Genomic DNA, 57,671 nt, shown 5'->3' with positions numbered 1-57,671 from the left:
ATCGCTGTCCTGCTGCGCCAGGAATTTTTATTAGTGATTATGGGCGGCGTGTTTGTGGTTGAAACGCTGTCGGTGATCCTGCAGGTGGGATCGTTCAAGCTGCGTGGCCAGCGTATTTTCCGCATGGCACCGATCCATCACCATTACGAACTGAAAGGCTGGCCAGAGCCGCGCGTGATTGTGCGCTTCTGGATTATTTCGCTCATGCTGGTGCTGATTGGCCTGGCGACGCTGAAGGTACGTTAATCATGGCTGATTACCGCGGGAGAAAAGTCGTCATCATCGGATTAGGCCTGACCGGCCTGTCCTGTGTTGATTTCTTTATAGCGCAGGGCGTAACGCCCCGCGTGATGGATACCCGTGTATCACCGCCCGGGCTGGATAAACTGCCTGAGCAGGTGGAACGTTATGTGGGCGGTCTCAATCGCGACTGGCTGCTGGCTGCGGATCTCATCGTGGCCAGCCCCGGCATTGCCCTGGCCCATCCCGCATTGTGTGAAGCGGCAGACGCGGGCATTGAAATCGTCGGCGACATTGAGCTGTTTTGCCGGGAAGCACAGGCACCGATCGTGGCGATCACCGGTTCAAACGGAAAGAGTACGGTCACTACGTTAGTCGGCGAAATGGCGAAAGCCGCCGGTTGGCAGGTAGGCGTCGGCGGTAACATTGGGTTGCCCGCGCTGAGCCTGCTGAAAGCGCCCGCTCAGCTCTATGTTCTGGAGCTTTCCAGCTTCCAGTTAGAAACCACCTACAGCCTGAAGGCCGCAGCGGCCACGATCCTGAACGTGACCGAAGATCATATGGATCGCTATCCGTTAGGTATGCAGCAGTATCGCGCGGCAAAACTGCGGATTTACGAGAACGCTCAGGTTTGCGTGGTGAATGCCGACGATGGCATGACCATGCCGGTACGCGGTGCCGACGCACGCTGTGTCAGTTTCGGTATTGATATCGGCGATTATCACCTGAACAAACAGCAGGGCAGCGTCTGGCTGCGGGCGAAAGGCGAAAAAGTCCTGAACACAGACGAGATGACGCTGGTCGGACAGCATAACTACACCAATGCGCTCGCCGCGCTGGCGCTGGCCGATGCGGTTGGTCTGCCACGCTCGACCAGTCTGTCCGCACTGGCGGCTTATTCAGGTCTGGCGCACCGTTTCCAGCTGGTTCATGAAAGCCGCGGTGTGCGCTGGATCAATGATTCAAAAGCAACCAATGTGGGCAGTACGGAAGCGGCTCTGAAGGGATTACAGGTTGACGGTACGCTCTGGTTACTGCTGGGAGGCGATGGCAAATCTGCGGATTTCTCTCCATTGCAGCCGTATCTGCAGGGCGATCGTATCCGGCTGTTTTGCTTTGGGCGCGATGGTGATGCACTGGCCGCGCTCCGCCCTGACGTGGCGGTCAGGACCGAAACGCTGCAGGAGGCGATGGCGCAGATTGCAAAACAGGTACAGCCAGGCGACATGGTCCTGCTTTCCCCGGCCTGCGCCAGCCTTGACCAGTTCCGCAATTTTGAACAGCGCGGCGATGTCTTCGCGCAACTGGCCAGGGAGTTAAGCTGATGCGTATTCCCGGAGCGGGCATTGTGAATTATCTGTCAGGTCGCCTGAGTAACTGGGTGATGGGGGCGCGTGAGAGCGACGATACCTCGCAGGTGCTCTATGACCGGACTTTGCTCTGGCTGACCCTGGGGCTGGCTGCAATCGGGTTTGTGATGGTGACATCGGCTTCAATGCCGGTGGGACAGCGTCTGAATGACGATCCGTTCTACTTTGCCAAGCGTGATGCGTTCTATATTGCGCTGGCGTTTGGTATCGCCCTGGTCACGCTGCGCGTACCCATGGATTTCTGGCAGCGCTACAGCAACGTGATGCTGATGGCGTCGGTCGTCATGCTGCTGATTGTGCTGGTCGTAGGAAGCTCCGTAAACGGGGCATCACGCTGGATTGCACTGGGTCCACTGCGTATTCAGCCAGCGGAACTGTCTAAGCTCACGCTCTTCTGTTATCTCGCCAGTTATCTGGTGCGTAAGGTTGAGGAAGTCCGCAATAACTTCTGGGGCTTCTGTAAGCCGATGGGGGTGATGGTCGTGCTGGCGGTGCTGCTGCTCGCTCAGCCCGATCTGGGTACGGTGGTGGTGCTGTTTGTCACGACGCTCGCGATGCTCTTCCTTGCGGGGGCAAAGCTGTGGCAGTTCCTGGCGATTATCGGTTCCGGCATCTTCGCGGTGGTGTTGTTAATCATCGCCGAGCCTTATCGTATGCGCCGTGTGACCTCTTTCTGGAATCCGTGGGAAGATCCGTTCGGCAGCGGCTACCAGCTTACTCAGTCACTTATGGCGTTTGGCCGCGGCGAATTCTGGGGCCAGGGACTGGGCAATTCGGTACAGAAACTGGAATACCTGCCGGAAGCACATACCGACTTTATTTTCTCGATTATCGGAGAAGAACTGGGTTACATCGGTGTGGTTTTAGCCCTGTTAATGGTATTCTTCGTGGCTTTTCGCGCCATGTCGATTGGCCGCCGCGCACTTGAACTTGACCAACGTTTCTCCGGCTTTCTGGCCTGCTCAATCGGCGTCTGGTTCAGCTTTCAGGCGCTGGTCAACGTGGGTGCGGCGGCGGGGATGTTGCCGACAAAAGGTCTGACATTACCGCTGATTAGTTACGGTGGCTCGAGCCTGCTCATTATGTCGACGGCCATCGTATTTTTGTTACGTATTGATTATGAAACGCGTCTGGCTAAAGCGCAGGCGTTTACCCGGGGTGGTCGATGAGCGGTAAACGATTGATGGTCATGGCAGGAGGAACCGGCGGGCATGTTTTCCCGGGGCTGGCTGTGGCCCATCATCTTGAGGCGCAGGGCTGGCAGGTGCGCTGGTTAGGCACGGCCGATCGTATGGAAGCCGACCTGGTACCGAAGCACGGTATCGACATTGATTTTATCCGCATCAGTGGATTACGCGGTAAAGGCAGTAAAGCGCTGTTGTTAGCGCCGGTACGCATCTTCAACGCCTGGCGTCAGGCGCGCAAGATTATCAAAGCCTGGAAGCCCGATGTGGTGCTGGGCATGGGCGGTTATGTATCGGGGCCCGGTGGTCTGGCCGCCTGGAGTTGCGGGGTGCCAGTGGTACTCCATGAGCAGAACGGTATTGCCGGGCTCACCAATAAATGGCTGGCTAAAATTGCCACCAAGGTCATGCAGGCCTTCCCGGGTGCCTTTCCGCACGCGGACGTTGTGGGTAATCCGGTGCGTACCGATGTGCTGGCGCTGCCGTCACCGGCGCAACGGCTGGCTGGCCGCAGTGGACCGATTCGTATTCTGGTTATCGGGGGCAGTCAGGGCGCGCGCATTCTGAACCAGACGTTGCCTCAGATTGCCGCCAGGCTGGGCGAGACCATTACCCTCTGGCATCAGACGGGTAAGGGCGCCTTGCAAGAAGTCCAACAGGCCTATCAGCAAGCCGGTCAGCCGCAGCATAAAGTGACCGAGTTTATTGATGATATGGCCGCTGCGTATGCCTGGGCCGACGTGGTGATTTGCCGCTCTGGCGCATTAACGGTAAGCGAAATCGCTGCCGCAGGCTTACCGGCGATTTTCGTGCCGTTTCAGCACAAAGATCGCCAGCAGTACTGGAATGCCCTGCCGCTTGAAGGCGCAGGGGCAGCCAAAATTTTTGAGCAGCCGCAGTTTACTGCGGAGGCGGTAGCGGAAACGTTGCGTCACTGGGACCGTCCAACATTACTCGCGATGGCAGAAAAGGCCCACGCGGTAGCGGTACCTGATGCCACCGAACGGGTTGCACAGGAAGTGGCTCGCGCCGCACGTTAAAAGAATCAGGTCAGCCTGGCTGGCCCGTGCTCAACAACCTGAGCACAAACTGAATGAGTAGGTATAAGAAAGCGTAATGAATACACAACAACTGGCAAAACTGCGTTCAATCGTGCCCGAGATGCGTCGCGTCCGGCACATTCACTTTGTCGGCATCGGCGGTGCTGGCATGGGCGGTATTGCCGAAGTGTTAGCGAATGAAGGCTACCATATTAGCGGTTCTGATCTGGCGCCTAACCCGGTAACCCAAAATCTGATCAATCTGGGCGCAACGATTTACTTCAACCACCGCCCGGAAAACGTGACGGATGCCAGTGTCGTCGTGGTCTCCAGTGCGGTTTCTCAGGATAACCCTGAGCTGGTTGCGGCACGCGAGCAACGTATCCCGGTGATTCGTCGCGCTGAGATGCTGGCAGAACTGATGCGCTTTCGTCATGGCATTGCGATCGCCGGAACGCACGGCAAAACTACGACAACGGCGATGGTCTCCAGCATTTATGCCGAAGGTGGCCTGGATCCGACCTTCGTTAACGGTGGATTGGTGAAAGCGGCGGGCACGCATGCGCGTCTGGGCAGCAGCCGTTATCTGATCGCCGAGGCGGATGAGAGCGATGCGTCCTTCCTGCATCTGCAGCCGATGGTTGCCGTCGTGACCAATATCGAAGCCGATCATATGGACACGTATCAGGGTGATTTCGAAAACCTGAAGCAGACGTTTATCAATTTTCTGCACAACCTGCCCTTCTATGGCCGTGCGGTGATGTGCGTTGATGATGCGGTGATTCGCGACTTGTTACCGCGTGTAGGACGTCAGATTACGACCTATGGTTTCAGCGAGGATGCGGACTTCCGCATTGAAGATTTTGAACAGCGTGGCGCTCAGGTGCATTTCAACCTGATTCGTCAGGACAAGGCACCACTCGCGATCACGCTGAATGCGCCGGGACGGCATAACGCGTTGAATGCGGCGGCAGCGGTTGCGGTTGCCAGCGAAGAAGGCATTGAAGACAGCGCGATTCTGGCGGCGCTGGAGAGCTTCCAGGGGACCGGCCGTCGTTTCGATCAGTTGGGCGAGTTTGCTACCGAACCGGTCAACGGCACGCCTGGCACGGCTATGCTGGTTGATGATTATGGCCATCACCCAACGGAAGTGGATGCCACCATTAAAGCGGCGCGCGCAGGCTGGCCGGATAAAAAACTGGCGATGGTCTTTCAGCCGCACCGGTATACCCGCACGCGCGACCTGTTTGACGATTTTGCCAACGTGCTGTCACAGGTCGACGTTTTACTGATGCTGGATGTGTATGCCGCCGGCGAAACGCCGATTCCGGGTGCTGACAGCCGTGCGCTGTGTCGTGCAATCCGCAACCGCGGTAAAGTCGACCCCATTCTGGTGCCGGAGCATGATGCGTTAGTCGAGATGCTGGCGCCGTTATTATCAGGTAACGATCTGATTCTGGTTCAGGGCGCAGGCAACGTCGGGAAAGTGGCGCGTAAACTGGCGGAATGCAAACTGCAGCCAGAGCGCAAAGTGGAGGGCCGTCATGTCTAAAGTGGCTGTTTTGATGGGTGGCACCTCAGCCGAACGCGAGGTCTCCCTGATGTCCGGGGCTGCCGTACTGGCCGGTTTACGTGAAGCGGGCATTGATGCGCACGGTATTGATACACGCGAGCAGTCTGTGCTGGATCTGAAAGCGCAGGGCTTCGACAAAGTCTTTATCGCGCTGCATGGTCGCGGTGGCGAAGACGGCACGCTTCAGGCCGTGCTTGAATTCCTGCAACTGCCTTATACCGGCAGCGGGGTCATGGCGTCGGCGGTGACCATGGATAAGCTGCGTACCAAATTACTGTGGCAGGGCAGGGGACTGCCGGCAGGTAAGTTTGTCTGGATGACCCGTGCACAGATGCAGTCGGGTCTGGACGCCGCGACAGCGGCGGCGATTGCCGCACTGGGCTTCCCTCTGTTTGTTAAACCGAGCAGTGAAGGATCCAGCGTTGGCATCAGCCGGGTTAATCAGCAGGGTGATCTGCTGGCCGCGCTGGAAGAGGCATTTCGTCACGACGACAACGTGCTTATCGAGGCGTTTCTGAGTGGTGAAGAATATACCGTGGGGATTCTGGGCGATCAGATTCTGCCAGCGATAAAAATAAAGACTGCCAGCGAGTTCTATGACTATGAAGCTAAATACATTTCTGACGATACTCAGTACTTCTGTCCCGCAGGGCTGAGTGCAGAGCGTGAAGCAGAATTACAACAGCTGGTGTGGTCTGCCTGGCAGGCGCTGGGATGTCAGGGTTGGGGTCGTGTCGATGTGATGACCGATGGTGAGGGCCGCTTTCAGTTACTGGAAGCCAATACTTCCCCGGGCATGACCAGCCACAGCTTAGTGCCGATGGCAGCAAAGCAGGCGGGACTGACCTTTTCTCAACTGGTCGTACGCATTCTGGAACTGGCCGACTGATATGTCACAGGCGGCGATGAATGTACGCAATCGTGAGGCGCAGGAGCGGGCACGCACCGGCCGCAGTAACGGTGCCCGGCTGTTTGGCATCGTCTTTCTGCTGATGGTAATGGGCATAATGATTGCGGGTGGATTAGTGGTGCTGAAGTGGATGAATGATGCATCCCGCTTACCCCTGTCGAAACTGGTGGTCACCGGTGAGTTGCATTACACCACCCACGACGACATCCGCCAGGCGATTTTATCCCTGGGGCCACCCGGCACCTTTATGTCGCAGGATGTGAACATTATCCAGCAGCAGATTGAACGGTTGCCGTGGATTAAACAGGTCAGTGTGCGCAAACAGTGGCCTGATGAACTGAAGATTCATCTGGTTGAGTACACGCCGGTGGCACGCTGGAACGACGCGCATATGGTGGACAGCGACGGCGTGTCATTTAGCGTACCGGCCAATCATATGGGCAAAGAAACGTTGCCCATGTTGTATGGGCCAGAAGGCAGTGAAAAAGAGGTCCTGGCGGGCTATCACAGTATGGATGATGTGCTGAAGGCCAGGAAGTTTACCCTGAAGGTGGCGTCGATGACGGCACGACGTTCATGGCAGCTGGTGACCAGTGACGATGTACGTATCGAACTGGGCCGTACCGATACCATGAAGCGTCTGAATCGTTTTATTGAGCTTTATCCGGTGTTGCAGCAACAAGGCGAGAATGAACACAAGCGCATCAACTCCGTTGATTTACGCTATGACTCTGGCGCCTCCGTTGGCTGGACACCGATAGTGATGGAGCCACAGGACAGTAATCAGCAACAAAACCAGGCACAGGCTAAACAACAATGATCAAGGCAACGGACAGAAAACTGGTAGTTGGACTCGAAATCGGCACTGCGAAAGTCGCCGCCCTGGTTGGGGAAATTCTGCCCGATGGTATGGTCAATATTATTGGGGTCGGCAGTTGTCCGTCCCGCGGTATGGATAAAGGTGGCGTTAACGATCTTGAGTCGGTGGTGAAATGCGTACAGCGCGCCATTGATCAGGCTGAGTTGATGGCGGATTGCCAGATTTCCTCCGTCTACCTTGCATTATCGGGCAAACATATCAGCTGCCAGAACGAAATCGGGATGGTTCCGATTTCAGAAGAGGAAGTGACTCAGGATGATGTAGAGAATGTGGTGCACACGGCAAAGTCTGTGCGCGTTCGTGACGAGCATCGCATTCTGCACGTTATTCCTCAGGAATATGCCATCGATTACCAGGAAGGCATTAAGAACCCGGTCGGCCTTTCCGGTGTACGTATGCAGGCGAAAGTCCATTTGATCACCTGTCACAATGATATGGCGAAAAATATTGTTAAAGCCGTTGAACGTTGTGGCCTCAAAGTTGACCAACTGATTTTTGCCGGTCTGGCGTCCAGCTTTGCTGTACTGACCGAAGACGAACGCGAACTGGGCGTTTGCGTGGTGGATATCGGGGGCGGCACAATGGATATCGCCGTCTATACTGGCGGTGCACTGCGCCACACGAAGGTCATTCCCTATGCGGGCAATGTAGTTACCAGCGATATTGCGTACGCCTTTGGCACGCCGCCTACCGATGCGGAAGCGATTAAAGTCCGGCATGGTTGCGCGCTGGGATCGATTGTTGGAAAAGATGAGAACGTTGAAGTGCCGAGCGTTGGCGGACGTCCGCCACGGAGCTTACAGCGCCAGACGCTGGCTGAGGTAATTGAGCCGCGTTACACCGAACTTTTAAATCTGGTCAATGACGAGATTTTGCAGTTGCAAGAGCAGCTTCGCCAGCAGGGAGTGAAACACCATCTTGCTGCGGGGATTGTATTAACCGGCGGCGCGGCGCAGATTGAAGGTCTGGCCGCCTGCGCGCAGCGCGTATTCCATACGCAGGTGCGCATTGGACAGCCGCTGAACATTACTGGCCTGACGGACTACGCGCAGGAGTCTTACTATTCCACGGCGGTAGGGCTGTTGCATTACGGCAAAGAGTCACACATGAACGGTGACGCAGAGGCGGAAAAGCGGGTTTCAGTCGGCAACTGGTTTAAACGTATCAATAGTTGGTTAAAAAAAGAGTTTTAATTTTTGTAAAAGGGGATCATGCTGTTTTCTTTTGTGATCTCCAGGCGACAGGCACATAACGGAGAGAAATCATGTTTGAACCTATGGAATTAACCAATGACGCGGTGATTAAAGTCATCGGCGTCGGCGGTGGCGGCGGCAACGCCGTAGAGCACATGGTACGCGAGCGTATCGAAGGTGTGGAATTCTTCGCTGTTAACACCGACGCCCAGGCGTTGCGTAAAACAGCGGTCGGCCAGACCATCCAGATCGGTAATAACATTACCAAAGGGCTGGGTGCGGGTGCGAACCCGGAAGTGGGCCGTAACTCTGCAGAGGAAGATCGCGAAGCACTGCGTTCTGCGCTGGAAGGGGCAGACATGGTGTTCATCGCAGCGGGAATGGGTGGCGGTACCGGTACCGGTGCAGCGCCTGTTGTAGCTGAAGTGGCGAAAGATTTAGGTATTCTGACCGTTGCGGTCGTGACCAAGCCTTTCAACTTCGAAGGCAAGAAGCGCATGGCGTTTGCCGAGCAGGGGATCGCAGAGCTGTCTAAGCATGTCGATTCACTGATCACCATTCCTAACGACAAGCTGTTAAAAGTGCTTGGGCGCGGCATTTCGCTGCTCGATGCTTTTGGCGCAGCCAACGACGTACTGAAAGGCGCAGTGCAGGGTATCGCTGAACTGATTACCCGCCCTGGCCTGATGAACGTCGACTTTGCTGACGTGCGTACCGTCATGTCAGAAATGGGTTATGCCATGATGGGCTCTGGCGTGGCATGCGGTGAAGATCGTGCGGAAGAAGCTGCTGAGATGGCGATTTCCAGCCCACTGCTGGAAGATATCGACCTGTCTGGTGCGCGTGGCGTGCTGGTCAACATCACGGCGGGCTTTGACCTGCGTCTGGATGAGTTCGAAACCGTGGGTAATACCATCCGCGCCTTCGCCTCAGACAACGCCACCGTGGTTATCGGTACCTCTCTGGATCCAGAAATGAACGATGAACTGCGCGTCACCGTGGTGGCAACCGGTATTGGTATGGACAAGCGTCCTGAAATCACGCTGGTCACCAACAAACCGGCCAGCCAGCCAGTGATGGATCACCGTTACCAGCAGCACGGTATGTCGCCGCTGCCGCAGGAGCAGAAACCTGCAGCGAAAGTGGTGAACGATCAGAATGCGCAATCGAACAAAGAGCCAGATTACCTTGATATCCCGGCGTTTTTGCGTAAGCAGGCCGACTAGGAATAACCTTATAATTGGGTTTTCCCGCTCTTTGTGCTAAAGTGTTCGCCCGCTGGTAACGTATACTGGCGGTCGGAAAGTAATATTGCGAGATAATTACGATGATCAAACAAAGGACATTAAAACGTATTGTTCAGGCGACAGGTGTCGGTTTACATACCGGCAAGAAAGTCAGCCTGACGTTGCGCCCTGCACCGGCTAATACCGGGGTCATCTATCGTCGCACCGACTTGAATCCCCCGGTTGATTTTCCGGCTGATGCAAAATACGTGCGCGACACCATGCTGAGTACCTGCCTGGTGAATGATGAAGGCGTGCGTATTTCGACAGTTGAACACTTAAATGCCGCACTGGCGGGCCTTGGCATCGACAACATTATTGTGGAAGTCGATGCACCTGAAATCCCGATTATGGATGGCAGCGCAGCGCCTTTTATCTATCTGCTGATGGATGCAGGTATTGAGCAGCTCAGCAGCGCCAAGAAGTTTGTGCGCGTTAAGCAAACCGTGCGTGTTGAAGATGGTGATAAATGGGCGGAAATTAAACCGTATAACGGTTTTTCGCTTGATTTCACTATTGATTTCAAACACCCGGCTATCGATGCCAGCTCTCAGCGTTACCAGATGAAATTCTCTGCCGAAGCGTTTGTTCGTCAGATTAGCCGTGCACGCACCTTTGGCTTCATGCATGAAATCGAATATCTGCAGTCTAAAGGCCTGTGCCTGGGCGGTAGTTTAGATTGTGCGATAGGCCTTGATGATTTCCGCGTGCTTAATGAAGAAGGTCTGCGTTTTGAAGACGAGTTTGTCCGTCACAAAATGCTGGACGCTATCGGCGATCTGTTTATGTGTGGCCATAACATTATCGGCGCGTTTACCGCGTACAAATCGGGCCATGCATTGAACAACAAACTGCTGCAGGCCGTTTTGGCTAAGCAGGAAGCCTGGGAATGGGCGACCTTCGAAGACGAAGCTGAATTGCCACTGGCGTTTAAAGCACCAAATCTGGTTCTGGCTTAATTCCTGATCAGAACGTAAAAACGGCTGGTTGCGCTGACACTCTCTCCGGTCAGTCGCGCCGGCCGTTTTTTATTGCCCCGCCCTCGCTCTCTGTGTGTTGCGACACTCTTCACATGCTAAAGCAAACAATTGCTGAATTGCTGCACAATCAGGTGCGATTTCTTCCGTTGTCGCTTTAAACGCAGGTGTCGGCACGCCACATTAGTGTTACTATCTCTGGCGCTTTTACAGGCTGCATGCTGCTGAAAACAGCAGTGAATAATGAAATTGTTATGCGCAATGGAACAATTGTGATCGGAATCCTTCTACGCTGGCGACAAATAGGTAGACGCTATTTCTGGCCTCATTTCCTGCTGGGAATGGTGGCGGCCAGTCTCGGCTTGCCGGCGTGTGCGCAAACAGCGGAACTTAACACCGGATCCGAATCCTCAGCCAGCAGCCTGTTCATCGGCAATGCCGTTCGTTTCGATCATCTTATTCGTCTTCAGGAAGCCTCGCGACGTCCCAGTTTTACGGTTGACTACTGGCACCAGCATGCCATTCGCACGGTTATCCGCCACCTCTCTTTCACGCTGACGCCGCAGTCTCAGGCGGAAGAGCAGGTACATCCGCTGGCCGCGCAAAAGCTGGCGTTAATCGATTCACTTCATGCCTTATTGACCTCCCAGACAGCACAGACATACGACGCCTTTGGTTTGTCTCTGCTGCCTGTGTCTGACGCGCCTGCCCTGACGCGAGCAGCCTGGCATGGCAAAGTGCACGGTATCCGTGCTGGCCCCGCTTCATTGTTCTGCTAATCACTTTCATTACACCCTTTTAGATTTCGCAGTCCGACGATTCGGCTGAATTGAGAATATATTTATTATGTTAATCAAAATGTTAACCAAGGTTTTTGGTAGCAGCAATGATCGTACTTTGCGCCGCATGCGTAAAACCGTTGATATCATCAACAAGATGGAACCGGATTTTGAAAAGCTCTCTGATGAAGAACTGAAAGCGAAAACGGAACTGTTCCGTGAGCGCCTGAAAAAAGGCGAGTCGCTGGAGAGTTTACTTCCGGAAGCCTTTGCAACCGTGCGTGAAGCCAGTAAACGCGTCTTTGGCATGCGTCACTTTGATGTCCAGCTGATTGGCGGTATGGTACTCAACAACCGCTGTATTGCTGAGATGCGTACCGGTGAAGGTAAAACGCTTACGGCAACGCTGCCAGCCTACCTGAATGCCCTGACCGGTAAAGGCGTTCATGTTGTTACCGTCAACGATTACCTGGCCCAGCGTGATGCGGAAAATAACCGCCCGTTGTTTGAATTTCTTGGTCTGAGTGTCGGTATCAACATGTCAGGTCTGCCTTCCGTTGCCAAACGTGAAGCCTATGCAGCGGACATCACTTACGGTACGAACAACGAATATGGCTTCGACTATCTGCGCGACAACATGGCGTTCAGCCCTGAAGAGCGCGTACAGCGTAAACTGCACTATGCGCTGGTGGATGAGGTCGACTCCATCCTCATTGACGAAGCGCGAACGCCACTGATCATCTCAGGTCCGGCAGAAGACAGCTCTGAACTCTATACCAAAGTGAACAAAATCATTCCTCACCTGATCCGTCAGGAAAAAGAAGATTCTGACCACTTCCAGGGTGAAGGCGATTTCTGGGTTGACGAGAAAGCGCGTCAGGCGCACATGACCGAGCGCGGCCTGGTGAAAGTCGAAGAGCTGCTGGTGAGCCAGGGCATTATGGTGGAAGGTGAATCCCTCTATTCACCGACGAATATCATGCTGATGCATCACGTGACGGCTGCGCTGCGTGCACATGCGCTGTTCACGCGCGATGTTGATTACATCGTTAAAGATGGCGAAGTCATCATTGTCGATGAGCATACCGGTCGTACCATGCAAGGACGTCGCTGGTCTGATGGTCTGCATCAGGCCGTTGAAGCCAAAGAAGGCGTTGAAATCCAGAACGAAAACCAGACGCTGGCATCGATCACCTTCCAGAACTACTTCCGCCTCTATGAAAAGCTTGCCGGTATGACGGGTACGGCTGATACCGAAGCGTTTGAGTTCAGCTCCATCTACAAGCTCGATACCATCGTTGTGCCAACCAACCGTCCGATGGTGCGTAAAGATCTGGCCGATCTGGTCTACATGACAGAGAAAGAGAAGATCGATGCCATTATTGAGGATATTCGCGAACGTACCGCGAAAGGGCAACCGGTGCTGGTAGGTACGATTTCGATCGAGAAGTCAGAAGTTGTATCAAACGAGCTGACACGCGCAGGCATTAAGCACAATGTTCTGAACGCCAAATTCCACGCCCGCGAAGCGGATATTGTTGCTCAGGCTGGTCAGCCGGGTGCCGTAACCATCGCCACCAACATGGCGGGCCGTGGTACCGATATTATGCTGGGCGGTAGCTGGCATGCCGAAGTCGCTGAGCTGCAGGATCCGACTGAAGAGCAGATCGAGGCGATTAAAGCGGCCTGGCAGGTTCGCCATGATGCCGTGCTGGCGTCAGGTGGTTTACATATCGTCGGTACGGAACGCCATGAATCGCGTCGTATTGACAACCAGCTGCGCGGTCGTGCGGGTCGTCAGGGGGACGCGGGTTCTTCACGTTTCTACCTGTCAATGGAAGATGCGCTGATGCGTATTTTTGCCTCTGATCGTGTTTCTAACATGATGCGCAAGCTGGGAATGAAACCGGGCGAGGCCATTGAGCACCCGTGGGTAACCAAAGCGATTGCCAACGCACAGCGTAAAGTGGAAAGCCGTAACTTCGATATTCGTAAGCAACTGCTGGAATACGATGATGTGGCGAATGACCAACGCCGCGCGATCTATAGCCAGCGTAATGAGCTGCTGGATGTTTCTGATGTCTCCGATACCATCAACAGTATTCGCGAAGACGTCTATAAATCGATTATCGACAGCTACATTCCACCGCAGTCACTGGAAGAAATGTGGGACGTACCGGGACTGGAAGAGCGCCTGCGTAACGATTTCGATCTGGATCTGCCAATCAGTGAATGGCTGGATAAAGAACCGGACCTGCATGAAGAGACGCTGCGTGAGCGCATTATGAAACACGCTGCCGATAGCTATGCGGCGAAAGAAGAGATCGTGGGCGCGGAGATGATGCGTAACTTTGAGAAAGGCGTGATGCTGCAAACGCTGGACTCCCTGTGGAAAGAGCACCTGGCGGCAATGGATTATCTGCGTCAGGGCATCCACTTACGTGGCTACGCGCAGAAAGATCCGAAGCAGGAATATAAACGTGAATCGTTTGCCATGTTTGCCGCCATGCTTGAAACGCTGAAGTATGAAGTAATCAGCACACTGAGCAAGGTGCAGGTGCGAATGCCAGAAGAAGTGGAAGCGATGGAGCAGCAACGTCGCGAAGAGGCAGAGCGTCTGGCGCAGCAGCAGCATCTCAGCCATGTCAGCGAAGATGTGCTGGCGGCCGAGTCGCTTGCCCAGCAGGGCGGCGAGCGTAAAGTCGGACGTAACGATCCTTGCCCATGCGGTTCAGGTAAGAAATACAAACAGTGTCATGGTCGCCTGGCCTGATAACGTGTTGACTGAAAAGGAGCCTCTGGCTCCTTTTTTTGGCTTTTTGTCCGCTGAACGATGGCGCGGTTAACAACCCGCTTAACATGTTTTAGAATCAGCGCTCATTCACCTACTCTTCAGGATACCTTCATGAAGCACCTGCAGGTTGCCGTCGGCATTATCCGCAATGCTGATAAACACATTTTTCTTGCCCAGCGTGCGGCTTCCTCCTACATGGCCAATAAGTGGGAATTTCCCGGCGGTAAAATTGAAGCGGGTGAAAGCCCTGAGCAGGGTTTAGTGCGCGAACTGCTCGAAGAGACCGGCATTGAGGTGACTGATGCCCGCGCCATTGGCATCAAAGATCATACCTATGACGATCTGCGTGTGACGCTGCATTTTTTCCTGGTCGAAGGCTGGAAAGGTGAACCCTGGGGCAAAGAAGGTCAGCCACAGCGTTGGGTCGAACAGCGGGCGCTGATCGCTGAAGAATTTCCGGCGGCAAATCATGAACTGATAGCGCGTCTGGTGGCAGGCGAACTGTAACAGGGTGGGGCATTATGCCCCACCGCGTGACTTAGCGTTCTTCTTCACTCCAGTTGTCACTGTCGTTCAACTCATCGCTGCTGGGTATGCGCTTTTCTTCCGCAGCCCATTCGCCAAGGTCAATTAACTGACAACGTTTGCTGCAAAACGGCCGCCACGGGCTCAGTTCATCCCAGATAACCGTTTTACCGCACTGCGGACAGTTAACGGTCATAATTTCTTCCTGCATGTTCACCTCTAACAACAGGCCAGTTGGAAGTTGAGGCGCGCAGGGACTTCACCGCGCTCACTGTCCAGTGGCATAAAACGTATCGCAAAACGGCTCTTATGACCGGATACCTGAGGATAAAGTGCGTCCTCTATGTCCAGTTGCAGACGCAGAAGATCGGCGCCTTCGGCATTATCCTGATAAAAACCGTTCAGACTGGTTTGTAAACGGTAAGTGCCCGACTGACGGATTAAATCGAGCAACATGGCCAGTGTGCTGTGCAGCGGTATCAGGGTTTCCATCCAGCTTGTCACCTGCGCATCACGTGTTGTCTGCGGCAGATGCAGCCAGATGTGCAGACCAGGCAGATCGAAACTGCAGCACCCGCCCGGAATACTGAGCCGCTGACGAACCAGAGCAATCAGACGATCTTCCCTCAGTTGCTGCCCCATACGCGGCGCACTGTTAAGCAGAACAGATTGTGCTTTTAGTTTGTCGCGCAATGCATCCACCACGGACATATCGACGCCGGGCACATCCGCCCACGCGCGCAGTTTGGTTTGCTGACGCTCAAGCTCTTTCAGCAACTCGGTGCGCATGTCGCCGCGTTCAAAGATATCCAGCAGTTCGCCGATCAGACGAAAAAAAGTCAGTGCCGTGGCGGTATTTTCCAATGGCGTAACCTGATGCAACTGATCGATCAGGAATTCGACACGCAGCCAGGTGCGCATTTTTTCATTCAGTGGATGTTCAAACAGAACGACTGTACTCATGGATTAATCCTGTTTCGCTGCCGCAAGCTTCAGATAACGCTGATGAAGTCTGGCAACCTGGGGTAGCGCATTTTCAGGCGCGCCACTGTTATCAATAATATCATCGGCACAGGCGAGGCGCTGTTGGCGCGTCGCCTGTGCCGCAAGAATGCGTTTAGCCTGCTCAGGAGAAACGTTGTCGCGTGCGAGCGTACGTTTCAGCTGTGTTTCTTCATCGGTGTCGATAACCAAAACCCGATCGGCCTGATGCTGGAGCTGGTTTTCAACCAGCAACGGCACGACCCACAGGACATAAGGTGAGGTCGCCTGCGCTTTAAGCTGCTGTGTGCGGGCGTTAATCAGGGGATGAAGCAGCGCGTTTAGCCAGTTTTTTTCATCAGGTGCCGCAAAAATAATCTCTCTTAAGCGCGCACGTTGCAGTGTTCCCTGATCGGTCAGAATACTGTCACCATAGCGTGCAACAATCGCCTGCAGAGCAGGCGTGCCCGGCTCGACGACCTCGCGGGCAATGACATCAGCGTCAATGATCGTCACGCCTTCTGCAGCAAAGTACGCGGCAATAGTGCTCTTGCCGCTGCCAATGCCACCGGTCAGCGCCACCGTGTAGGGCGTATCTCTCACTCTCACTCTCTTAGTCGTTCAGTCACAGGTAAGCCAAAGCGTTACGACACGATCATGTTGCGCGTCCGATTTCGTTAGAAAGACGCCGTCGAATCTGATGGATTGTAGCGTAAATAAAGTGAAATTCGCACTCTTGTTGCGGTGCAAATGGCGCGTATCATGAGGTGACTGGCTTTGTGATAACGCCCTTCATGGCGATGAATAACCTCTTACCAGGACACTATGTATGCGCATTGAAGAAGATTTGAAACTGGGCTTTAAAGACGTACTGATTCGTCCAAAGCGCTCCACGCTGAAAAGCCGATCTCAGGTCGAACTGGATCGCAGCTTTACGTTCAAACACTCCGGCCTGGACTGGCGCGGCGTACCTGTTATCGCGGCCAACATGGATACGGTGGGGACTTTTTCAATGGCCGAGGCGCTGGCCAGTTTCAATGTCTTAACAGCCGTACACAAACACTACAGTGTGGAAGACTGGCGGACGTTTGTTCAACGCGTACCGGCATCAGTACTGAAATATGTGATGGTATCTACCGGCACCTCAGACGCCGATCTCACCAAACTTATCGCGGTCATGGCCATTTGCGATGACCTGCAGTTCATCTGTATTGACGTTGCCAATGGTTATTCTGAGCACTTTGTCGATTTCCTGAAGCGTGCGCGTGAGATCTTCCCGGGCAAAACGATTTGTGCGGGTAACGTCGTCACGGGGGAAATGGTCGAAGAGCTAATCCTGTCCGGAGCCGATATCGTGAAGGTGGGGATTGGACCGGGCTCAGTCTGCACCACGCGCGTCAAAACCGGCGTGGGATATCCGCAGCTCTCTGCCGTGATTGAGTGCGCCGATGCGGCGCACGGCCTGAGTGGGCAAATCGTCAGCGATGGCGGATGCGCTGTGCCGGGTGATATCGCCAAAGCGTTTGGTGGCGGCGCGGATTTTGTCATGCTGGGCGGTATGCTGGCGGCACATGATGAGTGCGAAGGCCGAATTACAGAAGAAAACGGCGAGCGGTTTATGCTGTTTTACGGCATGAGCTCAGAATCCGCAATGAAACGTCATGCGGGAAGCGTGGCGGAATATCGTGCGGCAGAAGGGAAAACAGTGAAACTCCCCTTGCGCGGACCAGTAGAAGAAACCCTTCGCGATATTCTCGGCGGGCTTCGTTCTGCCTGCACCTATGTGGGAGCTGAGCGGCTAAAAGAGTTAACCAAGCGCACCACGTTTATTCGGGTGGCCGAGCAGGAAAACCGCATCTTTTCCCGTTAACCCCGCCTGCTCAGCATGCAGTAAAGGAACGGAGTACCTTTACTGCATGGCCTCACCTAGCCCAAACACAGGCAGATACATGGCGATCACCAGTGTGCCGACAATGCCGCCAATCACCACCATCATCACTGGTTCCAGCGAGGCGGCCAGATTATCAGCCCGCGTCAGCGTTTCTCTTTCATGCCATTCAGCCAGACGCGCCAGCATCGCATCCAGTGCGCCTGACTCTTCACCCACACGAATCAACTGACGACAAAGTGGCGTAAACAGGGGATGCGAGTGCAACGCCTGGTGCAGAGGATTGCCTTGCGCAATGTGCTGCTGAATAGCCCTGATGGCATCCTGCCACAGCCGCGATGACAACGTGACACAGGCCGCATCAAGTCCCTGGAGCAGGGTTAATCCTGCCTGCTGGGTCAGTTGCAACACACTGTAGATTTGCGTCAGTTGACTACCCTGCCATAGCCCGGCGATAACCGGCACACGCAGCAGGGCGCGTTGCTCACAGCGCTGCCAGTTTTCAGAGCGCCGCCGCGCGTGGTACCAGCCCGTCGCCAGCAGGGCAATGCCCCCGATTAGCGGCAATCCGCCCGCCTGTAATGCGTCGGACAGGGTGATAACGGCGGCGGTGAAGGCGGGTAAAGGCGCGTCAAACGAGGCATAGACGGAAACAAACTCCGGCAAGACAAACAGCAACATACCGCAGGTGACGGCCAACGCCACGAACAGAATAAACAGGGGATAACGCAGGGCTTTCAGAACCTTGGCGCGCAAATGCTGCTGGCGTGTTTGTTGCTGCGCCAGTTGTTCGCAGCAGATATCCAACTGACCGGTCAGCTCGCCGACCGCCATTAGCGCAGCGAAAAGTGGCGGAAAAACCTCTGGCCACTGGCGTAATGCCTGCGAAAATGGCTCGCCACGCAAGACGTGATGCTGTAAGGCCTGCATCAACGCCCGCCAGGCGGCATGCGGGTGACCTGATGCCAGCAGATCAAGGCTTTGCGATAAAGGAAGGCCCGCCTTTAGCAGGGTGGCGAGCTGGCGAATGAAATCAATTTTATGCTGTGACCGCCAGTCACGTCGGCGCATCATTTTTTCCCGTTTCTCGCTCACCGGCACTAAGTGCCGGCGCGAAAGATCGTCAGACAGCGTCTCACTGTCGGGGGCCAGATGATAACCCGTTTGCAGTCTGCCCTGTGTATCTACGGCATACCAGCGATAAAGAAAAAGGTGCGTCATGATTCGAGCCCAATAACGCGCTGCATCTCCTCCAGAGAGGTTTCGCCGCGGCTGACAGCGTCCAGCCCCGAAGCCTGTAGCGTGCGCATCCCTTGCTGTTTTGCCAGCGCCAATACCTCCTCCAGAGGCATTTCGGCGGCGATAGCATTTTGCAGTTTGGCTGTAACGGGCAGGAGTTCGAATAAAGCCAGACGGCCAAAATAACCCGAAAAGCAGTGATCGCAACCCGGTGCCCGCCAGGTTTGTAACGTGCCTGGCCAGACTGACGCCGGGAGATGTGCCACGGCCTGTCCAGGTTCACGACAGTGCGGACACAGGCGTCTGACCAGGCGCTGAGCAATAATCAGGCGCAACGCTGAGCCCAGTAAATAACCAGGAATGCCCATCTGGCGTAAGCGCGTTAGCGTTTCAGCCGTTGAGTTAGTGTGCAAAGTCGAGAGGACAAGATGACCGGTTTGCGCGGCTTTTACGGCAATTTCAGCGGTCTCGCCGTCACGTATTTCGCCTATCATGATGACATCCGGATCCTGGCGAAGCAGCGCGCGTAACACGCGATTAAAATCGAGCCCATACTTTGGATTAATTTGCGTCTGATTGATGCCCGGCAAAGGGATCTCAATGGGATCTTCCACACTGCAAATGTTCTTTCCGGGCTGATTAATCGCGCTCAGTCCGCTGTAAAGGGTAGACGTTTTTCCACTGCCGGTTGGGCCCGTGACCAGAATCAGGCCCTGGGGCTGTGCCAGCGCAGCCTTGAGCAGGCGCAGCGGAGCCGCGGGTAAGCCCAGCGAGTCCAGGGACAGTGTAGCGCCTTCCCGCTGCAGCAAACGTACGACGGCTTTCTCTCCGCCCTGCGTCAGCAACGTTGAGAGCCGAAAGGAAGCGACCTGACCGTCAATCTCATGGCTGAACTGACCGTCCTGTGGCAGACGACGTTCGGCAATATCCAGTCCGGCCAAAATTTTAAGCCGCGCCAGCAGAGCCGCTGGCTGTATGTCCCGTTGCAGGGGCAGGGGATGCAACACGCCGTCAATGCGCAGACGAATACGCAGGCTGTGCTGATAAGGCTCAATATGGATGTCTGAGGCCCGCCGCTGTGCGGCCTGATGCAGAAGCTGGCTGGCGGTATCGATTGCCGATTCTGTGGCGGCACCCTCTTTAGCACACAAGGGGCTATGCATCGCTTCAGCCTGTTCGAGCCGGGCCTGCGGCCAGCACTCAATAGCGATCTGACACGGGCTGGCAAATTGCAGGGCTTCGGCCAGTCCTGGCGGAACCTGCTCAGCGACAGCAAGACGTAAATGCGTCGCGTTGTGGTCGAGGATGATGGCGCGGTAGCGCTGACAGATCAGCGCGACCGCATCGTCGGGTTTACTCATTTGTGCCCCCACGACTGTCAAAGCGGAATTGTTCCTGACAGTTGTCGCGTAACGTGGTGTTAGTGCTGGTACAGGTACGCTGCCAGACGAGCGTGCCTTCGTTACTGTCCCAGACGGGCAGCATTTCTACGCTTAATCCATTCAGGCTCTCCTGCCCGGTCAGGGTAATCATGCCGTTGACCACGGTGATCGCCGACACGTAACGTGATGTTGTGCCCTGCGGAATACCGCGTTGCCCGGCCTGACACTGTTCAGGCCCGCCGCGTTCAATCGCGCAAAGCTCAACGGCCGTCTTAAAGGGCACCATGGTTTGCAGCATGTCGGTCAGCGCGGCGCGCTGCAGATAATTTTGATAGGCAGGCAGCCCGATAGCGCTGAGGATCGCCACGATGCCGACCACAATCATTAATTCAACTAACGTGAATCCTTGTTGATAGTGCATATGTGCCTCCTGAGTAAGAAGGCCGCAGTCTAGGAAGACGCTGTCGGTAATAACAGCAGGAAACCCGGAGAGTGGAAAAGGGCAGGCAATAAATCTGGTGGGTTACAGGAACAGGACTACGTCACTGGACGCTGGTGCACAAAACAGGCCGTGCCGGCGGCACGGCAACAGGGATTATTGCGCCTGAAAGCGCATCGACAGATCCAGAGCACGCACATGCTTGGTCAGCGCGCCGACAGAGACATAATCCACACCGGTCTCGGCGATGTCCCGAATCGTCGTTTCGGTGACGTTGCCTGACACCTCCAGTAGCGCACGACCAGCCGTGATCTTCACCGCCTCGCGCATCGCCTGAAGGGAAAAATTGTCCAGCATGATGATGTCGGCCGCCGCAGCCAGTGCCTCTTCCAGCTCTTTCAGCGATTCAACTTCGACTTCCACAGGGACATCCGGATAAAGCCAAAAGGCTTTTTCGACGGCCTGACGAATTGAGCCGCTGGCAATAATATGGTTTTCTTTAATCAGAAACGCATCGGACAGGCCGAGGCGATGATTAGTGCCGCCACCGCACAGTACGGCGTATTTCAGCGCTGTTCGCAGGCCTGGCAATGTTTTGCGTGTATCCAGAAGCTGTGTCTGTGTGCCTTCCAGCAGCGCGACATAGCGGCTGACTTCCGTGGCGACGCCGGACAAGGTTTGCACAAAATTCAATGCGGTGCGTTCGGCCGTCAGCAACAGGCGGGCTGGCCCGTCAACCTCAAACAGGGGTTGATCCGGGATAACATGTTGTCCATCTTTCACATGCCATGTCAGGGCGGTGTGCGCGCCTAGCTGGTTAAACACCTCTTCGACCCAGCGTTTACCACAAAAAACACCGGCTTCACGGGTAATAACCTGAGCATGTGCCCGACTGTCGGCTGGCAGGAGCTGCGCGGTAATGTCGCGGTCGCTCTCTGTCTCACCGCCGAGATCTTCCTTTAATGCGCGTTCAACGGCCTCGGGGATATCATTTTCAATACGTTCAAGCAGCGCCTGATGGCGACTGTCAGGATCATAGCGACGCACAGACATACGCGTTCCGCTCCAGTAAATGTCAGGTAACAGAGGCGATTACCATAGCCTGAATAGCGCGAAGGCACCAGTCCTTAGTCACTTTTTGTTTAGTATACTTAACATGTGCGTTTATCAGCCCGATAGTGCAACGCATTTTGACGCAATAATCCCTTAAAATTCATGCTATTCTCAAACCGGTCCTGCGAAGAGAATCCAGCATGAAAGTAGAAAAAGGTTGGCTGTCCGGTGTGCGACAGGTGCCGTCCCCCCATTGTAATGATCGGCCGCATAATGAAGCGCCATCCCTTCTGGTCATTCACAATATCAGCCTGCCGCCCGGCGAATTCGGCGGCCCGTGGATTGATAAACTGTTCACCGGCACGCTGCCTGCCGACGCGCATCCCTACTTTGCTGAGATTGCTCATCTGCGCGTTGCGGCGCACTGCCTTATCCGACGTGATGGCGAAATCGTGCAATATGTCCCCTTTGATAAACGTGCCTGGCACGCTGGCATCTCGCAGTTTGAGGGGCGGGAAAACTGCAACGACTTTTCAATTGGCATTGAACTGGAGGGCACGGATATTGAACCTTATACCGAGGCACAATACGCCGCTCTGCATCAGGTCACGCAGACGTTGTTAGCCCATTATCCGTTAACGCCTGCGCGCATTACCGGCCACAGTGATATTGCACCGGGACGGAAAACCGATCCCGGCCCGGCGTTTGACTGGGACGATTTTAAACAGCGGTTACAGCAACAAAAATTGGAGTAACTATGACGTTATTTACCTTGTTACTGGTTTTAGGTTGGGAACGGCTGTTTAAGCTGGGGGAACACTGGCAACTGGATCACCGGCTGGAGCCTGTGTTTCGTCGCCGTCAGCATTTTTCGGTGATGCGCACACTGCTGATGCTGATTATCGCGATGGGCCTGACCGCGCTGGTGGTCGGGAGCCTGAAAGGCATTTTGTTTGGTATTCCTCAGCTTCTGTTCTGGATCGTGGTGGGGTTACTGTGCATCGGAGCGGGTGTGGTGCGTCAGCACTATCATACGTATTTGCAGGCGGCGAGTCGTGATGACGCCGCGGCACATCAGGCCATGGCGGCAGAGTTAACCCTGATCCACGGTGTGCCTGTTGAGTGCAGCGAACGCGAATTCCTTCGTGAGCTTCAGAATGCGCTCATCTGGATTAACTTCCGTTTCTATCTGGCACCGATGTTTTGGTTCGTGGTGGGCGGTGCCTGGGGACCGGTGTTACTCGTGGGGTATGCGTTTTTACGCGCCTGGCAAAGCTGGCTGGCAAAACACTGCACGCCCATGGCCCGCTCTCAGTCTGGCGTGGACAGCATTCTGCATGTGGTTGACTGGCTCCCGGTGCGGCTGGCGGGCGTTGCCTATGCGCTGCTGGGGCACGGTGAGAAAGCCTTGCCTGCCTGGTTTGCCTCGCTGACGGACAGGCACCACTCGCAGTACCAGGTTTTAACCACGCTGGCGCAGTTTTCGCTGGCTCGCGATCCGCACAGCGATAAGGTCGCAACGCCACGTGTCGCCGTGGCGCTGGCGAAGCGCATTTCGCTGGTGCTGGTGGTGGTTGTGGCGTTGCTGACCATTTACGGCACGTTGGTGTAGTCGGCAGGGGGAATCCCGAAGTCGGGTGTGCCATCCTCACGCCAGTGAAAATATTTCAGACGCGTATGGCGATTACCGTCCCAAAGGGGATCGCCCTCAATTTCTGTATAATTGCGTGCGTGATAGACCAGCAGATCGCGCCCGTCCTCATCCTGAGTAAAACAACTGTGTCCCGGTCCATACTGGCGGTTTTCCCAACTGGTTGCAAAGACCGGACGCGCTGATTTCTGCCAGGCCATCGCGTTCAGCGGATCGGCATCACGCGGAATGGAAAGCAGGCCCATGCAGTAGTTTTCATCCGTTGCGCTGGCAGAATAGGTAATAAACAGCCAGTCACCATGCACTATCGCGGCCGCGCCTTCGTTGACGCTAAACCCCGCGCACTCCCATTCATATTCCGGACGGCTCAGCATCACCGGTTTACCTTTGAGCGTCCATGGATTACGCAATTCAGCCAGATAGAGGTTGGAATTCCCTGGAATTGCAGGATCTTTCTGCGCCCATAAGTACCAGTTTTTCTCCTGGTGAACAAAGTGGGTGGCATCCAGCGCAAAACTGTCGAGATGACTTAACACCTGGCGCGGGGGCTGCCAGTGGCCACTGAGCGGGTCGTCATCGTTGCACACCAGCGCGTACATCCGGTGCTGAAACAAGCCATCTTTGATATCGCGCGAAGGCGCTGCGGCAAAATAGATAACCCAGTGTTCCTCAATACGATGCAACTCCGGTGCCCAGATCAGCTCACTGAACGGCCCAATATCGGGTTTACGCCAGACCACGACCGGTGTCGCGGTGCGTAAGGCCGTTAGCGTGCTGGCACGACGTAGCTCAAGACGATCATATTCCGGTACGGAAGCAATAAAGTAATAGTGTTCTCCGTGGCGCAGGATAAACGGATCGGCGCGCCGTTCAATAAAGGGGTTGGGCCAGTTTTCGCTCATTTCAACTCTCCAGTCGGAAGCTCGGTAGGGTGTTTTTCGTGCGCCTGAATCTGGCGGAGGGCAAGATCGCGTTGAATGGTTTGCATTAATGTGCGATCCACTTTCATCAGTCGCACCACGCCCGCGGTAATCAAATAGCCAGCCCCGGGGATAACGGTAAACAGCAGGACAATGCCGTTGAGCGCGTGAGCCGATTGCTGTTTCGCACCCGCATCATAACCGTAAGCCGAGAGCAGAAAGCCGACCATCGCCCCCGCGACGGCCAGTCCGACCTTGAGAAAGAACAGATTGCCTGAAAAGCTGATGCCGGTAATACGCTTACCGGTTTTCCATTCACCGTAATCGTCCACATCCGCCATCAAAGACCAGTGTAAAGGGGAGGGAATTTGATGAAGGACATTAAGCAGAAAGTAAGCGATAACGACTGTCACGGTGGCGTGGGGATCAAGCCAGTAGAAACCGCAGGAGAACAGGGCAAGGGCGATATTGGTCCAGAAAAAGACTTTCAACTTACACCAGCGGTCGGTAAGGACTTTTGCCAGCGTGCTACCCAGCATCATGCCAACCACGCCCAGGCTGATAAACAGCGTGGCAAAGTGCGCCGTTTGTCCCATGACCCAGGTCACGTAATACAGGGTTGCTGCCATACGAATAAAACCCGGGCAGACATTGCAAAGTGTCAACAGCAAGATGCGCACCCACTGATCGTTCTTCCACACATCACGCAAATCGTTTTTCAGCTCATCATGAGTAGGGACGGCAGGCTGAATACGTTCCCGCACGGTGGCGAAGCAGAACAGAAACATTGCCAGTCCCACCAGGGCCAGCACAGCCATCGCCATCTGATAACCCCGCGCCTTGTTCTCACCGCCAAACCATTCCGCCATCGGCAGCAACGACAGTGACAGAATCAGGGTGGCAATGCCGACCATGACAAACCGGTACGACTGGCAGGAGACACGCTCACCGGGATCGTTAGTCATGACGCCACCCAGCGAGCAGTAGGGGATATTAATGGCGGTATAGGCCAGGGACATGAAAAAGTAGGTGGTAAAGGCCCAGATGACCTTGCTGGGATAGCTCCAGTCTGGCGTGGTAAACATCAGTACACTGAATATAACGTAGGGCACTGACACCCACAGTAACCAGGGACGGAAACGTCCCCAGCGGCTTTTGGTACGGTCAGCTATCGCGCCCATTATCGGGTCGGTGATGGCGTCCAGAATGCGCACCGAGAGTAACAGCACGCCCACTAAGGCCGGTGCTAAGCCAAAAACGTCGGTATAGAAATAGCTGAGGAACAGCATGACAGCGCCACCGATCATGTTGCACCCCGCATCACCCATGCCATAGCCCAGCTTTTCTCTGAATGAGAGGGGGTTATCTGTCATTGTTGTAACCTGCAGAGAAATTAAACATAAAAGGATTATTAATGTTTAATCCACAGGCGGCGCGGCACGAAATTGTTGGGATGATGGACAAAACAGCCGTGCAGGGAGAAGTGTGAGCAGGGTCGGGTTTACCGAGCCTGCCCGCCGTTTTCTGTCGGCGGGCAGGCAATGCCGTCAGGCTTTTTGCGTCTTATTCTTGATGAAATAGCCAATAGCCAGGATGATCAGCCAGACAGGAATGAGCCATACGGAAATGGCCATGCCTGGCGTCATCGCCATCAGGACCAGGATGCCAGCCAGGAAGATCAGGCAAACCCAGTTACCCACAGGGTACAGTACCGCTTTGAAACGGGTGGTAACGCCCTGCTGGTTTTTCTTTTTACGGAATTTCAGGTGCGCCAGGCTAATCATCGCCCAGTTGATGACCAGCGCAGACACGACCAGCGACATCAGCAGACCAAACGCCTCGCCCGGCATCAGGAAGTTCAGCAGCACGCACAGCGCGGTGGCGACGGCTGACACCAGAATACTCATCACGGGCACACCGCGGCGGTCCACGTTCAGCAGCGCTTTTGGCGCATTCCCCTGCTGGGCCAGACCAAACAACATGCGGCTGTTACAGTAAACGCAGCTGTTATAGACCGACAGTGCGGCGGTGAGGATCACCACGTTTAGTGCATTGGCAACCATGGCATCGCCCAGTTCGTGGAAGATAAACACAAAGGGGCTGGTATCTTCAGTCACGCGCGTCCACGGCATTAATGACAGCAGCACTGCCAGCGAGCCGATATAGAAAATCAGGATACGCCACAGCACCTGGTTGGTGGCTTTTGGAATCGTGGTTTCAGGATTGTCCGCTTCTGCCGCCGTAATCCCGACCAGTTCCAGACCGCCAAAGGAGAACATGATAATCGCCATAACCATCACCAGCCCACCGAGGCCATTCGGCATAAAGCCGCCGTGTTCCCACAGGTTACGCACGGTTGCCTGCGGCCCACCGGTACCACTGAACAGTAACCAGCCGCCAAACAGGATCATCGCAATCACCGCGATAACTTTAATAATGGCAAACCAGAACTCCATTTCACCAAACACTTTAACGTTCGTCAGGTTAATGGCATTAATCAGCACGAAGAAGATAGCGGCTGATGCCCAGGTGGGAAAATCGGGCGCCCAGAACTGAATGTATTTACCGACGGCACTCAGCTCCGCCATGGCGACCAGCACATACAGCACCCAGTAGTTCCAGCCAGAGGCGAAACCGGCAAAATTTCCCCAGTATTTATAGGCAAAGTGGCTGAAGCTCCCGGCAACGGGCTCCTCGACCACCATTTCACCCAACTGACGCATGATAAGAAAGGCGATAAACCCGGCAATCGCATAGCCTAAAATAACGGCGGGACCTGCGGATTTGATGACCGACGCGCTGCCCAGAAACAGGCCGGTTCCCACTGCACCGCCCAAGGCGATCAACTGTATATGGCGATTTTTTAAACCGCGCTTCAGCGATTCACCGTGCTGTTGTTCCATACACACCTCATGATGTTGTTATTCTTCGCTTCAGAATGTGCTGACTGTAAAGAATTAAATACACTTAAGACTGATGTTTTTAAGGTGTCAGACTTGCGTAATGCCGCCAGCTGTAACCTGACCAACAGAATAGTGATAAGCGCAGGGCTTTGCACCTGCTTTCGCCAGCCCCGGTACGAGTTGGCTTAAAAAGAATCAAACGGTCTGCCGTCTTATTAACCCCCGATGAGAAAAACGGCAGCAAACCGCGCTGACCAGGCGCTGATGGCTAAATCGGTTTAGTCATACATGCTGTGTAATTTTTGGTAAAGGTTAAAAAAATTAACGTCCAGGTATGGCCTGATTCTCCACTTTTATCTCTGGATTTAACGCGCGCATCCCGCATTCCTTCACTGAAGTGTCACAGATGCCGTATAGACACAAGGTGAATACTTTGTTACTTTACGGGCACCTTTTTTGAATTGGTATTACCAATTTACTTTGTTTGACCGGCATACTTTAAGAAGGGAAGATGGCTTATAGCAAGATTCGTCAACCCAAACTCTCCGATGCGATTGAGCAGCAACTGGAATCCCTCATTATGGAAGGGACGCTGCAGCCGGGAGAGAAGTTGCTCCCCGAGCGCGAACTCGCCAAACAATTCGATGTTTCACGTCCGTCTCTCCGTGAGGCAATCCAGCGATTAGAAGCGAAAGGATTGTTACTACGCCGTCAGGGCGGCGGAACATTCGTACAAAAACATCTCTGGCAGAGCATGAGCGATCCACTCGTAGAGCTACTCGCCGAACATCCGGAATCTCAGTTTGATCTGCTGGAAACGCGCCACGCTTTAGAAGGCATTGCGGCTTACTATGCGGCACTGCGTGGCACAGAAGAAGATTTGCAGCGTATTCGCGACTGTCATCTTCATATCCAACAGGCGCAGGACAGCGGCGATCTCGACGCTGAAGCAGACGCAGTGATGAAGTATCAGATCGCTGTCACAGAAGCGGCCCATAATGTCGTGCTTTTGCATTTGCTACGATCAATGGGCCCTATGCTGGAACAGAATGTCCGACAGAATTTTGAATTGCTCTACTCTCGCCGGGAAATGCTGGCGAAAGTGAGCGGTCACCGCGCCAGAATTTTTGAGGCGATTGTGGCTCGTGAGCCAGAACAAGCACGCGAGGCATCACACCGTCACCTGGCGTTCATTGAGGAAATCTTGCTGGACAGAAGTCGGGAGCAGAGCCGTCGAGAACGCTCCCTACGTCGTTTACAGCAACGTAAGGAATAACGCGCGGCAAAGATCGTGCGGACATGTGCGACGAGCCTGTCTCCCTGACGTTAACAGGCTCCCAATTTTTCAACGTATTAGACACAGATAAGGAATACCCCCATGTCAGAACGTTTACACAATGACGTGGATCCGATTGAAACTCGTGACTGGCTACAGGCGATCGAATCGGTCATCCGTGAAGAAGGTGTTGAACGTGCACAGTATCTGATTGATCAGGTGCTGAGTGCAGCCCGTAAAGGCGGTGTGAAAGTTGCTGGCGGTGCTGCCGCTATCAGTAACTATATCAACTCTATTGCCGTTGAAGATGAACCGGAATATCCGGGCAACACCTCACTTGAACGTCGTATCCGATCCGCTATCCGCTGGAATGCCATCATGTCGGTGTTGCGCGCATCGAAGAAAGATCTGGAGCTTGGCGGCCACATGTCCTCCTTCCAGTCTTCTGCCACTATCTATGAAGTGTGTTTTAACCACTTCTTCCGCGCGCGCAGTGAGAAAGATGGCGGCGATCTGGTGTACTTCCAGGGCCACATTTCTCCGGGTATCTATGCCCGTGCTTTCCTGGAAGGCCGTCTGACCGAAGAGCAGATGAATAACTTCCGTCAGGAAGTCGATGGCAAAGGCCTGTCTTCTTATCCGCATCCAAAACTGATGCCGGAGTTCTGGCAGTTCCCGACCGTTTCAATGGGCCTGGGCCCACTCAACGCTATCTATCAGGCTAAGTTCCTGAAGTACCTGGAACACCGTGGTCTGAAAGACACCTCTGGCCAGACCGTTTACGCGTTCCTGGGCGACGGCGAGATGGATGAACCAGAATCCAAAGGTGCGATCACTATCGCGACCCGTGAAAAACTGGATAACCTGGTCTTTATCATCAACTGTAACCTGCAGCGTCTGGATGGACCGGTCACCGGTAACGGTAAGATCATCAACGAGCTGGAAGGCATTTTTGCCGGTGCTGGCTGGGAAGTGATCAAGGTTATCTGGGGCGGTCGTTGGGATGAACTGCTGCGCAATGACACCAGCGGTAAACTGATCCAACTGATGAACGAAACCGTCGACGGCGACTACCAGACGTTTAAATCGCGTGATGGTGCCTACGTGCGTGAGCACTTCTTCGGTAAATATCCGGAAACCGCTGCGCTGGTGAAAGACTGGTCAGACGATGAGATTTGGTCACTGAACCGTGGTGGTCACGATCCGAAGAAAATTTACGCGGCACTGAAAAAAGCGCAGGACACCAAAGGCAAGCCGGTTCTGATTCTGGCTCATACCATCAAAGGTTACGGTATGGGTGACACCGCAGAAGGCAAGAACATCGCGCACCAGGTGAAGAAGATGAACATGGATGGCGTACGCTATATCCGTGATCGTTTCAACGTGCCGGTCGAAGACGACAAAATTGAGTCGCTGCCTTACATCACCTTTGAGAAAGGCTCCGAAGAGTACAACTACCTGCATGGTCAGCGCGAGAAGTTAGGCGGTTACCTGCCTTCACGTCAGCCTAACTTCACGGAAAAGCTGGAAATGCCGGCGCTGGAAGAGTTCAGTGCGCTGCTGGAAGAGCAGAACAAAGAGATCTCTACCACCATCGCGTTTGTGCGTGCGCTGAATGTGATGCTGAAGAACAAGTCGATTAAAGATCGTCTGGTGCCGATTCTTGCCGATGAAGCCCGTACCTTTGGTATGGAAGGCCTGTTCCGTCAGATTGGTATCTACAGCCCGAACGGTCAGCAGTACACGCCGCAGGACCGCGAGCAGGTGGCTTACTATAAAGAAGACGAGAAAGGTCAGATTCTGCAGGAAGGGATCAACGAGCTGGGCGCAGGATCGTCCTGGCTGGCGGCGGCGACCTCTTACAGCACTAACAACCTGCCGATGATTCCGTTCTACATTTATTATTCGATGTTTGGCTTCCAGCGCATTGGTGATTTGATGTGGCTGGCGGGTGACCAGCAGGCGCGCGGCTTCCTGGTCGGCGGTACCTCAGGCCGTACTACGCTAAATGGTGAAGGTCTGCAGCATGAAGATGGTCACAGCCATATTCAGTCACTGACCATTCCAAACTGTATCTCCTACGATCCAGCGTATGCCTACGAAGTGGCTGTCATCATGCACGACGGTCTGGTACGCATGTACGGTGAAGCGCAGGAAAACATTTATTACTACATCACTACGCTGAACGAAAACTACCACATGCCAGCGATGCCGAAAGGTGCCGAAGAAGGTATCCGTAAAGGTATCTACAAGCTGGAAACCGTAGACGGTAGCAAAGGTAAAGTTCAGCTGTTGGGTTCAGGTTCTATCCTGCGCCATGTGCGTGAAGCCGCGCAGATCCTGTCGGCTGATTACGGCATCGGTTCGGACGTTTACAGCGTCACCTCGTTCACCGAACTGGCCCGCGATGGTCAGGATTGTGAGCGCTGGAACATGCTGCATCCGACAGAAGCGCCGCGTGTGCCTTACATCGCTCAGGTGATGAACGAAGCACCCGCTGTCGCATCAACCGACTACATGAAGCTGTTTGCTGAGCAGGTTCGCAGCTACGTGCCTTCAAGCGATTACCGTGTGCTGGGCACCGACGGCTTTGGCCGCTCTGACAGCCGTGAAAATCTGCGTCACCACTTTGAAGTGGATGCAGCATACGTTGTGGTAGCCGCGCTGGGTGAACTGGCTAAACGTGGCGAAATCGATAAGAAAGTCGTGGCGGATGCGATCGTGAAGTTCAAGATCGATGCCGATAAAGTTAACCCGCGTCTGGCTTAAGAGGTAACAGAGTAATGGCTATTGAAATCAAGGTACCGGATATCGGGTCAGACGAAGTTGAAGTCACCGAAATTCTGGTCAAGGTTGGCGATAAGGTGGAAGCCGAGCAGTCGCTGATCACTGTAGAAGGCGATAAAGCCTCTATGGAAGTGCCTTCGCCGCAGGCCGGCGTAGTAAAAGAGATCAAAATCGCAACCGGTGACAAAGTGGAAACCGGCTCGCTGATCATGATGTTTGACGCAGAAGGTGCTGCTGAAGCGGCACCGGCGCCAGCTCAAGAGAAAAAAGCTGAGGCCGCCCCTGCCGCCGCTGCGTCTGCCAGCGCCAGCAAAGACGTTAACGTACCGGATATCGGTGGTGACGAAGTCGAAGTCACCGAAATTCTGGTGAAAGTGGGCGACAAAGTTGAAGCTGAACAATCGCTGATCGTCGTTGAAGGCGACAAAGCCTCAATGGAAGTCCCGGCACCGTTCGCGGGCGTGGTGAAAGCGATTAAAATCGCCACCGGCGATAAAGTGAATACCGGCTCTCACATCATGGTCTTTGAAACAGAGGGTGCTGCACCGGCTGCTGATGCGAAGCCAGAAGTGAAAGAAGAGGCTGCGACGGCACCCGCTGCGGCCGCAGGGGCAAAAGACGTTAACGTACCTGACATCGGCGGCGACGAAGTTGAAGTCACCGAAGTGCTGGTGAAGGTCGGCGATAAAGTCGAGGCTGAGCAGTCACTGATTGTAGTGGAAGGCGATAAGGCGTCGATGGAAGTTCCGGCACCGTTCGCGGGCACCGTCAAAGAACTGAAAGTCGCGACGGGCGATAAAGTCAGCACCGGTTCGCTGATCATGGTGTTTGAAGTGGAAGGCGCTGCCCCTGCCGCGGCACCGGCGGCTAAGAAAGAGTCGGCCCCTGCACCTGCGGCGGCGGAATCTAAGCCTGCCGCTGCCCCTGCACCAAAAGCAGACAGCAAAGGCGAGTTTGCTGAGAATGAAGCCTATGTGCACGCCACGCCGGTGATTCGTCGCCTGGCGCGTGAATTTGGCGTTAACCTGGCGAAGGTGAAAGGCACAGGACGCAAAGGCCGTATCCTGAAAGAAGACGTTCAGGCTTACGTGAAAGATGCAGTGAAACGCGCAGAGGCTGCGCCAGCCGCAGCCAGCGGTGGCGGATTGCCGGGCATGCTGCCATGGCCGAAAGTTGACTTCAGTAAGTTCGGTGAAGTTGAAGAAGTGGAACTGGGCCGTATCCAGAAAATCTCGGGTGCCAACCTGAGCCGTAACTGGGTGATGATCCCACACGTAACCCACTTTGATAAAACCGATATTACCGATCTGGAAGCTTTCCGTAAGCAGCAGAACGCCGAAGCTGAGAAGCGCAAACTGGACGTGAAATACACGCCAGTGGTTTTCATCATGAAAGCTGTCGCTGCAGCGCTTGAGCAGATGCCACGTTTCAACAGTTCCCTGTCTGAAGACGCGCAGAAGCTGACGTTGAAAAAATACATCAACATCGGCGTGGCGGTCGATACGCCAAATGGTCTGGTCGTTCCGGTCTTTAAAGACGTGAACAAGAAGGGCATCACCGAGCTGTCTCGTGAGCTGATGGCGGTCTCTAAAAAGGCGCGCGATGGCAAACTGACCGCAGGCGATATGCAGGGAGGTTGTTTCACCATCTCCAGCCTGGGCGGCCTGGGCACCACGCACTTTGCGCCGATTGTTAACGCGCCGGAAGTGGCCATCCTTGGCGTGTCCAAATCCGCAATGGAGCCTGTATGGAACGGTAAAGAGTTTGCACCACGTCTGATGATGCCGATCTCTCTGTCCTTCGATCACCGTGTTATCGACGGTGCGGATGGTGCACGTTTCATTACTATTATTGGCAATATGCTGTCAGACATTCGTCGTCTGGTTATGTAAAAAGCGCAAAAGGCCGGCAAATGCCGGCCTTTTTGTAACATTCAGGGCACCGCTGTTGGCAGTTTATTAACAATTCTGTAAACTCTTGCGGTGAACATGTCCCGGTGGAATAAGGACATTATGAGCCTATTCCATTAGGCATAATTGGCGCAGTCAGATTGAGTCACGGCAGGCAAATCCGATAGGGGAATGTTTGCAGCAGCAGACGCAATATGGCCAGTTAACTAGCCTAATGGGATAGGCTCAGCGTCTGACCCGCCGGAAATCCAATAAGAGGTCATGATGAGTACAGAGATTAAAACTCAGGTCGTGGTACTTGGGGCAGGTCCTGCAGGTTACTCTGCAGCTTTTCGTTGCGCTGACTTAGGTCTGGAAACCGTACTGGTTGAGCGCTACAGCACCCTCGGTGGTGTCTGTCTTAACGTAGGCTGTATCCCGTCTAAAGCGCTGCTGCACGTTGCTAAAGTGATTGAAGAAGCGAAAGCGCTCGAAGAACACGGCATTGTGTTTGGTCAGCCGCAAACGGATATCAACAAAATCCGTAGCTGGAAAGAGAAGGTGATTAACCAACTGACCGGCGGCCTGTCTGGCATGGCGAAAGGGCGTAAAGTGAAAGTGGTTAATGGCCTGGGCAAATTTACCGGTGCCAATACGCTGGTGGTCGAAGGTGAAGGTGGCGCAACCACTATTAACTTCGATAACGCCATTATCGCTGCAGGTTCACGTCCTATCGAACTGCCGTTCATTCCTCATGAAGATCCTCGTGTATGGGATTCCACTGACGCGCTGGAACTGAAAGAAGTGCCTAAGCGTCTGCTGGTTATGGGTGGCGGAATCATCGGTCTGGAAATGGCTACCGTTTACCATGCGCTGGGTTCAGAGATCGATGTGGTCGAGATGTTTGACCAGGTTATCCCGGCGGCCGATAAAGACGTGGTTAAAGTCTTTACCAAACGTATCAGCAAGAAATTTAACCTGATGCTGGAAACCAAGGTTACCGCCGTAGAAGCCAAGGACGACGGTATCTATGTTTCGATGGAAGGCAAAAAAGCGCCGGGCGAAGCTCAGCGTTATGATGCGGTTCTGGTTGCGATTGGTCGTGTACCGAACGGTAAAGGCCTGGATGCTGACAAAGCCGGAGTCGAAGTTGACGATCGCGGCTTCATCCGCGTTGACAAGCAGATGCGCACCAATGTGCCACACATTTATGCGATCGGCGACATTGTAGGTCAGCCAATGCTGGCACACAAAGGCGTGCATGAAGGCCATGTTGCGGCAGAAGTCATTTCAGGTCTGAAACACTACTTCGATCCGAAAGTGATTCCTTCCATTGCCTATACTGAGCCAGAAGTTGCCTGGGTCGGTCTGACTGAGAAAGAAGCGAAAGAGAAAGGCATCAGCTATGAAACCGCCACATTCCCGTGGGCGGCATCAGGCCGTGCGATTGCTTCTGACTGTGCAGATGGCATCACCAAACTGATTTTCGACAAAGAGACCCATCGTGTTATCGGTGGTGCCATTGTCGGAACGAACGGCGGTGAACTGCTGGGTGAAATCGGTCTGGCCATTGAAATGGGCTGTGACGCAGAAGATATTGCGCTGACCATTCATGCGCACCCAACCCTGCATGAATCCGTAGGACTGGCGGCTGAAATTTTTGAAGGCAGCATCACCGATCTGCCTAACGCGAAAGCGAAGAAGAAATAAGTCTCAGGACAGTCATAGCGGCCCCTTATGGGGCCGTTTTTTTATGCTGATTATTATCGAATAAGAAAATCAATAAAGGAAAGGGCGCCTGCGCTAACACATTTACACTGGCATATAGGGCGGAGTAAACTCCGCCACTAACGAAGTTTTACTGCCTGGTTTCGTAATTCAAGACAGCCGAAAGTTCAGCACTCATTATTCTGAGGCGAAGCTCACATAATGAACCTCGGTTTGATAAACTCAATCCTAAGAGAATTAACCCGCTAATAACAAGTAAACCGTATTTCGACTTCATGGTGGCACCTCTCTTGATTTTCATCGAGCGAGGGGCTACCCTGACAGTGTTGAGGTGTTAGGGTAGTGACCTCCGCTCGCATTAGTTGACTGATTAATGTGAGCGGTTCCTTCCTCTTTCCACCTCAGGTTCTTACCCAAAGCAGAAAGCTTCAGGCGCCCAACCGCAGTCTACGCATTTATTATTTTACTGTCCCCTGGTTTTTTATTTTTTCATAATGCTAATTAATAAAAAATTCTGTCTTTTATATTTTAAATGTTATTTATGCTGATTCCTTCATGACTATTTTAAAATAATTATTACTCGGTTCTTATATTGCTGTTAATTTTGATGGTTGATCACTTCGTTATTATTAACACGTAACCAGTCAATAAAATGACGTAATGGTGCAGAGACATAACGCCTGCCGGGATAGTAGAGCCAGAAGCCATCGGCATTCTCCGTATAGTGACTTAACAGCTCAACGAGTGCGCCACTTCGCAGACTGGCACTGACCACGGCCTCCTGCAGAAAAGCAATCCCTGCTCCCGCAAGGGCGGCCTGCAATATTCGTTCGTTGTTGTCCAGCACCAGAGAGCCACTGACGGCGACTTCCCGCTTTTTCCCTGCGTGCATGAATTCCCAGCGATAGCGTTGCCCGCTCGGGAAACGCCGCTCAATGCAGGGAAACTGCAGCAGATCGTCCGGTGTTTGCGGGACACCATGACGTTCGATAAACGCCGGGCTTGCGACAACCAGTGTACGCATTGCCGGGCCAAAGGGCAGGGCGATCATATCCTGCGCCAGCACATCACCGTAGCGAATGCCTGCATCAAAACCGGCTTCAAGGATATCCACCAGCGCATCGTTGCTGTCAATTTCCAGCGTAATGTCCGGATAGCGCTGGAGGAATGGCAGGATCAGGCTGTCAAAAAACAGCGCTTCTGCAGAGCGGGGCATATTGAGTTTCAGCGTACCGTGAGGCCGGGCTCGCCAGTCGTTAAGTTCATCCACGGCCTGCGATAAATCGAGTAAGGCAGGCTGAATGCGCTGCAGAAAATGTTGTCCAGCCTGGGTCAGTGAGACACTGCGCGTCGTGCGGTTGAGTAATCTCACTCCTAGCCGTTGTTCGAAATGACGCATGGCGTGGCTCAGCGCAGACGGCGTCACGTTGCGTGCCTGTGCGGCTTTGCGGAAGCTCCGGTGGTGCGCAATGGCGCTGAACATTTCCAGTTCCTGCAGGGTGGCCCGCGAAAGTGTCATTGATGAATTTTCCTCACTGAATGGGCAAGAATAGCGCAATTGTTGTTGGTATTGATGAGGATTATAACAATAACACCGCAACAAAGAGGAAAACATCATGCAACAACGTCAATTGGGTAATCAGGGATTACGCGTTTCAGCACTGGGACTCGGCTGTATGGGCATGACCTTCGCCTATGGCAATCATGATGAGCAGCAGGCATTAAATACGCTGTCGCGCGCGTTTGAACTGGGCATCAACTTTCTGGATACCGCCGAAATCTACGGTCCCTTTACCAACGAGGTGCTCATCGCTAAAGCCCTTAAAGGCCGCCGCGACAATATCACGGTTGCCACAAAATTTGGTTTTGCGATTACTGGCGAAGGTCAGGGCTGGGAAAAGATGACGGGCGTTAACAGCCAGCCTCAGCATATTCGCCGTGCAGTCGAAGGATCGTTAACCCGTTTGGGGACCGATCATATCGATCTGCTTTACCAGCACCGTTTTGATCCGAGCGTACCGATTGAAGACGTGATTGGCACGATGGCGGATCTGATTAAAGAGGGAAAAGCCCGCTATATTGGGTTGTCTGAAGTCTCATCTGCTACGCTGCGGCGCGCCTGTGCCGTCCATCCCGTTTCTGCCTTACAAAGCGAATACTCACTCTGGACCCGCGATCCCGAGCAGGACATTCTGGCGACCTGTCGTGAACTGAATGTCGGTTTTGTGCCTTACAGTCCGTTGGGCCGGGGCTTCCTGACGGGCAAACTGACGTCCGTGGACGCGCTGGATCCGCATGACTTCCGCCGCAGTTTGCCGCGTTTTCAGGAGCAGGCACAGGAACATAACCAAAAGTTAGTCGCGCAGCTCACTGGGATGGCACACAGTTATGGTATTACTGCGGCACAACTGGCGCTGGCATGGGTCATGGCGAAGGGGGAAGATATTGTGCCGATTCCGGGAGCGAGCAAGGTCCATCATCTGGAAGAAAACTGTGCCGCAGCGAATGTCGTCCTGACAGGGGCGGACAGTGACACGCTGGACAGGCTCTTTGCGCCGCAAAACGTGCGGGGTGAACGCTATGCGGATGCAGAATATGGCATGATCGATCGTTAAGCTTACAGCGAAATGACTGGGTTAACCGGCAGGGCATTAAGCCCTGCGTTTTTTTCGTTTATCTCTGTTCAGGTAGCGCATTCTGCTGCAGAAAACCGCAATGTTGCTTTTTTGTAAACAGATTAACAAGCTGTTGAAATCCTGCTATGCTGCCCCACGCGGAACCGGGCACCTTACCCTACTCATGGAATGCGTTGTCATCAGGGTGCACCGGAAACCCATACAATGAGAGCGAGGAGAACGTCGTGCTAGAAGAATACCGTAAGCACGTTGCCGAGCGTGCTGCCCAAGGGATCGTACCTAAGCCATTAGATGCTTCCCAGATGGCCGCGCTGGTTGAACTGCTAAAAAATCCACCTGCGGGTGAAGAAGAATTTTTGACCGATTTGTTGGTCAACCGCGTACCACCCGGCGTCGATGAAGCGGCGTATGTTAAAGCAGGTTTCCTGGCTGCTGTCGCCAAAGGCGAAACAACCTCTCCTCTGGTATCTCCTGAAAAAGCCGTTGAACTGCTCGGTACCATGCAGGGCGGTTACAACATCCATCCTCTGATTGAAGCATTAGATGATGCGAAACTCGCGCCGATTGCGGCAAAAGCGCTTTCCCACACGTTGCTGATGTTTGACAGCTTTTACGACGTTGAAGAAAAAGCCAAAGCAGGCAACGCGCATGCGAAACAGGTGATGCAGTCATGGGCGGATGCCGAATGGTATCTGTCACGTCCAGAGCTGGCTGAAAAAATTACCGTAACGGTTTTCAAAGTCACTGGCGAAACCAATACAGACGATCTGTCTCCGGCACCGGATGCCTGGTCACGTCCTGATATCCCTCTGCATGCGCTGGCAATGCTGAAAAATGCCCGCGAAGGCATTGAGCCAGATGAGCCAGGCAACATCGGACCGATCAAACAAATTGAAGCGCTGCAGGCCAAAGGTTTTCCGCTGGCCTACGTCGGTGACGTTGTAGGCACCGGTTCATCACGTAAATCGGCGACCAACTCGGTGCTGTGGTTTATGGGCGATGACATTCCGAACGTGCCAAACAAAAAAGGCGGTGGCGTTGTGCTGGGTGGCAAAATTGCCCCTATCTTCTTCAACACCATGGAAGATGCAGGCGCGCTGCCGATTGAAGTGGATGTGAACAACCTGAATATGGGCGATGTCATTGATATCTACCCCTTCAAAGGTGAAGTCCGCAACCACGAAACCGGCGACCTGCTGGCCAGTTTTGAACTGAAAACCGACGTCCTGATCGATGAAGTCCGTGCTGGTGGACGTATTCCCCTGATCATTGGCCGTGGCCTGACGACCAAAGCGCGCGAATCGCTGGGGCTGCCTGCCAGTACCGTGTTCCGTATCGCGAAAGACGTGGCTGAAAGCACACGTGGCTACTCGCTGGCACAGAAAATGGTGGGCCGTGCCTGTGGTGTTGACGGCATCCGTCCTGGTGCGTACTGCGAACCTAAGATGACCTCTGTGGGCTCACAGGATACTACCGGTCCAATGACCCGAGACGAATTGAAAGACCTGGCCTGCCTGGGCTTTTCGGCTGACCTGGTCATGCAGTCGTTCTGTCACACGGCGGCTTATCCTAAGCCGGTGGATGTGAACACGCACCATACGTTACCTGACTTCATCATGAACCGCGGCGGGGTTTCTCTGCGTCCGGGTGACGGGGTTATTCACTCCTGGCTGAACCGTATGCTGCTGCCGGATACCGTCGGAACAGGTGGCGATTCTCATACGCGTTTCCCTATCGGGATTTCGTTCCCGGCAGGCTCGGGCCTGGTCGCCTTTGCTGCGGCAACGGGCGTTATGCCGCTCGATATGCCGGAATCGGTGCTGGTACGTTTCAAAGGCAAAATGCAGCCTGGCATTACGCTGCGCGATCTGGTTCACGCCATTCCGCTGTATGCCATTAAGCAGGGCCTGCTGACCGTCGAGAAGAAAGGCAAGAAGAACATCTTCTCTGGCCGCATCCTTGAAATTGAAGGTCTGCCCGATCTGAAAGTTGAGCAGGCGTTCGAACTGACCGATGCGTCTGCAGAACGTTCTGCTGCGGGCTGTACCATTAAGCTGGATCAGGCGCCGATCAAAGAGTACCTGACCTCTAACATTGTCCTCTTGAAATGGATGATCTCGGAAGGCTACGGCGATCGTCGTACGCTGGAGCGCCGTATCGAAGGCATGGAGAAATGGCTGGCGGATCCACAGTTGCTTGAAGCCGACGCCGATGCGGAATATGCCGCGGTGATTGACATCGATCTGGCTGAGATCAAAGAGCCGATTCTGTGTGCGCCAAACGATCCGGACGATGCGCGTCTGCTGTCTGATGTGCAGGGCGAGAAAATTGATGAAGTCTTTATCGGCTCGTGCATGACCAATATCGGTCACTTCCGTGCGGCAGGTAAGTTGCTGGACAGCCATAAAGGCCAGTTACCAACCCGTCTGTGGGTCGCACCACCGACCAAAATGGACGCGGCTCAGCTGACAGAAGAAGGTTACTACAGCGTATTTGGTAAGAGCGGTGCGCGTATTGAGATCCCGGGCTGTTCACTGTGCATGGGTAACCAGGCACGTGTGGCTGACGGCGCAACGGTGGTCTCGACGTCAACCCGTAACTTCCCGAACCGTCTGGGTACAGGGGCTAATGTCTATCTGGCCTCTGCGGAGCTGGCTGCCGTCTCATCGCTGTTAGGTAAACTGCCTACGCCAGATGAGTATCAGCAGTTCATGGCACAGGTTGATAAAACAGCCACTGACACCTATCGCTATCTCAACTTTGACCAGTTGAGTCAGTACACGGAAAAAGCAGACGGCGTGATTTTCCAGACTGCCGTCTGACAGGTGACGATCGTTCTGTATGAGAGGAGCGCCCCGGCGCTCCTCTTTTTTTATGCCTCAAAAGGGGCGTCCAGGGAATCTGGATAGGCGCGCTAAGCAGGTGCACGGCAATAAAAATAGCGGTATAACAGCGCGAGTAACTGACAAAGAGATAAGATCATGGAGTATGAATTTTTACGCGACATCACGGGCAAGGTAAAAGTGCGCATGTCGATGGGCCATGAAGCATTAGGCCACTGGTTTAATGAAGAAGTCGGGCATGACGCCAGCGTGCTGGATGAGGTTGAAGCCGAAGCCCAAAAACTTACAGGCAGTGAGCGCCAGTGGCAGCGCATCGGGCGCGAATATACGCTCTGGATGGATGATGAAGAGGTCATTGTCCGCGCGAATACATTGAATTTCGAAGGCGATGAGATGGAAGAGGGCATGAATTACTACGATGAAGAAAGCCTGTGCTTCTGCGGTAAGGAAGATTTCCTGGCCGTGATTGCCGCCTGGCGGCGATTTATGTCGGGCAAATGATTGAAAGCTTGCACACCGATCGCCATTTACCTCCTTTGTTGATTGATAATGCTCAATTATCAGCGTTTTAATCTGAGATTCCCGCCGCATATTTTATTTTTGTGATTTAATATCATCATTGTGATTATAATTAATCATCAAGGTGGTGGTATGAAGATTAAGGAAACAATCGAAAAAGTGCCTGGCGGAATGATGATTATCCCGTTGGTGCTGGGGGCCGCCGCTAACACGCTGGCTCCCGACGCCTCAGGGACAGGGGGCTTTACGCCGGCACCGTTTAAAGAGGACGTGCCTGCGCTTATCGGTGTTTTTTTGTTATGCATGAGATCGGTTAAAGCGCTGCCCCAGGCGCGGGTTACGGGCGGCGGTATCACCGTGACGAAGTGTCCTGCTGCTGTCGCGCTGGGTCTGTCTGTCGATACGTTGTCTGGCCCTGAAGGCCGGTGGGGATTGTCATCCGTTGCGGTCATTGCGGCGATGGACAACAGCAACGGCGGTCTTCATACGGTCCCGGCAGGGGCCGCCGCCAGGACAACTGCCGTCACGCCGGCTGCGCTGGCGCAGGCCGATCCGGCTCTGTCTTGTGTGGTCGCCGCGGCAACGCCGCTGATTGCGACATCGGTGATTGTCACCGCCCTTTTAACGCCGATGCTGACCTTCCTGGGTGGCAAAAGGTAATCAGCGACGGGCTGTCGCTTTATCTACGGAAAAATCACGATGAAAATGATCGTTATTGCCGACGACTTTACCGGTGCGAATGATACGGGCGTGCAACTGGCTAAAAAAGGGGCACGTACGGAAGTGATGCTGACGTCACAGCAAAAGCCCTCACGTCGCGCTGATGTGCTGGTGATTAACACAGACAGCCGGGCACTCAGCGCTGAGCAGGCGGCGGTTGCGGTGAAACAGGCGCTGTCTCCCTGGGTGCGCCCTGGGCAAAACAGCGTGCTGATCTATAAAAAAATCGACTCTACCTTTCGTGGCAATCCCGGCGCAGAGATTGCTGCGGCTATGGCCGCCAGCGGAACCACGCTGGCGATTGTCGCCGCAGCCATTCCGTCTGCGGGGCGCATGACGCGCAATGGTGAATGCTGGGTTCACCAGCGCCCGTTGCTGGAAACCGAGTTTGCCAGCGATCCGCGCACACCGATTATCTCCTCGCGTATCCGCACGCTGATCGGCTTACAGACCGATCTGCCTGTCAGGGAGATGACGCTGGACGACGTCAGGCGTGGCGACCTCGCAGACCGGCTTGAAAACCTGCGCCAACAGCCCGCCAGCATCGTCATTATTGATGCAGAAAGCGATAACGATCTGGCCCTGATTGCCCGGGCTGCTCTCTCAATGGCTGCGCGCCCATTGCTGGTTGGGGCGGCGGGACTGGCCAACGCGCTTCCGACCGACAGCTATATGGACAGCGATCAAACGCTTCCGGTTCTGGTGGTGGCGGGCTCGATGAGTGAAATGACCCGGCGTCAGGTAGCCCAGGCGCAACGTCTGGGGCGGGCTGACGTGGTCAGAATCGCGGTTGAAACCCTGCTTGCACCTGAGAAAGAGCAAAAAGAGATCGTAGAGCAGGCGTGCCAGATCCTTGCACAGAACAGGCACTGTATTCTGCAGACCAGCAGCCACGGGGACGACCGTAACCAGATTGCAGCGCTGACCGGAAAATATGCATTGAGTCGCGAGGCGTTGGGCGAAACGCTGAGTCGGCGAATGGGGGATATCACCTTAGCGATCCTGGATCGTGCCCGTACGGGTGGGCTGTTCCTGACGGGCGGCGACATCGCGATCGCGGTGGCGAATGCTCTCGGCGCCGAAGGTTACCGTATCCACGGCGAAGTGGCGCCCTGTATCCCGTGTGGCACCTTCGTAAACAGTGACATCGATGATTTACCCGTTATCACTAAAGCAGGGGGATTCGGGACGGATGATACGCTCTGTGATGCGCTGCATTATATTGAGGAGCTGTATCTGAATGAGTAAACCTGAGCCTGCAGATGTGCAGGCCAGAATCGCGTTTCGACAGGATAAGTCAGGGGAAATTAGGAGGAATGATGAGAATAGCTGTGCCCTGTTTAATAAAGGGCGCGATATTCTCCATTATTAAAATATAATAAATCCTTACGTTCCCTGTTCGATGTGTAATGCTGTACTCCCCAAGGGTGCTGTTACATTTCGTTACCTGAATGCAACTACTCGCTTAAGTCAAATTTATTGTTCGGTAAAACGAAACAGGCTTCACTGTCCTTTTTGAATGCTTAATCTGTTTGATTTTTCAGTTTTTTATGGCCACGCGCACCGTGAAAACAGGGCGATAACAGGGATTATCCTCCTCCCTGTTTTCTCGTTATTTCCGCTAACGCTAATTTAAATTGTAACGCAGTGGAAATTTCCGCGAGAGCGCTAATAATCAACTTAACATTGATGCGTTCACTTCTACGTCACTCACCGTTCGGTTGAGTGGTCAGGCTTTTCATTAAATTTATATGCCTGATTTATTAATGTGCCTTGCCATTATTCTCGTGAATTAATGGAATTTAATTATTCTCTTTCCACTCGCGGAGATATTATGCTCAGCAATACATCTATCAGAACCCGCCTTTATATGGCGTTTGGTGCCATGACGCTTGTCATGATTGTGGTATGCAGTCTGTTTTATATGGGGTTTAATCGCGTCACGCAGGCCAGCAAACTTAACGTTCATACCTATCAGGTGGTTGAAGGCCTGAATAAGGTGACAGAGAGTCTGCTGAATATGGAAACCGGCCTTCGGGGTTATGCTCTTAGCGGTCAGACACAAATGCTGGCACCCTTTAATCAGGGTAAACAGGCCTTTAGCGACTACACCGCGAGTACACATCAGCTGACGCAGGACAATCCGGTGCAGCAGCAACGCTTAGTCGATCTGGAAAGCAGACAGAAGAACTGGCTGGAAAGCTATGCCCGTAACGTAATGGCGGCGCGTGAGCGTCTGAATCAGGGGAACCTCGACCAGCAACACTTTTTAGACATCTTTGCGACTGATGAAGGTAAAGTGCAAATGGATGCGATGCGTAACGTGATTGAATCCATGATTGTCACGGAGAAATCATTACTCAAATCGCGTGAAGATGAACTGACTAGCGAGCGGACCAAAACGCGCGTGATCCTGGTGGCCGGACTGCTACTGTCAGCGGGAATTTCCCTGATTCTGGGCCTGCTGATTTCCCGCAGTATTTCTCGTCCTCTGGCTGTCGCGGTGCACACGGCCGATACCATTGCCCGGGGCGATCTGACCTCTGTGATTACCGTAAACCGTCAGGATGAAACCGGAAAGCTGCTGACGGCCCTGGCGAACATGCAAAATCATTTGCGGAACCTGGTGACCCAGATCAAAGATTCTGCGGCATCGGTTGAACTGGCGGCCAGTGAAATTGCGCAGGGCAATACCGAGCTGTCCTCCCGTACGGAAGAGCAGGCTGCGGCATTGCAACAGACGGCGGCAAGCATGGAACAAATTACTGCGACGGTTCGCAATAACACCTCTGTCGCTGAATCTACAGCGTCTTCGGCCCGGGAGACGGAATCACTGACGCGCGCCAGCGAAAAAGCCGTCAATGAAATGAGCCACACGATGCACAGCATTTCGGTGAGCGCGGCGAAAGTGAAAGAGATTACCGCGGTTATTCAAAGTATCGCTTTTCAGACCAACATTCTGGCGCTGAATGCGGCGGTAGAAGCGGCAAGAGCGGGTGAGCACGGTCGTGGCTTTGCCGTTGTCGCAACGGAAGTCCGTACGCTGGCACAGCGCAGCGCATCATCGTCGCGTGAAATCGGTAACCTGATTGAAGAAGCGGTCACCGGCGTGGCGAAAGGTGTACAGGCGGCCGATCATACCGCCCAGAGTATTCTCAAAGCGGCAAGTGAAGTCGCGTCACTGGCACAGTATATGGATGGTCTGGCGCTGGCATCAGTGGAACAAATGCAGGGCGTTTCGCAGGTCAGCATTGCCGTCACGCAGATGGACAGCGTCACACAAAGCAATGCCGCGCTGGTGGAGCAGTCGGCTTCGGCATCGCAGTCCTTAACTGAACAGGCGCGCAGTCTGCGCATGTTAACCGCGGCGTTCCAGGTCTGATGCCTTCAGGCCAGGCATGCACCCCGATGCCTGGCCTGAAGACGCGTTTAACGGGTCAGAAAGCGTTCCAGCTCAAGACCTCTTTGGGTTTGATTAGCCAGTTGCACAGCATAAAAGTCGCAGTTGTGTTTCTTCTGACGTGCAAGTGCCGCCATTTTTCTGATTTCCCTGATCCCTTTTCCCTTGAGGCCGCAGGCCAGTCGTTCAAGGGCGCGGGCATTTTCAAACTGATCAAATGCGCGAGGATAAATCAGCTGAGGCACCCCGTTCTTGAGCAACTGCGCGGTGGTGCCAATACCGCCATGATGAATGGCAAATAAGCAGGTTTCAGTCAGGGCAATATTGAGATGCGGCAGCGTCATCACATCATCGTTTACCGCTAACGCGGCTGCGGTTGGCGTAACAAGCACGCACTTCAGTCCTTCTGTTTTTAAGTCCTGTAAAACGCGTGTCACGGATGATTGTTCAGCCAGGGCCCAACTGGTAAAAAAGACCACCGTACGGGAGTCAATAAAATCGGTAATACGATCGTCATCCAGCGACGCCCGGCTCTTGTTCAGTAAAAAACCGGCATAAAATCCCTCGCGCGCTTTCTTTTGATAAAACCAGGGTTCGTATAACACAATCGACTGCGGTTCGTTATTGACCCAGTCAGCGTAAATATTGCGAGAGGCGGGCAGATTATGGTCGCGTCGCAGCGTGTCGATGGTACGCTGGAGTGCAGGCGAAACCAGGGCCCGTTGAAATAAAGCCAGTTTCCAGTTCAGACTGACACGCAGGCTTTTTTCCAGCGCATGGATAATACGCCCGGGCTGCAATTTTAAATTTGAATTGGTCAGGCTGATAGCATATTTCTTTAACCGGTATTTCTCGCTGACGGCTTTCGCCGCAAAACACCATAAAGAGTGAATGATGATGGCGTCATCTTCGACAAGAGCGCTCATGGCATCGAACATCGCCTCCTGCTGTTCCGCCATATAATGTGAAATCCGTTTCAGGGCGTGCTTTTTGTCCCATAACGCCCGATCCTGGACGGCTTTCACATAAGTCTCTTTGTCGCCGACCGCCACAAAGGACAGGCCGCGATCTACTGCCTCAGATCTGAAATAGTCGTTAGCGAGCAGGTAAACATCATGATTCTTTTCTTTTAACAGCGAGCCAATCTCAATACAGGGAAAGACATCGCCTGCTGAGCCCAGTGCGCCAATAATCACTTTCATCTCAGACACCAATCTGACTAAAAATAGTGTTGAAGGCGGCAGCGGTCCTTTCCCGGCTGCGCTTGCCTTCCAGATCCAGAAAATGTCCCGCATCCCTGATTTGATAAAAGCGCGTTTTATCCGACTCGCCGCATATCTCTTCGATGTTTTTTTGCGGCGTATGAATATCCAGGTCGCCGTTGATAAAGTGAAACTGGCAGGCCGAGTTATCAATAATGTTTTTGTAGTCGTGGTTGCGCAGCGTGGCAATCTGCTCAAGATGGAAACGCCCCTGACGGTATTCAATCTCATCCAGCGACGTCAGATGCCTGAAGTTGCAGAACTTCATTTTATTCGGCAGATATGCACCCACTTCGTCATTCATCAAATGCGCAAGCTCGACAAAGTTCTTCTCTTTTGAAAACAGATTGGCTTGCTTCACGTAAGTCCGCATACGGTCATTAAATTCAAAGGAATAGGACGCGATGATGGCATGTTCCAGGCCCTCTTCACCGTGATTCAAGAGCTTGAGAGTCGATGCACCGCCCCAGGAGGCTGAGGCAATAATATTGGGCTTATAAATTGAAATCAGCTCGCGAATAATCGTGACTTCATCATCAAGCGTGACGATATGGCAGCCCTGTTCGTTGAAGGGTTTTGATTTGCCTGAGAACGGAAGATCAAACGTAATGACATCTGATTTATCCGCCAGGAAGCGTTTCCAGTTGCGGAAAGAAGACGAGGTTGCCAGTGCACCGTTAATCAGGATGGTCCTGTTACGGGTCGGGACACTGCATTTTGTTAACTCCACATAAATGTTAAGTTCATTTATGTTTACTACAGAATAACCGTGACTCATATCACTCTCCCCACCAAGAAACATCATCAAATATTAAAGTTTTCTAATGTATATCACAGCAAATGGTAATCATTAAGTTATTTTTATGTTTTATCGCTGTTTTTAATCCGCAATCTTTCATCTTATTGATTTAAAGGTATTTATAAATTAAATGCTCCTGGTTTTTCTCCATCACCTTAGTTTTCATGGAAAATTAAGTAACTTAACAGGCTGTTAAAGTGTGATTTTCCTCATAAAATCCAGGCGAGGAAAGGGAGGCTGGTCTTTTTTATAGTGTCATAAAACTTTATTATCCTTACTGTATTCATGGTAAATTTAATTAATGTTTTATCATGGGGCGAATGGCTCGGCAGGGATTACTGTGGTGAGTTTGTGTTAGTGCCACACTGTGGCCTGTTACTGGCAGGCGTTACGGGACGATCTCGGAAGTAGCGTCTGCACAACAGAACGCAGGGGGCGGCTGATTTATTTCACGGAAGAACGTCGTAACGGGTCTGCCAGTCTCACCATCGCAAGATGACATGCCGCGAAAGAAAGGCAGCCGGGGCTACCCTGGTTCGCAGGGCGCAATAAGTGGCCCTGAACGGGCTGTGACAGATAACAGGCAGACGAAAGAGAGAATGCCCCGCAAAGGGGGCATAACTTAGTAGGTTTTTAATCCCACAGACGGAATATTGCGACCGTAATAAATCTCACGCATCTCTTTCCACAGCAGGTCAGTAATGTGTTTGTGCTCCTGCGGTGTCAGATCTTCCGGGCGGGTATTAAAGAGATAATGTTTTAAATCGAATTCTTTCAGCAACATCTTGGTATGGAAGATGTTTTCCTGGTAAACATTCACATCAACCATATCGTACATCCGCTTCATATCGTCGGACATGAAGTTTTGGATGGAGTTAATTTCATGGTCGATAAAGTGTTTAACGCCGTTCACATCACGTGTAAAACCCCGTACGCGGTAATCCACAGTGACAATGTCAGATTCCAGCTGGTGAATCAGGTAATTGAGCGCCTTAAGCGGTGAGATCACGCCGCAGGTTGAGACCTCAATGTCTGCACGGAAGGTACAGAGGCCGCCTTCAGGATGGCTTTCCGGATACGTGTGCACACAAATATGGCTTTTATCAAGATGCGCGACCACGGAATTAGGCAACGGGCCGGGATGCTCAGACGTATCAATATCTTTAGGATCAACAGGTTCTTCACTGACCAAAATCGTGACGCTGGCACCCTGTGGCTCATAATCCTGGCGCGCAATGTTCAGCACATTCGCACCAATAATCGAACAGGTTTCGGTCAAAATTTCCGTCAGGCGATTTGCATTGTATTGCTCATCGATATAAGCAATATAACCATCGCGCTCGGCTTCGGTATTCGCATAGCAAATATCGTAGATACAAAAACTCAGGCTTTTGGTCAGATTATTGAAGCCATGCAGTTTTAGCTTTTGCAATTTTATTCACCCCCTTATAAATGATCGATCAGCGCGTCTCTGACAGAGCATTCAACAGATATTGTGGCAGAGCAAAGCTGCCCGTGTGGATTGCCGGTGTGTAGTAACGGCAGTTCAGGCCCGAGGCCGCAAAGCGCGCCTGCAGAAGGGCGGGATCAAGCTGGCGCAGGGCCGGATTATCGCTTGCCCAGGCAAAGGTCATGATGCCGCCGTAGTAGGTTGGGATGGCCGCCTGGTAAAAACTGACATCGGCAAAGTAATGGCTGAGTTTACGATGGCTGTTAACCGCTTCATCCTGCTGCAGGAAGCAAACGCCGTTCTGGGCAACAAAGATCCCATTTTCATTCAGCGCATTTTTACAGCCCGCATAAAAGTCGGACGTAAACAGGCTTTCGCCAGGCCCAATGGGATCGGTACAGTCAGAGATGATAACGTCAAACTTTTCGGTGGTGCGGTTGACGAAATTCACACCATCATCGATGACCAGATTAAAACGCGGATCGTCGTACGCACCAGCGCTGTGGTTCGGCAGATACTGACGACAGAAGGTCACCACGCCGGCGTCGATCTCGACCATGGTGATTTTCTCAATGCCGGTATGGCGGGACACTTCGCGCAACATCGCGCCATCGCCCCCTCCAATAATCAGTACGCTTTTGGCGGCACCATGCGCCAGCAACGGCACATGCGTCATCATTTCGTGATAGATAAATTCATCACGTTCGGTCGTTTGCACCACGCCATCCAGCGCCATAACGCGGCCCATCGCCGCATTTTCAAAGATGATTAAATCCTGGTGGGCCGTTTTATCACGATAAAGCTCTTTATCGACGGTAAAATACTGGCCAAAGCCGGTATGAAGTGTTTCATACCACATCTCGTTTTGGGCCATGATGGGGCTCTCCTTCGTGACATTGCCATAAAAATCGGCGAAACATCATAGCTAACTATGATAGTCGTTGCACGGTCAAATGTCTGACAGGAGAGCGGGCTGGGGCGCTACTTTACATAGGCAAGCAGGCTGAGAGAATCTCTGGCCAGCGACTTACATTTTTTGTCGTTGGCAATCGCGATACCGCTTAAATCACGGTAACTGTCTTCACCCAGGGCTTTCATGTTGTAGTTGTTGTAATTGCTTAAATCCCAGCGGTTTTGCTGGGCAAAAAACACCAACGCCTTGCGGATCTGCGCATCGGGCAAATCCTGATAGCCACAGTCGTTCTTAAGATAAACGAATACCGCAGTCAGATCGGCAAGATCTTCTGCTTCGGATTCGCTCAGGGCAAAACTGGTGGAGGAGAAGCCGAAGAGTCCTGCCAGTAGCAGGATCCTGATGCTCTTCTTCATAGATATTCTCATGTAATAGTCGTCTGAAAGACGTTAGCACAGTTGTGTAAAGATTTTCGATCAATTTACGATTTTTGGGGCATTCTGCCTGCTGATGCTTGACCTTGCCATAAGGGCAGGGTTTAGGCTTGAGGTCATTTCGTTACAAGGATGCGGATTATGCAACGTCGTCACTTTCTGAAACTGAGCGCGGCACTGGGTGCTGCAGGGGCGCTGCCGCTCTGGAGCCGATCCCTGATGGCGGCCAGTCGGCCACTGCTGCCGGTTCCTTCCCTGCTGGACGCGGATGCGAAAGGAGAGTACAGCCTGACGGCGATGCCGGGCATCAGCCAGTGGCAGGGCAAAGACGTACCCACCTGGGGCTACAATGGCAGCCTGTTGGGGCCCGCAATTCGGCTCCAGCGTGGCAAGGCGGCCACCATCAATATTCATAACCGGCTTCGTGAAGCGACGACCCTGCACTGGCACGGTCTGGAAATCCCCGGCGAGGTGGACGGTGGACCGCAGGGAATCATTGCGCCGGGCGCCACGCGTCAGGTGACGTTTACGCCGGACCAGCCTGCCGCCACCTGCTGGTATCATCCTCATCTGCATGGCAAAACGGGTCATCAGGTTGCCCAGGGGCTGGCCGGCATGATTGTGTTAGAGGATCAGCCGTCAGGGACGCTTCGTCTGCCTAATCAATGGGGCACCGACGATGTTCCACTGATTTTTCAGGACAAACAGCTCACCTCATCCGGTGACCGCATCGATTATGAGCTTGATATTATGCGGGCCGCAGTGGGCTGGTTCGGCGACATGATGCTGACCAACGGTGCACAGTATCCTCAGCATGCCGTACCGCGTGGATGGTTACGTCTGCGTTTGCTTAATGGCTGCAATGCCCGTTCGCTGCATCTGACTGCCAGCGATAAACGCCCACTGTATGTGATTGCCAGTGACGGCGGTCTGCTGCCTGAGCCGGTAAAGGTCGACTCCCTTCCGCTCCTGCCGGGCGAGCGCTTTGAAGTCATGGTCGATACGTCCGATGGCAAGGCTTTTGATATCGTGACGCTACCTGTTTCGCAAATGGGCATGACGCTGGCTCCCTTCGATCGGCCCCTGCCGCTGGTCAATATCATTCCGCTGCGGATCATGGCCAGCGCGACTTTACCGGATCAGCTAGCCACATTACCGGCCATACCGAAAACGGACGGTCTGTCATCGCGCTGGTTACAACTCAGTATGGATCCCCAACTGGATCAGCAAGGTATGCAGGCGCTGATGGCACGCTATGGCGCGAAAGCGATGGGGAACGGTGCGCACCATGATATGGCTATGGGCGGTAATGATCATGCGATGCAGCACGACAGCGCGTCCCAGGGAATGGATCATCAGAAGATGGACCATGACGGGATGGCCGCGACTGCCTACGATTTTCACAATGGCAATAAAATCAATGGCCAGCCATTTGATATGACGCGGCCAGCCTTTGATGTGAAGCAGGGCACCGTTGAAAAATGGACCATTTCCGGTGAAGGCGACAGCATGCTGCATCCTTTCCATATTCACGGCACCCAGTTCCGTATTCTTTCTGAAAATGGCAAGCCACCTGCGCCACACCGTCAGGGCTGGAAAGACATGGTCAATGTCGACGGCTGGCGTAGCGAAGTGCTGGTGCGCTTCAACCACCTTGCCGCCGCCGATCATGCGTATATGGCGCATTGCCATTTACTGGAGCATGAAGACACCGGCATGATGCTGGGCTTCACCGTGACCTGATATCAGGCCTGCGCCAGCGCCAGACGGATATCCTCCACCAGATCCCCGGCGTTCTCGATACCGATGGATAAGCGTATCGTCGCGTCGGTGATCCCGATGCGCTGACGCACTGTATCCGGCACGCCAGAATGGGTGGTGGTGGCAGGATGGCTGGCAAGCGATTCTGTCCCGCCCAGACTGACGGCCTGTTTAAACAGCGTCAGGGCATTCAGGAAACGAAACGCTGCAGGTTGTCCGCCGACAATGTCAAAAGAGAAGGTTGAACCGGCCCCGGTGCATTGTTCCCGATAGGTTCTGCCTGCCGGGCTGTCTGCATCCAGATACGGTAACCAGTGCAGGGCGGCGACATCAGGATGTGTACGTAAAAAGGCGGCGACGGTTTCAGCGTTGTGGCAGGCTTTTTCCATGCGCAGCGACAGCGTTTCCAGCGAACGGCCAATCATCCAGCTTGAATGCGGATCAAGCTGAGTGCCAATAGCGCTACGCAGAGCGCGGATCGGTGACATAAGTGTTTTGTTTCCCATCACCGCACCCGCAATCAGGTCAGAGTGACCGCCCACATATTTCGTCAGGGAATACAGCGATAAATCCGCGCCCAACGTGAGCGGTTGCTGAAAAATCGGCCCCAGTAAGGTGTTATCACAGGCGACGACCGGGCGTGAACCCTGCTGACGATCGATCTCGTCCGCAATACGGGCCATCAGCGCGATATTCACAAGGCTGTTCGTCGGGTTTGCCGGCGTTTCCACCAGGATCATGGCGACGCGTCCCTGCGCCATTGCACGCTGGGCGGCCTCGCGCACTTTGGCTTCATCATGCCCGTCAGTGAAACCCACCGCACGAATATCAAGGTTGTGCAGGGTTTTACTGAGCAGCGTTTCCGTACCGCCGTACAGGGGCTGGGAATGCAAAATCACTTCCCCTGGTCGCGTAAAGGTCAGCAACGCCGTCGAAATGGCCGCCATGCCGGAGGCAAACAGCGCGCAACTTTCTGCCTGTTCGTAGAGAGCGAGGCGGTCCTCAACAATCTCACTGTTGGGATGATTAAAGCGGGAATACACCAGTCCGCCACTTTTACCTTCGGGAGGCTGACGGCGGCCGGAAACATAATCAAAAAAATCGCGGCCTTCTTCTGCACTGTTAAACACAAAGGTGGAGGTCAAAAAGACGGGCGGTTTCACGGCCCCTTCAGACAGGCGCGGATCATAACCGTAGTTCAGCATTTGTGTTTCGGGATGCAGTGGGCGGTCGCCAACGTGCGTTTTTTTACTTGAGGGTGAAGTCATTAAGATCTCCCAATAAGGTCGCTAACTGCATAACGATATGTCGATAAAATCGTATCATGCAGCTATTAATGCGGCTAAATGCCGGGTTGTTCTAAGGTAATGCTGTTTGTGCAACTGCCTGCGCGCAGGTGAAGATTTTTAGTGCACGTAAACGTTTGCGTTCTCTGCGCGGCGTCAGTAGGGACTTCTGTTATGGTAGACTGCGTGGCTTTGTGAGAGACCGGGCTGAAGGCAATGAAACACACTGTTGACGTAATGATCCCTGAGCAGGCAATCGCCGCGCGCATCGCGGAACTGGGCAAAGAAATTACCGACCACTACCGCGACAGCGGCAGCGATATGGTGCTGGTAGGGCTACTTCGTGGCTCATTTATGTTTATGGCGGATTTATGCCGCGTGATTGACGTTCCGCACGAAGTGGATTTTATGACCGCCTCCAGTTACGGCAGCGGGATGTCCAGCAGTCGCGATGTCAAAATCCTCAAAGATCTGGATGAGGATATCCGCGGTAAAGACGTGTTAATCGTTGAAGACATCATTGACTCAGGCAATACGCTCAGCAAAGTGCGGGAAATCCTGCGTCTGCGGGAGCCAAAATCTCTGGCCATCTGTACGCTGCTGGATAAGCCTGAACGCCGTGAAGTCGACGTTCAGGTTGAATTCGTGGGCTTTGCTATCCCTGATGAATTCGTGGTGGGCTTTGGCATCGATTATGCGCAGCGTTATCGCCATCTGCCTTACATTGGCAAAGTGGTTCCCCTCGAATCCTCAGGCGAGTGACCGCACATTCTTCCAAGGCTCTGACCTCTGGATTCGTGTAGGCTTGTCGCGCGCGTGCGTCAGGGGCGGTGAAAATCGCCACTGACTAACAGGTTAGCCATGCCGTGACGATAGCGTTGCTCCAGGTTTTCGCGGCTGTTCGCGGTAACATTCAGGTTACGCAGGCAGCCATCCTGAATACCGTAGACCCAGCCATGTAGCGAGACTTTACGTCCACGCTTCCAGGCCGATTGCAAGATGGTGGAATGCCCCAGATTGTAGACCTGCTCAACAACGTTGATTTCGCAGAGTTTATCCAGACGTTTATCGGGCGGCAGTTCACCCAGCAACACGCTATGCTTGTACCAGAGATCGCGAATGTGCAGCAGCCAGTTATCAATGAGCCCTAACTCCGGGTTATCCATGGCAGCCTGCACGCCACCGCAGCCATAGTGGCCGCACACGATGATGTGTTCAACTTCCAGCACTTCAACCGCGTACTGCACCACAGAAAGGCAGTTAAGATCGGTATGGATAACCAGGTTGGCAACGTTACGGTGGACAAACAGTTCACCTGGCTCAAGACCGGTCAGACGTTCTGCGGGGACGCGACTGTCTGAACAGCCAATCCAAAGGAAACGTGGTTTTTGCGCCTGAGCCAGTCGCTCAAAAAAACCAGGATCTTCTTTGACCAGTAATCTGGACCACTCGCGGTTATTACTGATCAGGGTATCAATGTCTGTCATGGCGTTAAGCAACCTGTTACTGCGCATTTGCGTGCGCGTACTATAGGCGAAGGCTTCCTAAATTCAAACGGCATTACAATGCCATAAAACAGGGTATGTATTCAGAATGACCTATGCACTGGAACTTTCCCGGCTGACCAAGACCTATCCCGGCGGCGTACAGGCGCTCAAGGGCATCGATCTTAACGTCGAAGCCGGTGATTTTTATGCGCTACTGGGACCCAACGGCGCGGGCAAATCGACCACCATCGGGATTATCAGTTCGCTGGTGAATAAGTCGGAAGGCAGCGTCCGCGTCTTTGGTTACGATCTGGAAAAAGATGTCGTCAATGCCAAACGCCAGCTGGGCCTGGTGCCGCAGGAGTTCAATTTCAACCCGTTCGAGACGGTCATGCAGATCGTGGTGAACCAGGCCGGTTACTATGGTGTTGAGCGCCGTGAGGCCCTTCAGCGGGCCGAAAAGTACCTTAAACAGCTCGACCTGTGGGAGAAACGTCACGAAAGGGCGCGCATGTTGTCTGGCGGGATGAAGCGCCGTCTGATGATCGCCCGTGCTCTGATGCACGCGCCCAAACTGCTGATTCTGGATGAACCTACCGCCGGGGTGGATATTGAACTGCGTCGGTCGATGTGGGTTTTCCTGAAAGATTTGAATGCGCAGGGGACGACCATCATTTTGACGACTCACTATCTTGAAGAAGCGGAAATGCTGTGCCGCAATATCGGCATTATTCAAAATGGTGAACTGGTTGAAAACACCTCAATGAAATCCCTGCTGTCGAAGCTCAAATCCGAAACCTTCATTCTGGATCTGGCCCCGCGCAGCCCGTTACCGTCGCTGGAAGGTTTCCAGTACCGGTTAGTGGATACCTCGACGCTCGAAGTTGAAGTCCTGCGCGAGCAGGGGCTGAACAGCGTGTTTAGCCAGCTCAGCGCACAGGGCGTTCAGGTTCTCAGTATGCGTAATAAAGCGAATCGTCTGGAAGAGCTGTTCGTCGGCCTGACGCAAGGAAAAACAGGAGCAAAAGCATGACACATTTGTACTGGGTGGCGTTAAAAAGCATCTGGGCCAAAGAGGTGAACCGGTTCGCCCGCATCTGGATCCAGACGCTGGTGCCGCCCGTGATCACCATGACGCTGTATTTTATCATCTTCGGTAACCTCATCGGTGCGCGCATCGGCGATATGAACGGCTTCAGCTATATGCAGTTCATTGTGCCAGGGCTCATTATGATGTCGGTGATCACCAATGCGTATGCCAACGTGGCATCGTCGTTCTTTAGCGCCAAGTTTCAGCGCAATATTGAAGAGTTGCTGGTGGCACCGGTACCGACGCACATTATTATCGCTGGCTATGTCGGCGGCGGCGTTGCGCGCGGGATCTGTGTCGGTGTGCTGGTGACCGCCGTTTCGCTGTTCTTTGTGCCGTTTCATGTGCATTCATGGCTGATGGTGGCCATTACGCTGCTGCTAACCGCGGTACTGTTCTCGCTGGCGGGACTGATTAATGCGGTGTTTGCCCGCACGTTTGACGATATCAGCCTGATCCCCACGTTTGTGCTGACGCCGCTAACGTATCTGGGCGGCGTGTTTTATTCGCTGACGCTGTTACCGCCCTTCTGGCAGGCAGTATCAAAACTTAATCCGGTGGTTTATATGATCAGCGGTTTCCGCTTTGGCTTTCTGGGCATTCACGATGTTCCTCTGACCTTGACCATGTCGGTACTGATTGCCTTTATCGTGGTGTTTTATATCGCCGTGTATTTTCTGATTCAGCGGGGCCGCGGATTGCGGACCTGATACCGGCGAAAAAAAAGCAGCGTTAGCGCTGCTTTTTTTTATGCGACCAGACTCAGGCCAGCTGCACCGGCAGCGCTTTCGCCAGACGCTTCATCTGGTTATCACCTTCAAAGTAGGCCACTTTAGGCTGCCACTGGCGCGCTTCTGCATCATCGACCTGGACATACGAGCAGATAATCAGGATGTCGCCTTCACAGGCACAGCGCGCGGCCGCACCGTTGACCGAAATGATTTTCGATCCGCGTTCAGCGGCAATGGCATAAGTAGAGAAACGCTGACCGTTGGTCACGTTATAAATATCGATAGCTTCATATTGCAGGATGCCAGAAGCATCAAGGAAATCCTGATCGATGGCGCAGGAGCCTTCATAGTTGAGGTCCGCCTGCGTGACTTTAACGCGATGCAGTTTGCCTTGTAAAACCGTGCGAATCATAGTCAGAAACCTTGTTATACAGCCAAAAAGAGTGACCCTCAGCCTGCAAGACTACTGCGTGAGGTCTACCTGTTGATTATCGATCAGCCGTGCATTCCCCAGCCAGGCGGCCATTAACACGACGGCTCGCTGACTGTCCACCGTCAGAGGCTGCAGCGTTTCCGCATCACAGATGGCCAGGCCATCCGGACGCAATCCTTTTTCCTGCAGCGACCGCGTTGCGTCTTCAATAATATCGTCAATCTGCCGTTCACCATTAGCCAGTCGGGCGGCCATCGCATTCATCACCTGGCTGAGGCCAGGTGCCAGCTTACGCTCATCTTCAGTGAGGTAGCCGTTACGTGAACTCAGGGCCAGACCGTCCCTGGCTCGCACCGTAGGCACGCCGACAATCTCGATATCGAACCCCATGTCTGCCACCATTTTACGAATGATGGCTAACTGCTGGAAATCTTTCTCGCCGAAGCAGGCGATATCGGGCTGAACCAGATTAAACAACTTGCTGACGATGGTCGCCACGCCGCGAAAATGGCCGGGACGACTGGCGCCTTCCAGTAAAGATGAAAGCACCGGCACTTCGACAAAGGTCTGATTAGCCAGCCCGTGTGGATACACCTCAGCAGGCGAGGGCGCAAAGACGACATCCACCGCATGGCGGTTCAGTTTCTCACAGTCTTCCTGCAGCGTGCGCGGGTAGCGCGCCAGATCGTCAGGCCGATCAAACTGCATCGGGTTAACGAAAACCGACACGATCACAATATCGGCCCGCTCACGCGCTTCATCTACCAGCGTTAAATGCCCTTCGTGCAGATTGCCCATCGTGGGCACTAACGCAATACGTTTACCTTGCTGACGCCAGCGGCGCACTTCACGGCGCAGCATGGGCAGAGTGTCGATGATCAGCACTGCCATTCTCCTGAATTACTGGAAACTGTGTTCCGCTGCGGGGTAGCTTCCTGCTTCAACCTCAGCAATATAGCGGCGAATGGCGGCACGGATGTCGCCTGTCTCCGCCAGGAAATTTTTTGCAAATTTAGGGAT

The 57,671-nt window shown here is 53.6% G+C and carries 50 protein-coding genes and 1 pseudogene (2 of these 51 only partly in view); 30 read left to right on the top strand and 21 right to left on the bottom strand.

The window, feature by feature from the left end; translation table 11 throughout:
- From mraY to mutT, 13 genes are all read left to right on the top strand, one after another.
- Window positions 1-246, top strand: partial view of a phospho-N-acetylmuramoyl-pentapeptide-transferase gene (gene mraY / locus GC090_RS16910; RefSeq protein ID WP_033740254.1) — the final stretch only. The gene continues 837 nt to the left of window position 1, outside the view; the window shows 246 of its 1,083 coding nt (coding positions 838-1,083); its start codon lies off the left edge, out of view; the stop codon is at window positions 244-246.
- A gap of 2 nt (window positions 247-248) precedes the next feature.
- Window positions 249-1,565 (top strand): UDP-N-acetylmuramoyl-L-alanine--D-glutamate ligase, encoded by a 1,317-nt coding sequence (murD, locus tag GC090_RS16905; protein ID WP_006117675.1) that lies wholly within the window; start codon window positions 249-251, stop codon window positions 1,563-1,565.
- Window positions 1,565-2,779, top strand: a complete 1,215-nt coding sequence (ftsW, locus tag GC090_RS16900; protein ID WP_033740255.1) for a cell division protein FtsW — start codon at window positions 1,565-1,567, stop codon at window positions 2,777-2,779. The genes murD and ftsW overlap by 1 nt, the downstream gene beginning before the upstream one ends.
- The gene (murG, locus tag GC090_RS16895; RefSeq protein WP_058702059.1) at window positions 2,776-3,834 is read left to right on the top strand and encodes an undecaprenyldiphospho-muramoylpentapeptide beta-N-acetylglucosaminyltransferase; all 1,059 of its coding nucleotides are present in this window, start codon (window positions 2,776-2,778) and stop codon (window positions 3,832-3,834) included. The genes ftsW and murG overlap by 4 nt, the downstream gene beginning before the upstream one ends.
- 76 nt (window positions 3,835-3,910) lie before the next feature.
- Complete coding sequence (gene murC, locus GC090_RS16890; protein WP_006117678.1) at window positions 3,911-5,386, top strand: UDP-N-acetylmuramate--L-alanine ligase; 1,476 nt, start codon at window positions 3,911-3,913, stop codon at window positions 5,384-5,386.
- Window positions 5,379-6,296: a D-alanine--D-alanine ligase gene (locus GC090_RS16885; RefSeq protein WP_205951279.1), complete on the top strand. Its 918-nt coding sequence runs from the start codon at window positions 5,379-5,381 to the stop codon at window positions 6,294-6,296. Before murC ends, GC090_RS16885 begins: the two co-directional genes overlap by 8 nt.
- A 1-nt stretch (window position 6,297) precedes the next feature.
- Window positions 6,298-7,137, top strand: a complete 840-nt coding sequence (gene ftsQ / locus GC090_RS16880) for a cell division protein FtsQ (RefSeq protein WP_054634500.1) — start codon at window positions 6,298-6,300, stop codon at window positions 7,135-7,137.
- Entirely contained in the window at window positions 7,134-8,390 is a 1,257-nt protein-coding gene (ftsA, locus tag GC090_RS16875) for a cell division protein FtsA (protein ID WP_006117681.1), read from the top strand. Before ftsQ ends, ftsA begins: the two co-directional genes overlap by 4 nt.
- Before the next feature lie 71 nt (window positions 8,391-8,461).
- Entirely contained in the window at window positions 8,462-9,616 is a 1,155-nt protein-coding gene (ftsZ, locus tag GC090_RS16870; RefSeq protein ID WP_006117682.1) for a cell division protein FtsZ, read from the top strand.
- Window positions 9,617-9,717: 101 nt separating this feature from the next.
- A complete protein-coding gene (lpxC, locus tag GC090_RS16865) occupies window positions 9,718-10,635 on the top strand; it encodes a UDP-3-O-acyl-N-acetylglucosamine deacetylase (RefSeq protein ID WP_033740259.1) in 918 nt (305 codons plus the stop codon).
- 290 nt (window positions 10,636-10,925) lie between these two features.
- Window positions 10,926-11,432, top strand: a complete 507-nt coding sequence (gene secM / locus GC090_RS16860; protein ID WP_233255760.1) for a secA translation cis-regulator SecM — start codon at window positions 10,926-10,928, stop codon at window positions 11,430-11,432.
- A gap of 67 nt (window positions 11,433-11,499) precedes the next feature.
- Window positions 11,500-14,205: a preprotein translocase subunit SecA gene (secA, locus tag GC090_RS16855; protein WP_033740260.1), complete on the top strand. Its 2,706-nt coding sequence runs from the start codon at window positions 11,500-11,502 to the stop codon at window positions 14,203-14,205.
- 132 nt (window positions 14,206-14,337) lie between these two features.
- Window positions 14,338-14,733, top strand: coding sequence for an 8-oxo-dGTP diphosphatase MutT (mutT, locus tag GC090_RS16850; RefSeq protein WP_006117686.1), 396 nt, complete (start codon window positions 14,338-14,340; stop codon window positions 14,731-14,733).
- Between the two features lie 31 nt (window positions 14,734-14,764).
- Here the strand turns inward: mutT and yacG are convergent, their stop codons facing one another.
- The 3 genes from yacG to coaE are packed head-to-tail and all read right to left on the bottom strand — an operon-like array spanning window position 14,765 to window position 16,335.
- Entirely contained in the window at window positions 14,765-14,962 is a 198-nt protein-coding gene (gene yacG, locus GC090_RS16845) for a DNA gyrase inhibitor YacG (protein ID WP_006117687.1), read from the bottom strand.
- Between the two features lie 8 nt (window positions 14,963-14,970).
- A complete protein-coding gene (gene zapD / locus GC090_RS16840; RefSeq protein ID WP_006117688.1) occupies window positions 14,971-15,714 on the bottom strand; it encodes a cell division protein ZapD in 744 nt (247 codons plus the stop codon).
- A 3-nt stretch (window positions 15,715-15,717) separates the two neighbouring features.
- Window positions 15,718-16,335: a dephospho-CoA kinase gene (coaE, locus tag GC090_RS16835; protein ID WP_006117689.1), complete on the bottom strand. Its 618-nt coding sequence runs from the start codon at window positions 16,333-16,335 to the stop codon at window positions 15,718-15,720.
- A gap of 226 nt (window positions 16,336-16,561) precedes the next feature.
- Here coaE and GC090_RS16830 point away from each other — a divergent pair, with 226 nt between their 5' ends.
- Window positions 16,562-17,602, top strand: a complete 1,041-nt coding sequence (locus GC090_RS16830) for a GMP reductase (RefSeq protein ID WP_058709137.1) — start codon at window positions 16,562-16,564, stop codon at window positions 17,600-17,602.
- A gap of 39 nt (window positions 17,603-17,641) precedes the next feature.
- Here GC090_RS16830 and hofC read toward each other — a convergent pair whose 3' ends face one another.
- The 4 genes from hofC to nadC form a co-directional block, all read right to left on the bottom strand.
- Window positions 17,642-18,841: a protein transport protein HofC gene (gene hofC / locus GC090_RS16825; protein WP_324020476.1), complete on the bottom strand. Its 1,200-nt coding sequence runs from the start codon at window positions 18,839-18,841 to the stop codon at window positions 17,642-17,644.
- Window positions 18,838-20,220, bottom strand: coding sequence for a type II secretion system protein GspE (gene gspE / locus GC090_RS16820; protein WP_324020474.1), 1,383 nt, complete (start codon window positions 20,218-20,220; stop codon window positions 18,838-18,840). The genes hofC and gspE overlap by 4 nt, the downstream gene beginning before the upstream one ends.
- The gene (ppdD, locus tag GC090_RS16815; RefSeq protein ID WP_006117693.1) at window positions 20,213-20,662 is read right to left on the bottom strand and encodes a prepilin peptidase-dependent pilin; all 450 of its coding nucleotides are present in this window, start codon (window positions 20,660-20,662) and stop codon (window positions 20,213-20,215) included. The genes gspE and ppdD overlap by 8 nt, the downstream gene beginning before the upstream one ends.
- Window positions 20,663-20,836: 174 nt before the next feature.
- Window positions 20,837-21,733 carry a carboxylating nicotinate-nucleotide diphosphorylase gene (nadC, locus tag GC090_RS16810; protein WP_324020472.1) on the bottom strand — a complete coding sequence of 299 codons (897 nt, stop codon included), beginning with the start codon at window positions 21,731-21,733 and terminating at the stop codon, window positions 20,837-20,839.
- 200 nt (window positions 21,734-21,933) lie between these two features.
- Here nadC and ampD point away from each other — a divergent pair, with 200 nt between their 5' ends.
- Window positions 21,934-22,488: a 1,6-anhydro-N-acetylmuramyl-L-alanine amidase AmpD gene (gene ampD / locus GC090_RS16805; RefSeq protein WP_006117696.1), complete on the top strand. Its 555-nt coding sequence runs from the start codon at window positions 21,934-21,936 to the stop codon at window positions 22,486-22,488.
- A 2-nt stretch (window positions 22,489-22,490) separates the two neighbouring features.
- Window positions 22,491-23,345: a beta-lactamase regulator AmpE gene (gene ampE / locus GC090_RS16800; RefSeq protein WP_006117697.1), complete on the top strand. Its 855-nt coding sequence runs from the start codon at window positions 22,491-22,493 to the stop codon at window positions 23,343-23,345.
- Here the strand turns inward: ampE and GC090_RS16795 are convergent.
- The 3 genes from GC090_RS16795 to aroP form a co-directional block, all read right to left on the bottom strand.
- Window positions 23,327-24,286, bottom strand: coding sequence for a glycoside hydrolase family 43 protein (locus GC090_RS16795; RefSeq protein ID WP_324020470.1), 960 nt, complete (start codon window positions 24,284-24,286; stop codon window positions 23,327-23,329). The genes ampE and GC090_RS16795 overlap by 19 nt on opposite strands.
- Window positions 24,283-25,677, bottom strand: a complete 1,395-nt coding sequence (locus GC090_RS16790; RefSeq protein ID WP_324020468.1) for a glycoside-pentoside-hexuronide (GPH):cation symporter — start codon at window positions 25,675-25,677, stop codon at window positions 24,283-24,285. The genes GC090_RS16795 and GC090_RS16790 overlap by 4 nt, the downstream gene beginning before the upstream one ends.
- A gap of 174 nt (window positions 25,678-25,851) precedes the next feature.
- On the bottom strand, window positions 25,852-27,207 hold the full coding sequence (gene aroP, locus GC090_RS16785) for an aromatic amino acid transporter AroP (RefSeq protein ID WP_058702053.1): 1,356 nt from the start codon (window positions 27,205-27,207) through the stop codon (window positions 25,852-25,854).
- Between the two features lie 511 nt (window positions 27,208-27,718).
- Between aroP and pdhR the strand changes: the two genes are divergently transcribed.
- From pdhR to lpdA, 4 genes are all read left to right on the top strand, one after another.
- On the top strand, window positions 27,719-28,483 hold the full coding sequence (gene pdhR / locus GC090_RS16780; protein ID WP_033740273.1) for a pyruvate dehydrogenase complex transcriptional repressor PdhR: 765 nt from the start codon (window positions 27,719-27,721) through the stop codon (window positions 28,481-28,483).
- Window positions 28,484-28,585: 102 nt separating this feature from the next.
- On the top strand, window positions 28,586-31,252 hold the full coding sequence (aceE, locus tag GC090_RS16775; RefSeq protein WP_033740274.1) for a pyruvate dehydrogenase (acetyl-transferring), homodimeric type: 2,667 nt from the start codon (window positions 28,586-28,588) through the stop codon (window positions 31,250-31,252).
- 14 nt (window positions 31,253-31,266) lie between these two features.
- Window positions 31,267-33,162: a pyruvate dehydrogenase complex dihydrolipoyllysine-residue acetyltransferase gene (gene aceF / locus GC090_RS16770; RefSeq protein ID WP_033740275.1), complete on the top strand. Its 1,896-nt coding sequence runs from the start codon at window positions 31,267-31,269 to the stop codon at window positions 33,160-33,162.
- A gap of 282 nt (window positions 33,163-33,444) precedes the next feature.
- Window positions 33,445-34,869, top strand: coding sequence for a dihydrolipoyl dehydrogenase (gene lpdA, locus GC090_RS16765; RefSeq protein WP_028724707.1), 1,425 nt, complete (start codon window positions 33,445-33,447; stop codon window positions 34,867-34,869).
- A gap of 616 nt (window positions 34,870-35,485) precedes the next feature.
- Here the strand turns inward: lpdA and GC090_RS16760 are convergent.
- Window positions 35,486-36,406, bottom strand: a complete 921-nt coding sequence (locus GC090_RS16760) for a LysR family transcriptional regulator (RefSeq protein ID WP_324020466.1) — start codon at window positions 36,404-36,406, stop codon at window positions 35,486-35,488.
- A 97-nt stretch (window positions 36,407-36,503) separates the two neighbouring features.
- Here GC090_RS16760 and GC090_RS16755 point away from each other — a divergent pair, with 97 nt between their 5' ends.
- The 6 genes and pseudogenes from GC090_RS16755 to GC090_RS16730 all read left to right on the top strand — a co-directional run bounded on the left by GC090_RS16755 (window position 36,504) and on the right by GC090_RS16730 (window position 44,987).
- A complete protein-coding gene (locus tag GC090_RS16755; protein WP_324020464.1) occupies window positions 36,504-37,502 on the top strand; it encodes an aldo/keto reductase in 999 nt (332 codons plus the stop codon).
- Between the two features lie 245 nt (window positions 37,503-37,747).
- Entirely contained in the window at window positions 37,748-40,345 is a 2,598-nt protein-coding gene (gene acnB / locus GC090_RS16750; RefSeq protein WP_072021701.1) for a bifunctional aconitate hydratase 2/2-methylisocitrate dehydratase, read from the top strand.
- A gap of 159 nt (window positions 40,346-40,504) precedes the next feature.
- Window positions 40,505-40,867, top strand: a complete 363-nt coding sequence (yacL, locus tag GC090_RS16745) for a protein YacL (RefSeq protein WP_006117708.1) — start codon at window positions 40,505-40,507, stop codon at window positions 40,865-40,867.
- A gap of 150 nt (window positions 40,868-41,017) precedes the next feature.
- Window positions 41,018-41,588, top strand: a pseudogene (locus tag GC090_RS16740) (2-keto-3-deoxygluconate permease).
- The gene (gene dtnK / locus GC090_RS16735) at window positions 41,585-42,853 is read left to right on the top strand and encodes a D-threonate kinase (RefSeq protein WP_164482958.1); all 1,269 of its coding nucleotides are present in this window, start codon (window positions 41,585-41,587) and stop codon (window positions 42,851-42,853) included. The pseudogene GC090_RS16740 and the gene dtnK overlap by 4 nt, the downstream one beginning before the upstream one ends.
- 586 nt (window positions 42,854-43,439) lie before the next feature.
- On the top strand, window positions 43,440-44,987 hold the full coding sequence (locus tag GC090_RS16730; protein ID WP_006117711.1) for a methyl-accepting chemotaxis protein: 1,548 nt from the start codon (window positions 43,440-43,442) through the stop codon (window positions 44,985-44,987).
- A gap of 47 nt (window positions 44,988-45,034) precedes the next feature.
- Here GC090_RS16730 and GC090_RS16725 read toward each other — a convergent pair whose 3' ends face one another.
- The 5 genes from GC090_RS16725 to GC090_RS16705 form a co-directional block, all read right to left on the bottom strand.
- On the bottom strand, window positions 45,035-46,207 hold the full coding sequence (locus GC090_RS16725; RefSeq protein WP_324020461.1) for a nucleotide disphospho-sugar-binding domain-containing protein: 1,173 nt from the start codon (window positions 46,205-46,207) through the stop codon (window positions 45,035-45,037).
- 1 nt (window position 46,208) lies between these two features.
- Complete coding sequence (locus tag GC090_RS16720; protein ID WP_033740283.1) at window positions 46,209-47,045, bottom strand: alpha/beta fold hydrolase; 837 nt, start codon at window positions 47,043-47,045, stop codon at window positions 46,209-46,211.
- Between the two features lie 643 nt (window positions 47,046-47,688).
- Window positions 47,689-48,498: an adenosylmethionine decarboxylase gene (gene speD / locus GC090_RS16715; protein ID WP_324020459.1), complete on the bottom strand. Its 810-nt coding sequence runs from the start codon at window positions 48,496-48,498 to the stop codon at window positions 47,689-47,691.
- Window positions 48,499-48,526: 28 nt separating this feature from the next.
- Complete coding sequence (gene speE / locus GC090_RS16710; RefSeq protein ID WP_006117716.1) at window positions 48,527-49,390, bottom strand: polyamine aminopropyltransferase; 864 nt, start codon at window positions 49,388-49,390, stop codon at window positions 48,527-48,529.
- Between the two features lie 107 nt (window positions 49,391-49,497).
- Complete coding sequence (locus GC090_RS16705) at window positions 49,498-49,845, bottom strand: YacC family pilotin-like protein (RefSeq protein ID WP_006117717.1); 348 nt, start codon at window positions 49,843-49,845, stop codon at window positions 49,498-49,500.
- Window positions 49,846-50,004: 159 nt separating this feature from the next.
- Between GC090_RS16705 and cueO the strand changes: the two genes are divergently transcribed.
- The gene (cueO, locus tag GC090_RS16700) at window positions 50,005-51,606 is read left to right on the top strand and encodes a multicopper oxidase CueO (RefSeq protein WP_324020457.1); all 1,602 of its coding nucleotides are present in this window, start codon (window positions 50,005-50,007) and stop codon (window positions 51,604-51,606) included.
- Between the two features lie 2 nt (window positions 51,607-51,608).
- Here cueO and GC090_RS16695 read toward each other — a convergent pair whose 3' ends face one another.
- Window positions 51,609-52,892, bottom strand: coding sequence for a cystathionine gamma-synthase family protein (locus GC090_RS16695; protein WP_033740287.1), 1,284 nt, complete (start codon window positions 52,890-52,892; stop codon window positions 51,609-51,611).
- Between the two features lie 234 nt (window positions 52,893-53,126).
- On the opposite strand from GC090_RS16695, the gene hpt reads away from it, so the two are divergent.
- Window positions 53,127-53,672 (top strand): hypoxanthine phosphoribosyltransferase, encoded by a 546-nt coding sequence (gene hpt / locus GC090_RS16690; RefSeq protein WP_006117719.1) that lies wholly within the window; start codon window positions 53,127-53,129, stop codon window positions 53,670-53,672.
- Between the two features lie 59 nt (window positions 53,673-53,731).
- On the opposite strand, the gene can is transcribed toward hpt, so the two are convergent.
- Window positions 53,732-54,397 carry a carbonate dehydratase gene (gene can / locus GC090_RS16685; RefSeq protein WP_033740288.1) on the bottom strand — a complete coding sequence of 222 codons (666 nt, stop codon included), beginning with the start codon at window positions 54,395-54,397 and terminating at the stop codon, window positions 53,732-53,734.
- A gap of 106 nt (window positions 54,398-54,503) precedes the next feature.
- On the opposite strand from can, the gene GC090_RS16680 reads away from it, so the two are divergent.
- Window positions 54,504-55,430: an ABC transporter ATP-binding protein gene (locus GC090_RS16680; protein ID WP_006117721.1), complete on the top strand. Its 927-nt coding sequence runs from the start codon at window positions 54,504-54,506 to the stop codon at window positions 55,428-55,430.
- Complete coding sequence (locus GC090_RS16675; RefSeq protein WP_006117722.1) at window positions 55,427-56,197, top strand: ABC transporter permease; 771 nt, start codon at window positions 55,427-55,429, stop codon at window positions 56,195-56,197. The genes GC090_RS16680 and GC090_RS16675 overlap by 4 nt, the downstream gene beginning before the upstream one ends.
- Before the next feature lie 52 nt (window positions 56,198-56,249).
- Here GC090_RS16675 and panD read toward each other — a convergent pair whose 3' ends face one another.
- The 3 genes in view from panD to panB are tightly spaced (at most 51 nt apart) and all read right to left on the bottom strand, a layout consistent with a single transcriptional unit that may run on beyond the window.
- A complete protein-coding gene (panD, locus tag GC090_RS16670) occupies window positions 56,250-56,630 on the bottom strand; it encodes an aspartate 1-decarboxylase (RefSeq protein ID WP_033740289.1) in 381 nt (126 codons plus the stop codon).
- Between the two features lie 51 nt (window positions 56,631-56,681).
- Window positions 56,682-57,536 carry a pantoate--beta-alanine ligase gene (gene panC, locus GC090_RS16665; RefSeq protein WP_006117725.1) on the bottom strand — a complete coding sequence of 285 codons (855 nt, stop codon included), beginning with the start codon at window positions 57,534-57,536 and terminating at the stop codon, window positions 56,682-56,684.
- A 15-nt stretch (window positions 57,537-57,551) separates the two neighbouring features.
- A protein-coding gene (panB, locus tag GC090_RS16660) for a 3-methyl-2-oxobutanoate hydroxymethyltransferase (RefSeq protein WP_033740290.1) crosses the window boundary here: on the bottom strand, window positions 57,552-57,671 show its 3' end. Its footprint extends 675 nt past the window's final position; the window shows 120 of its 795 coding nt (coding positions 676-795); the start codon falls outside the window, past its right edge; it ends in the stop codon at window positions 57,552-57,554.

This window comes from Pantoea sp. JZ29, assembly GCF_035190385.1.
GTDB classification, from domain to species: domain Bacteria; phylum Pseudomonadota; class Gammaproteobacteria; order Enterobacterales; family Enterobacteriaceae; genus Pantoea; species Pantoea stewartii.
The sequence above is the reverse complement of the archived record's forward strand: the minus strand, read 5'-3'. Positions and strand labels throughout refer to the sequence as shown.

Excerpts from the sequence above, each read along its gene's own strand:
- ftsZ (WP_006117682.1), top strand. The coding sequence starts at position 8,462 with ATGTTTGAACCTATGGAATTAACCAATGACGCGGTGATTAAAGTCATC.
- ftsW (WP_033740255.1), top strand. The coding sequence starts at position 1,565 with ATGCGTATTCCCGGAGCGGGCATTGTGAATTATCTGTCAGGTCGCCTG.
- zapD (WP_006117688.1), bottom strand. The coding sequence starts at position 15,714 with ATGAGTACAGTCGTTCTGTTTGAACATCCACTGAATGAAAAAATGCGC.
- GC090_RS16830 (WP_058709137.1), top strand. The coding sequence starts at position 16,562 with ATGCGCATTGAAGAAGATTTGAAACTGGGCTTTAAAGACGTACTGATT.
- dtnK (WP_164482958.1), top strand. The coding sequence starts at position 41,585 with ATGAAAATGATCGTTATTGCCGACGACTTTACCGGTGCGAATGATACG.
- lpxC (WP_033740259.1), top strand. The coding sequence starts at position 9,718 with ATGATCAAACAAAGGACATTAAAACGTATTGTTCAGGCGACAGGTGTC.
- GC090_RS16725 (WP_324020461.1), bottom strand. The coding sequence starts at position 46,207 with ATGAAAGTGATTATTGGCGCACTGGGCTCAGCAGGCGATGTCTTTCCC.
- nadC (WP_324020472.1), bottom strand. The coding sequence starts at position 21,733 with ATGTCTGTGCGTCGCTATGATCCTGACAGTCGCCATCAGGCGCTGCTT.
- yacL (WP_006117708.1), top strand. The coding sequence starts at position 40,505 with ATGGAGTATGAATTTTTACGCGACATCACGGGCAAGGTAAAAGTGCGC.
- GC090_RS16885 (WP_205951279.1), top strand. The coding sequence starts at position 5,379 with ATGTCTAAAGTGGCTGTTTTGATGGGTGGCACCTCAGCCGAACGCGAG.
- GC090_RS16760 (WP_324020466.1), bottom strand. The coding sequence starts at position 36,406 with ATGACACTTTCGCGGGCCACCCTGCAGGAACTGGAAATGTTCAGCGCC.
- GC090_RS16695 (WP_033740287.1), bottom strand. The coding sequence starts at position 52,892 with ATGACTTCACCCTCAAGTAAAAAAACGCACGTTGGCGACCGCCCACTG.
- cueO (WP_324020457.1), top strand. The coding sequence starts at position 50,005 with ATGCAACGTCGTCACTTTCTGAAACTGAGCGCGGCACTGGGTGCTGCA.
- gspE (WP_324020474.1), bottom strand. The coding sequence starts at position 20,220 with ATGAGTAAACCCGACGATGCGGTCGCGCTGATCTGTCAGCGCTACCGC.
- speE (WP_006117716.1), bottom strand. The coding sequence starts at position 49,390 with ATGGCCCAAAACGAGATGTGGTATGAAACACTTCATACCGGCTTTGGC.
- can (WP_033740288.1), bottom strand. The coding sequence starts at position 54,397 with ATGACAGACATTGATACCCTGATCAGTAATAACCGCGAGTGGTCCAGA.
- aceF (WP_033740275.1), top strand. The coding sequence starts at position 31,267 with ATGGCTATTGAAATCAAGGTACCGGATATCGGGTCAGACGAAGTTGAA.
- yacG (WP_006117687.1), bottom strand. The coding sequence starts at position 14,962 with ATGCAGGAAGAAATTATGACCGTTAACTGTCCGCAGTGCGGTAAAACG.
- mutT (WP_006117686.1), top strand. The coding sequence starts at position 14,338 with ATGAAGCACCTGCAGGTTGCCGTCGGCATTATCCGCAATGCTGATAAA.
- GC090_RS16790 (WP_324020468.1), bottom strand. The coding sequence starts at position 25,677 with ATGACAGATAACCCCCTCTCATTCAGAGAAAAGCTGGGCTATGGCATG.
- ampE (WP_006117697.1), top strand. The coding sequence starts at position 22,491 with ATGACGTTATTTACCTTGTTACTGGTTTTAGGTTGGGAACGGCTGTTT.
- murC (WP_006117678.1), top strand. The coding sequence starts at position 3,911 with ATGAATACACAACAACTGGCAAAACTGCGTTCAATCGTGCCCGAGATG.
- panD (WP_033740289.1), bottom strand. The coding sequence starts at position 56,630 with ATGATTCGCACGGTTTTACAAGGCAAACTGCATCGCGTTAAAGTCACG.
- GC090_RS16730 (WP_006117711.1), top strand. The coding sequence starts at position 43,440 with ATGCTCAGCAATACATCTATCAGAACCCGCCTTTATATGGCGTTTGGT.
- lpdA (WP_028724707.1), top strand. The coding sequence starts at position 33,445 with ATGAGTACAGAGATTAAAACTCAGGTCGTGGTACTTGGGGCAGGTCCT.
- ftsA (WP_006117681.1), top strand. The coding sequence starts at position 7,134 with ATGATCAAGGCAACGGACAGAAAACTGGTAGTTGGACTCGAAATCGGC.
- ftsQ (WP_054634500.1), top strand. The coding sequence starts at position 6,298 with ATGTCACAGGCGGCGATGAATGTACGCAATCGTGAGGCGCAGGAGCGG.
- ppdD (WP_006117693.1), bottom strand. The coding sequence starts at position 20,662 with ATGCACTATCAACAAGGATTCACGTTAGTTGAATTAATGATTGTGGTC.
- pdhR (WP_033740273.1), top strand. The coding sequence starts at position 27,719 with ATGGCTTATAGCAAGATTCGTCAACCCAAACTCTCCGATGCGATTGAG.
- hofC (WP_324020476.1), bottom strand. The coding sequence starts at position 18,841 with ATGACGCACCTTTTTCTTTATCGCTGGTATGCCGTAGATACACAGGGC.
- GC090_RS16705 (WP_006117717.1), bottom strand. The coding sequence starts at position 49,845 with ATGAAGAAGAGCATCAGGATCCTGCTACTGGCAGGACTCTTCGGCTTC.
- GC090_RS16755 (WP_324020464.1), top strand. The coding sequence starts at position 36,504 with ATGCAACAACGTCAATTGGGTAATCAGGGATTACGCGTTTCAGCACTG.
- secA (WP_033740260.1), top strand. The coding sequence starts at position 11,500 with ATGTTAATCAAAATGTTAACCAAGGTTTTTGGTAGCAGCAATGATCGT.
- hpt (WP_006117719.1), top strand. The coding sequence starts at position 53,127 with ATGAAACACACTGTTGACGTAATGATCCCTGAGCAGGCAATCGCCGCG.
- aroP (WP_058702053.1), bottom strand. The coding sequence starts at position 27,207 with ATGGAACAACAGCACGGTGAATCGCTGAAGCGCGGTTTAAAAAATCGC.
- GC090_RS16675 (WP_006117722.1), top strand. The coding sequence starts at position 55,427 with ATGACACATTTGTACTGGGTGGCGTTAAAAAGCATCTGGGCCAAAGAG.
- murD (WP_006117675.1), top strand. The coding sequence starts at position 249 with ATGGCTGATTACCGCGGGAGAAAAGTCGTCATCATCGGATTAGGCCTG.
- GC090_RS16720 (WP_033740283.1), bottom strand. The coding sequence starts at position 47,045 with ATGAGTCACGGTTATTCTGTAGTAAACATAAATGAACTTAACATTTAT.
- murG (WP_058702059.1), top strand. The coding sequence starts at position 2,776 with ATGAGCGGTAAACGATTGATGGTCATGGCAGGAGGAACCGGCGGGCAT.
- aceE (WP_033740274.1), top strand. The coding sequence starts at position 28,586 with ATGTCAGAACGTTTACACAATGACGTGGATCCGATTGAAACTCGTGAC.
- GC090_RS16795 (WP_324020470.1), bottom strand. The coding sequence starts at position 24,286 with ATGAGCGAAAACTGGCCCAACCCCTTTATTGAACGGCGCGCCGATCCG.
- ampD (WP_006117696.1), top strand. The coding sequence starts at position 21,934 with ATGAAAGTAGAAAAAGGTTGGCTGTCCGGTGTGCGACAGGTGCCGTCC.
- GC090_RS16680 (WP_006117721.1), top strand. The coding sequence starts at position 54,504 with ATGACCTATGCACTGGAACTTTCCCGGCTGACCAAGACCTATCCCGGC.